General features: G+C 39.2%; 55 protein-coding genes (1 of these 55 running past the window's edge). 23 read left to right on the forward strand and 32 right to left on the reverse strand.

Annotation, left to right across the window (positions count from 1 at the left end; all coding sequences use genetic code 11):
* Positions 1-492: 492 nt before the first annotated feature.
* The 4 genes from P20495_RS04190 to P20495_RS04175 all read right to left on the reverse strand — a co-directional run bounded on the left by P20495_RS04190 (position 493) and on the right by P20495_RS04175 (position 4,420).
* Positions 493-1,467 carry a transposase gene (locus P20495_RS04190; RefSeq protein WP_008138292.1) on the reverse strand — a complete coding sequence of 325 codons (975 nt, stop codon included), beginning with the start codon at positions 1,465-1,467 and terminating at the stop codon, positions 493-495.
* Between the two features lie 201 nt (positions 1,468-1,668).
* Positions 1,669-2,334 (reverse strand): hypothetical protein, encoded by a 666-nt coding sequence (locus P20495_RS04185; protein ID WP_138950708.1) that lies wholly within the window; start codon positions 2,332-2,334, stop codon positions 1,669-1,671.
* 565 nt (positions 2,335-2,899) lie between these two features.
* Positions 2,900-3,079: a DUF6435 family protein gene (locus P20495_RS04180; protein ID WP_007375469.1), complete on the reverse strand. Its 180-nt coding sequence runs from the start codon at positions 3,077-3,079 to the stop codon at positions 2,900-2,902.
* A gap of 165 nt (positions 3,080-3,244) precedes the next feature.
* Positions 3,245-4,420 (reverse strand): PQQ-dependent sugar dehydrogenase, encoded by a 1,176-nt coding sequence (locus P20495_RS04175; RefSeq protein ID WP_008138297.1) that lies wholly within the window; start codon positions 4,418-4,420, stop codon positions 3,245-3,247.
* Between the two features lie 267 nt (positions 4,421-4,687).
* On the opposite strand from P20495_RS04175, the gene P20495_RS04170 reads away from it, so the two are divergent.
* The 3 genes from P20495_RS04170 (at position 4,688) to P20495_RS04160 (ending at position 7,973) form a co-directional block, all read left to right on the forward strand.
* Entirely contained in the window at positions 4,688-5,731 is a 1,044-nt protein-coding gene (locus P20495_RS04170; RefSeq protein ID WP_008138301.1) for a flavin reductase family protein, read from the forward strand.
* Positions 5,728-6,780, forward strand: a complete 1,053-nt coding sequence (locus P20495_RS04165) for an acyl-CoA desaturase (protein WP_008138303.1) — start codon at positions 5,728-5,730, stop codon at positions 6,778-6,780. Before P20495_RS04170 ends, P20495_RS04165 begins: the two co-directional genes overlap by 4 nt.
* Positions 6,781-6,914: 134 nt before the next feature.
* The gene (locus P20495_RS04160; protein WP_277911183.1) at positions 6,915-7,973 is read left to right on the forward strand and encodes a branched-chain amino acid aminotransferase; all 1,059 of its coding nucleotides are present in this window, start codon (positions 6,915-6,917) and stop codon (positions 7,971-7,973) included.
* An 81-nt stretch (positions 7,974-8,054) separates the two neighbouring features.
* Here P20495_RS04160 and P20495_RS04155 read toward each other — a convergent pair whose 3' ends face one another.
* On the reverse strand, positions 8,055-10,625 hold the full coding sequence (locus P20495_RS04155) for a TonB-dependent siderophore receptor (RefSeq protein WP_008138306.1): 2,571 nt from the start codon (positions 10,623-10,625) through the stop codon (positions 8,055-8,057).
* A gap of 518 nt (positions 10,626-11,143) precedes the next feature.
* Positions 11,144-11,458: a DUF962 domain-containing protein gene (locus P20495_RS04150; RefSeq protein WP_008138308.1), complete on the reverse strand. Its 315-nt coding sequence runs from the start codon at positions 11,456-11,458 to the stop codon at positions 11,144-11,146.
* 167 nt (positions 11,459-11,625) lie between these two features.
* Between P20495_RS04150 and P20495_RS04145 the strand changes: the two genes are divergently transcribed.
* Positions 11,626-13,782, forward strand: a complete 2,157-nt coding sequence (locus tag P20495_RS04145; RefSeq protein ID WP_008138310.1) for a prolyl oligopeptidase family protein — start codon at positions 11,626-11,628, stop codon at positions 13,780-13,782.
* A gap of 116 nt (positions 13,783-13,898) precedes the next feature.
* Here P20495_RS04145 and P20495_RS04140 read toward each other — a convergent pair whose 3' ends face one another.
* On the reverse strand, positions 13,899-15,191 hold the full coding sequence (locus P20495_RS04140; protein WP_008138311.1) for an anti-phage deoxyguanosine triphosphatase: 1,293 nt from the start codon (positions 15,189-15,191) through the stop codon (positions 13,899-13,901).
* A gap of 248 nt (positions 15,192-15,439) precedes the next feature.
* On the opposite strand from P20495_RS04140, the gene P20495_RS04135 reads away from it, so the two are divergent.
* Positions 15,440-16,246 (forward strand): glucosaminidase domain-containing protein, encoded by an 807-nt coding sequence (locus tag P20495_RS04135; RefSeq protein WP_008138312.1) that lies wholly within the window; start codon positions 15,440-15,442, stop codon positions 16,244-16,246.
* A complete protein-coding gene (locus P20495_RS04130) occupies positions 16,239-16,907 on the forward strand; it encodes a DUF2987 domain-containing protein (protein WP_033016260.1) in 669 nt (222 codons plus the stop codon). Before P20495_RS04135 ends, P20495_RS04130 begins: the two co-directional genes overlap by 8 nt.
* Before the next feature lie 64 nt (positions 16,908-16,971).
* Here the strand turns inward: P20495_RS04130 and P20495_RS04125 are convergent, their stop codons facing one another.
* The 3 genes from P20495_RS04125 to P20495_RS04115 all read right to left on the reverse strand — a co-directional run bounded on the left by P20495_RS04125 (position 16,972) and on the right by P20495_RS04115 (position 20,963).
* Positions 16,972-17,976, reverse strand: coding sequence for a LacI family DNA-binding transcriptional regulator (locus P20495_RS04125; protein ID WP_008138314.1), 1,005 nt, complete (start codon positions 17,974-17,976; stop codon positions 16,972-16,974).
* A gap of 283 nt (positions 17,977-18,259) precedes the next feature.
* Entirely contained in the window at positions 18,260-19,588 is a 1,329-nt protein-coding gene (locus P20495_RS04120) for a glycoside-pentoside-hexuronide (GPH):cation symporter (protein ID WP_008138315.1), read from the reverse strand.
* A 46-nt stretch (positions 19,589-19,634) separates the two neighbouring features.
* A complete protein-coding gene (locus P20495_RS04115; protein ID WP_008138316.1) occupies positions 19,635-20,963 on the reverse strand; it encodes a GH1 family beta-glucosidase in 1,329 nt (442 codons plus the stop codon).
* A gap of 268 nt (positions 20,964-21,231) precedes the next feature.
* Between P20495_RS04115 and P20495_RS04110 the strand changes: the two genes are divergently transcribed.
* On the forward strand, positions 21,232-22,506 hold the full coding sequence (locus P20495_RS04110; protein ID WP_008138317.1) for a sugar MFS transporter: 1,275 nt from the start codon (positions 21,232-21,234) through the stop codon (positions 22,504-22,506).
* Positions 22,506-25,058, forward strand: a complete 2,553-nt coding sequence (locus P20495_RS04105; RefSeq protein WP_008138318.1) for an exo 1,3/1,4-beta-D-glucan glucohydrolase — start codon at positions 22,506-22,508, stop codon at positions 25,056-25,058. The genes P20495_RS04110 and P20495_RS04105 overlap by 1 nt, the downstream gene beginning before the upstream one ends.
* A 186-nt stretch (positions 25,059-25,244) precedes the next feature.
* Here the strand turns inward: P20495_RS04105 and P20495_RS04100 are convergent, their stop codons facing one another.
* Entirely contained in the window at positions 25,245-26,135 is an 891-nt protein-coding gene (locus P20495_RS04100) for a TIGR01777 family oxidoreductase (RefSeq protein ID WP_008138320.1), read from the reverse strand.
* 170 nt (positions 26,136-26,305) lie between these two features.
* Between P20495_RS04100 and P20495_RS04095 the strand changes: the two genes are divergently transcribed.
* Positions 26,306-27,343 (forward strand): AI-2E family transporter, encoded by a 1,038-nt coding sequence (locus tag P20495_RS04095; protein WP_008138322.1) that lies wholly within the window; start codon positions 26,306-26,308, stop codon positions 27,341-27,343.
* Positions 27,344-27,387: 44 nt separating this feature from the next.
* On the opposite strand, the gene P20495_RS04090 is transcribed toward P20495_RS04095, so the two are convergent.
* From P20495_RS04090 to P20495_RS04065, 6 genes are all read right to left on the reverse strand, one after another.
* A complete protein-coding gene (locus P20495_RS04090) occupies positions 27,388-28,470 on the reverse strand; it encodes an FAD-dependent oxidoreductase (protein WP_008138324.1) in 1,083 nt (360 codons plus the stop codon).
* Positions 28,471-28,509: 39 nt separating this feature from the next.
* The gene (locus tag P20495_RS04085; RefSeq protein WP_008138326.1) at positions 28,510-28,920 is read right to left on the reverse strand and encodes a hypothetical protein; all 411 of its coding nucleotides are present in this window, start codon (positions 28,918-28,920) and stop codon (positions 28,510-28,512) included.
* The gene (locus P20495_RS04080; protein WP_008138328.1) at positions 28,907-30,244 is read right to left on the reverse strand and encodes an ATP-binding protein; all 1,338 of its coding nucleotides are present in this window, start codon (positions 30,242-30,244) and stop codon (positions 28,907-28,909) included. Before P20495_RS04080 ends, P20495_RS04085 begins: the two co-directional genes overlap by 14 nt.
* The gene (locus P20495_RS04075; RefSeq protein WP_007375447.1) at positions 30,238-30,912 is read right to left on the reverse strand and encodes a response regulator transcription factor; all 675 of its coding nucleotides are present in this window, start codon (positions 30,910-30,912) and stop codon (positions 30,238-30,240) included. Before P20495_RS04075 ends, P20495_RS04080 begins: the two co-directional genes overlap by 7 nt.
* Positions 30,913-30,915: 3 nt before the next feature.
* Positions 30,916-31,179 carry a PepSY domain-containing protein gene (locus P20495_RS04070; RefSeq protein ID WP_007375446.1) on the reverse strand — a complete coding sequence of 88 codons (264 nt, stop codon included), beginning with the start codon at positions 31,177-31,179 and terminating at the stop codon, positions 30,916-30,918.
* A gap of 148 nt (positions 31,180-31,327) precedes the next feature.
* Positions 31,328-31,630 (reverse strand): YciI family protein, encoded by a 303-nt coding sequence (locus P20495_RS04065; protein ID WP_008138335.1) that lies wholly within the window; start codon positions 31,628-31,630, stop codon positions 31,328-31,330.
* 189 nt (positions 31,631-31,819) lie between these two features.
* On the opposite strand from P20495_RS04065, the gene P20495_RS04060 reads away from it, so the two are divergent.
* The gene (locus P20495_RS04060) at positions 31,820-33,244 is read left to right on the forward strand and encodes a sodium-dependent transporter (protein WP_007375444.1); all 1,425 of its coding nucleotides are present in this window, start codon (positions 31,820-31,822) and stop codon (positions 33,242-33,244) included.
* Positions 33,245-33,313: 69 nt separating this feature from the next.
* Here the strand turns inward: P20495_RS04060 and P20495_RS04055 are convergent, their stop codons facing one another.
* Together P20495_RS04055 and P20495_RS04050 are read right to left on the reverse strand one after the other, a co-directional pair.
* Positions 33,314-33,955, reverse strand: coding sequence for a CPBP family intramembrane glutamic endopeptidase (locus P20495_RS04055; protein ID WP_007375443.1), 642 nt, complete (start codon positions 33,953-33,955; stop codon positions 33,314-33,316).
* 66 nt (positions 33,956-34,021) lie between these two features.
* The gene (locus P20495_RS04050) at positions 34,022-34,597 is read right to left on the reverse strand and encodes an inner membrane-spanning protein YciB (protein ID WP_008138341.1); all 576 of its coding nucleotides are present in this window, start codon (positions 34,595-34,597) and stop codon (positions 34,022-34,024) included.
* Between the two features lie 191 nt (positions 34,598-34,788).
* Between P20495_RS04050 and P20495_RS04045 the strand changes: the two genes are divergently transcribed.
* On the forward strand, positions 34,789-35,058 hold the full coding sequence (locus P20495_RS04045) for an HU family DNA-binding protein (RefSeq protein WP_008138344.1): 270 nt from the start codon (positions 34,789-34,791) through the stop codon (positions 35,056-35,058).
* 382 nt (positions 35,059-35,440) lie between these two features.
* On the forward strand, positions 35,441-36,019 hold the full coding sequence (locus P20495_RS04040; RefSeq protein ID WP_008138346.1) for a type 1 glutamine amidotransferase domain-containing protein: 579 nt from the start codon (positions 35,441-35,443) through the stop codon (positions 36,017-36,019).
* A 64-nt stretch (positions 36,020-36,083) separates the two neighbouring features.
* On the opposite strand, the gene trpA is transcribed toward P20495_RS04040, so the two are convergent.
* Genes trpA through P20495_RS04010 form a run of 6 tightly spaced genes read right to left on the reverse strand, consistent with a single transcriptional unit; the run spans position 36,084 to position 42,672 of the window.
* Entirely contained in the window at positions 36,084-36,905 is an 822-nt protein-coding gene (gene trpA, locus P20495_RS04035; protein ID WP_008138347.1) for a tryptophan synthase subunit alpha, read from the reverse strand.
* Positions 36,902-38,086, reverse strand: a complete 1,185-nt coding sequence (trpB, locus tag P20495_RS04030) for a tryptophan synthase subunit beta (RefSeq protein WP_007375437.1) — start codon at positions 38,084-38,086, stop codon at positions 36,902-36,904. Before trpB ends, trpA begins: the two co-directional genes overlap by 4 nt.
* A 7-nt stretch (positions 38,087-38,093) precedes the next feature.
* A complete protein-coding gene (gene trpCF, locus P20495_RS04025) occupies positions 38,094-39,458 on the reverse strand; it encodes a bifunctional indole-3-glycerol-phosphate synthase TrpC/phosphoribosylanthranilate isomerase TrpF (RefSeq protein WP_002961581.1) in 1,365 nt (454 codons plus the stop codon).
* Positions 39,451-40,488 (reverse strand): anthranilate phosphoribosyltransferase, encoded by a 1,038-nt coding sequence (gene trpD, locus P20495_RS04020; RefSeq protein ID WP_008138350.1) that lies wholly within the window; start codon positions 40,486-40,488, stop codon positions 39,451-39,453. Before trpD ends, trpCF begins: the two co-directional genes overlap by 8 nt.
* Before the next feature lie 11 nt (positions 40,489-40,499).
* Positions 40,500-41,102: an aminodeoxychorismate/anthranilate synthase component II gene (locus tag P20495_RS04015; RefSeq protein ID WP_008138352.1), complete on the reverse strand. Its 603-nt coding sequence runs from the start codon at positions 41,100-41,102 to the stop codon at positions 40,500-40,502.
* Position 41,103: 1 nt separating this feature from the next.
* Positions 41,104-42,672: an anthranilate synthase component 1 gene (locus P20495_RS04010; protein ID WP_007375434.1), complete on the reverse strand. Its 1,569-nt coding sequence runs from the start codon at positions 42,670-42,672 to the stop codon at positions 41,104-41,106.
* Positions 42,673-43,136: 464 nt separating this feature from the next.
* Here P20495_RS04010 and P20495_RS04005 point away from each other — a divergent pair, with 464 nt between their 5' ends.
* From P20495_RS04005 to P20495_RS03985, 5 genes are all read left to right on the forward strand, one after another.
* Complete coding sequence (locus tag P20495_RS04005) at positions 43,137-43,991, forward strand: PHP domain-containing protein (RefSeq protein WP_007375433.1); 855 nt, start codon at positions 43,137-43,139, stop codon at positions 43,989-43,991.
* Positions 43,988-44,608, forward strand: a complete 621-nt coding sequence (locus tag P20495_RS04000) for an L-threonylcarbamoyladenylate synthase (protein WP_007375432.1) — start codon at positions 43,988-43,990, stop codon at positions 44,606-44,608. Before P20495_RS04005 ends, P20495_RS04000 begins: the two co-directional genes overlap by 4 nt.
* A gap of 6 nt (positions 44,609-44,614) precedes the next feature.
* Entirely contained in the window at positions 44,615-45,451 is an 837-nt protein-coding gene (locus P20495_RS03995; RefSeq protein ID WP_008138354.1) for a ScpA family protein, read from the forward strand.
* A gap of 145 nt (positions 45,452-45,596) precedes the next feature.
* Positions 45,597-46,148 (forward strand): cytochrome b, encoded by a 552-nt coding sequence (locus P20495_RS03990; protein WP_002961572.1) that lies wholly within the window; start codon positions 45,597-45,599, stop codon positions 46,146-46,148.
* Between the two features lies 1 nt (position 46,149).
* A complete protein-coding gene (locus tag P20495_RS03985) occupies positions 46,150-46,725 on the forward strand; it encodes a YceI family protein (RefSeq protein WP_008138356.1) in 576 nt (191 codons plus the stop codon).
* 67 nt (positions 46,726-46,792) lie between these two features.
* On the opposite strand, the gene P20495_RS03980 is transcribed toward P20495_RS03985, so the two are convergent.
* Both P20495_RS03980 and P20495_RS22220 read right to left on the reverse strand, forming a co-directional pair.
* Positions 46,793-47,602, reverse strand: a complete 810-nt coding sequence (locus tag P20495_RS03980) for a TIGR02285 family protein (protein ID WP_008138358.1) — start codon at positions 47,600-47,602, stop codon at positions 46,793-46,795.
* Positions 47,603-47,762: 160 nt separating this feature from the next.
* Complete coding sequence (locus P20495_RS22220; RefSeq protein WP_007375427.1) at positions 47,763-47,930, reverse strand: hypothetical protein; 168 nt, start codon at positions 47,928-47,930, stop codon at positions 47,763-47,765.
* Between the two features lie 367 nt (positions 47,931-48,297).
* Between P20495_RS22220 and P20495_RS03975 the strand changes: the two genes are divergently transcribed.
* Positions 48,298-48,846: a hypothetical protein gene (locus tag P20495_RS03975; protein ID WP_007375426.1), complete on the forward strand. Its 549-nt coding sequence runs from the start codon at positions 48,298-48,300 to the stop codon at positions 48,844-48,846.
* On the opposite strand, the gene P20495_RS03970 is transcribed toward P20495_RS03975, so the two are convergent.
* Positions 48,841-49,644 carry a hypothetical protein gene (locus P20495_RS03970; RefSeq protein ID WP_008138360.1) on the reverse strand — a complete coding sequence of 268 codons (804 nt, stop codon included), beginning with the start codon at positions 49,642-49,644 and terminating at the stop codon, positions 48,841-48,843. The genes P20495_RS03975 and P20495_RS03970 overlap by 6 nt on opposite strands.
* A gap of 187 nt (positions 49,645-49,831) precedes the next feature.
* Between P20495_RS03970 and icd the strand changes: the two genes are divergently transcribed.
* On the forward strand, positions 49,832-51,100 hold the full coding sequence (icd, locus tag P20495_RS03965) for an NADP-dependent isocitrate dehydrogenase (protein ID WP_008138362.1): 1,269 nt from the start codon (positions 49,832-49,834) through the stop codon (positions 51,098-51,100).
* A 12-nt stretch (positions 51,101-51,112) separates the two neighbouring features.
* Here the strand turns inward: icd and P20495_RS03960 are convergent, their stop codons facing one another.
* The 4 genes from P20495_RS03960 to P20495_RS03945 form a co-directional block, all read right to left on the reverse strand.
* Positions 51,113-51,544 (reverse strand): hypothetical protein, encoded by a 432-nt coding sequence (locus P20495_RS03960; protein WP_008138364.1) that lies wholly within the window; start codon positions 51,542-51,544, stop codon positions 51,113-51,115.
* A 411-nt stretch (positions 51,545-51,955) separates the two neighbouring features.
* On the reverse strand, positions 51,956-52,162 hold the full coding sequence (locus P20495_RS03955) for a hypothetical protein (RefSeq protein WP_007375422.1): 207 nt from the start codon (positions 52,160-52,162) through the stop codon (positions 51,956-51,958).
* Positions 52,163-52,191: 29 nt separating this feature from the next.
* The gene (locus P20495_RS03950) at positions 52,192-52,641 is read right to left on the reverse strand and encodes an N-acetyltransferase (RefSeq protein ID WP_008138367.1); all 450 of its coding nucleotides are present in this window, start codon (positions 52,639-52,641) and stop codon (positions 52,192-52,194) included.
* Positions 52,642-52,723: 82 nt separating this feature from the next.
* Complete coding sequence (locus tag P20495_RS03945; protein ID WP_008138369.1) at positions 52,724-53,671, reverse strand: LysR family transcriptional regulator; 948 nt, start codon at positions 53,669-53,671, stop codon at positions 52,724-52,726.
* 427 nt (positions 53,672-54,098) lie between these two features.
* Here P20495_RS03945 and aceK point away from each other — a divergent pair, with 427 nt between their 5' ends.
* The 4 genes from aceK to lepB all read left to right on the forward strand — a co-directional run.
* Positions 54,099-55,871 carry a bifunctional isocitrate dehydrogenase kinase/phosphatase gene (aceK, locus tag P20495_RS03940; protein WP_008138371.1) on the forward strand — a complete coding sequence of 591 codons (1,773 nt, stop codon included), beginning with the start codon at positions 54,099-54,101 and terminating at the stop codon, positions 55,869-55,871.
* A gap of 64 nt (positions 55,872-55,935) precedes the next feature.
* Positions 55,936-56,898 carry a zinc-binding dehydrogenase gene (locus P20495_RS03935; RefSeq protein WP_008138373.1) on the forward strand — a complete coding sequence of 321 codons (963 nt, stop codon included), beginning with the start codon at positions 55,936-55,938 and terminating at the stop codon, positions 56,896-56,898.
* A gap of 62 nt (positions 56,899-56,960) precedes the next feature.
* Positions 56,961-57,215 carry a DUF2999 family protein gene (locus tag P20495_RS03930; RefSeq protein ID WP_002963210.1) on the forward strand — a complete coding sequence of 85 codons (255 nt, stop codon included), beginning with the start codon at positions 56,961-56,963 and terminating at the stop codon, positions 57,213-57,215.
* A 152-nt stretch (positions 57,216-57,367) separates the two neighbouring features.
* Positions 57,368-57,671: the 5' portion of a signal peptidase I gene (lepB, locus tag P20495_RS03925; protein ID WP_007375417.1), read on the forward strand. The gene runs 347 nt beyond the window's last position; 304 of the gene's 651 nt are visible here — the first part of the coding sequence; the start codon lies at positions 57,368-57,370; the stop codon falls past the right edge of the window.

The following is a 57,671-nucleotide window of genomic DNA, read 5'->3' on the forward strand; positions in this document are numbered from 1 at the left end:
GAGCGTTTACTATTAAACCAGACAGCCGCTCCAAATAAATAAAGTTAATCTACGCCAGATTCAAGGTAATTAGGATGGGTGTCATCCTAATTTAGCCACTCCAAATAAATAAAGTCAATCTACGCCAGATTCAAGGTAATTAGGATGGGTGTCATCCTAATTTGTTGATTGTATTTGGAGTCTTTACCCATACTACATCGGACATAGAAAAAAAGGATGTTTTAAAAAGTCTAGCTGAATCCTATTTAGACTTAGAGAAGCCATCTCCACCAAAGCAACCACGATAAACCAGACAGCTATTCCAAATAAATAAAGTCAATCCAGGCTAGACTCACTTTTTAGGTTAAGAATTTATCTTTTACTACTCGGTTACTTACTTTTCATCCATAAAATAACTCATTATCACGCTTAAACCTAAATTACACTCATCGTAATAACTGCATGATGCAGTTGTGATTTATTACTGAATAGTTTTACTGAGTAGTTTAAATTTTATGCCAGTAGTTTTTCGCAGTTACTGATATTCGCTTGCCGCTTTCGCTTTAAGTTTTCACAATAACTTGCTTGTGAAGCTGGTCTGCCTACTGCGCCATGAAATACGCGCGTAAACTGGGTTGTAAGCTTTAACCAGTTTTCGGGGGAAATATGAACTCTTTCGAGTAAGGGTAAGTGTGTACTTTCAATATAACCGCGTTTGTCTTCTCGTATACAACGTCCTGTTAATTCAACAAGTTCAAGGTACGATTTAAGCTCAAACGGGAGTCCTTTTGGCATTATCTGACGTGGCACGCCTGCAAAGCGAAAGAGTTGTTTTGGTTGTTTGCCTTCTTTTGCAGATGTTAGTCGCTGTTTAGCGCTGGTGTGGTCTGATTCCTCAGGCGTGTTAGCCATTTTAGCTCTAATTGGGTTTAAATCGACATACGCCATACAAGCGGCAAGTGCTGCTTCATCTAGTAATGCTTGTGATGTGAATCTGCCTTCCCAGAATCTACCTGTGCAGTTATCTTCTTTATTTGCTCTGCGCGCAATATCTTCATTTAACAACCGCATAAACCAGCTAATACTTGATAGGCGTTCTCGATATTCCTTTACTGTTTGATTAAAAAAGATAAGCTCAGCTTTACTTAGCTTTTCACCCTGTATGTATTTTTGCGTAAGTACAGTGCCTTTACAGAGTTTATGCCAGCGGATAATAATCGCTTTATCATTTAATCGATTCACTTTTTTATCATCAACATACAGCACTAAATGAGTGTGGTTACTCATAACGACATAAGCACATACATCAATACAAAATACCTTAGCTAGCTCAAGCAGTTTATCTTCAACCCAGCCTCTGCGGTGCTCGTAAGATTGACCTGTAAAGTGGTCTTCACCACATAAAAATGCACGGCGCACGCAACGCGAAATACAGTGATAATATTTTGTATCAACCAAACTTACTTGACGCTTTCTTGCAATTGCCATGTGACACCCTGCTTTTTTTGCACTAAATAAAGGCTAGCCTCTAACTTCGAAAAGTGCAAAATTTAGGATGGGTGTCTTGTTAATTGAGAGATATTTGGATCAATATTCATTACGGGAGATGAACCGCCCATTGCGGAGCCGCATGATGGGTGGTGTGGGGGCTGGAGGTTAGAGACCTCCGGCTACCCGATTAGCAATACTTTATCTACGCCAATATCTTTGAAAACAATCCTTAATATCTAATTTAAGATTAAGGATTTCTGATTCTATTTTATTGGACTCAGCTTGATCAAATTCATTAATTACATAAAGTTGATATGCTGAACTTCTCAAGGCGTGTACATCTTGACTAAACTTTAAAAAAGTATATTTAAAGTCCTTAACTTGATGCTCTGTTAGTAAAGGAAAGATATGGCCAACATGTATTCTGTACTTTTCAATTTCAGACAAAAAATTAGAATATGATGACTTTTTTAAGTCTTTATAATGCTGATTTGCTATTAAGTCCTCTGAAGTATCATCCAATCTCAATTCGTTGTTAGCAGTGATGTATGCCTCTAAATGGCTAATTGTATTTCTAGCAATAGTTTCTAACTCTGTTAAATGATCATAAATTTTTTCATGATAGAACTGCGTTTTCCATGTGCTTAATGCAAATGCAGCAATAGAAGCCATAGCCAGCGTTGCTATACCTGATATGCTACCAAAAACCTTGTAAATTGAATCTAGCGTATCTGAGTCACTATTAATATTTACACCTAGAATCATCCCGATTAGCAATAATAAAATGCAACCAAGCCAAATTATAGAATCTCTCAAAAGCCTCTCCATGCTAAATGTATTGCTAACTGCTTTATCAGAGGACACTTTCCTCTTTTTATGAGCAATGTATGTCCTCTTAATTATTTTTAATATTAATAACAAATCCTGTAACACATTGCGAGTATTAAACTTTAAGTCGGGCTGTTCTTTTAATAATATGCAGAAAAGAGGAAAACGTCCTCATTTTTTTACTTAGGAGGAAAAACACCAGCGCTGTATGTAAATGCAGCAATTAAATATTTAAAATGAAAACCAAACCCGATTTTAAATCATTTAATATTCACTAAAAAACGGTGGCGATAACGTAAGTAACGGCCTTAAGTACACTTGTTTGTGTAAGCATATTATAAAAGGGGGTTTAGGGTCGGTGGAAGCTGTAAAAAGGAGGTCATGAATTATTTACTAAACGCGTCTTCCTGCTTTTAAAATAGGGCAGACACGATGTACTTATACCAATCGACTTAAATATTTAGCCTTTCTATCGTGCTAAATAAAGCGTTAACGGCGTTATAAATTTCTCATGTAGAACAACTACATGTCGAAATTTATGCCTTGTTATCACTTTATTTATCCGTGGCTATAAATGTCTAATAACTTAACACGATTGGTATTATTTGGCTTTTTTAGCCTCTAGAGTTTCTATTTCACTCCAGATTTTTTCGGCTTCTGCACTTAACATGGCAAAGCTTTTAATGTCGCCTTTTCTTTGTGCCTGCATGCCTTGCTCTAGTTTTACGTCGTATTCTTTACGCAGTTTTTTTACGGGATCAGGCTTTAAAAATGAAAACATTAGTATTCTCTTAATTTATTAAATTATATGTAATTAGTGTACGCATTAATGGGCTTAATAGTTCTTTGTTTGGTGAAAATGTTTACTTTGCGCTTTAAAAGCGCAAAGTAAACACGGTGTAATTATTAACGTACTGTGTGCTAGTTCTGGTTCTAGTGCTAATGTTTACATTTCTGGCTCTAGGCGTTTAATACCTTGCCCATCAATACCTAAATAAATAAAACCATTACTGCTTTGGGCTAAGCTGCGTACTCTGCCAATTCCATCGAGTATTTTATATTGCTTAACAACCTTACCTTTTGAGAGCTCTAGTGCGCTAATGAATGCAAATTTCATTGATGCTAGTAATAGCTTACCTTTAAGCTTTGGGTATTTATCACTCGTTACATACAACATATCGGAAGGCGCAATAGAAGGGGTCCAGTGTAATGCAGGCGATTGCATGCCGTCTTTTTCTTTAAGGTCGGTAAACTTGGTACCGCTGTAGTTAACGCCATAGCTTACTAAAGGCCATCCGTAGTTAGCGCCTTTTTTTATAATATTAAGCTCATCGCCGCCGCGTGGTCCGTGTTCGTGAGACCATAAAAAATTATTTTGATTATCAAACCACATGCCTTGTGGGTTACGATGCCCATAAGACCATACCGCATGTTTTGCATCTTTTTGTTTAACAAACGGATTGTCGCTTGGGATATTACCGTTTTCGTGTAAGCGATAAATTTTACCGCCATCACGAGTGAGATCTTGCGGGTTTATGTCGCGTGAGCCGCGATCGCCAATTGAAAAATAAACATAACCTTCATCATCAAACACAATACGGCTGCCGTAGTGCTGGCCTTTGGTACTATTATGCTCGCCTTTGTATAGCAATTGCTGATCAGACAACTGCGTATGATCGCTATTTAGCTTGGCGCGCATTAAGGCGGTGTTACTTCCGCTTTCTTTGCCCTTACTACTTGAGTAACTAAAGTACAGCCATTGGTTTTGCTTACTATCGGTGTGTAGTGCTAAATCAAGCAATCCACCTTGGCCATTAGCGTCAATGTCAGGAAGCCCAAACACTTTAGTTAATTTAGTGGTATTTTTAGGTAATAAAAATAACGCTCCACTGCGCTCAGATATTAGTAAATCACCATTAGTTAGAGGCTCAATAGCCCAAGGTATAACCACACCTTCTGCCGCTGTTACTGCGTTAACGCTAAGCGATAAAGTATCGAGCTGTTTATAGTTTTTTACGTAATCGCTTTTTGCATGCGCGGGTGCGTTAGTAGCAAATATAGCAACGGCTAAGCCCGTAATTATTAGTTTAGGGAGTGTGTTATGTGGCATTAAATTTATCATTATGGCTTCCAAAATTAATCCAATCTTACATAACCTTATCATGGCATAAATAAATTTGTTAAGTGTTGAGTTGAATGAAAAACACACACTTATATATTTTAAAATTATCTCTTCACAGGAAATTGTTTTAGCAAATTGCGCTAATAAAAAATTGAATAATTACTCTATTGGGGTTGAAAACTTAAAATTTGAGCGTACACTTGTGCGCTGAAGTTTGGGCGTACACGTGTAAGTTCAAAGTAATTAAGATTTGATAGAGATTTAACCATGATGACTCAAGTATTAAACCAATTTTCAAAATGGTTTTTACACCATCAAAGTTTTGCAGGCTACATAGAGCCAATAATGCAGGTGTTTAAACCTGCGTGGCGTGCAGGGCAGTTTAGAGCGCAAGTAGTTAGTACCGCTGTGCTTGATGGCGATTTTTTAAGTGTGCAACTTAAGCCTAGTAAACAATGGCGGGCGCATACGTCAGGGCAGCATATAAGTTTAACGGTTGAAATTAATGGGCGATTACTAACACGCGTTTTTACCGTGGCCTCAAGCGCTCAGCAATTTAAAAATACAGGTTTGGTGCGCTTACTAATCAAAACAAATGCGCAAGGGCGCTTTACAGGCTTACTAAGCAGTGCATTAAAAGCGGGGTTGTGGTGCAATATTTCTGCGCCAAGCGGCGACTTTGTATTTAAAAACACACACACGCCAGCCACTTTTATTGCCGGCGGCTCGGGTATAACACCTATGCTGGCTATGCTTGATGATTACTTAAGCCAAACTACGCAAAAAGTGTCGTTGGTGTATTACGCAAAAGCCACTGAGCATCAATGTGTAGATGAGCTAAGTGAGTTGGCAGCGCAATTTGAGCATTTTTCGTTTTTGTTATTAACGCGTGAGCAATCAAGCGATATAACCAGCAATATTAAGCCGTGGGAAAACCCAGACATTTACTGCTGCGGCCCTGCAGCATTTATGCAAACGGTGAGCGATTTTGCTAAAGCGCATAGGCTAAATTACTACCAAGAAGCCTTTGGTTTAGCGTTGCCTACCTTAAACGACGATAGCCAATTTAATGTAAAAATTAACGCCAGTGCCCATGTTGTATCGGGCAACGATGTTTTACTACCTCAGTTTGAAGAAAAAAAGCTACCCGTTAAACGCGGTTGCGGTATTGGTATTTGCCATCAATGCCAATGTATTAAAAAGTCAGGCGTGGTACGTAATTTAAAAACAGGTGAATTGAGTGACAACGGCGAGCAATTAATACAACTTTGCGTAAGCCAACCTGTTAGTGATTTGGAGTTACAATTATGAAAAACATTAACTATGACATGCTCGCAAGCGAGCTAGATACCATTAAAATGGACACCCTTGGCAAAGTAGGTCAACAAGATGCTGACTACATTCGCTCTGTTGTGCGCAAACAGCGAGTGTGTGAATGGAGCGGGCGAATTTTGCTAATGCTTGGTTTTATTCAGCCATTATTGTGGGTTGCAGGCGTGTTGCTATTAGCGCTTGCTAAAATTTTAGACAATATGGAGATTGGCCACAATGTAATGCATGGTCAATACGATTGGATGAACGACAAGCAACTTAACTCACAACATTATGAGTGGGACATAGCGTGCGATGGACAAAGTTGGCACCGCGTTCATAACTTTGAACACCATACGTATACTAATATTATTGGTAAAGATCGTGATTTTGGCTATGGATTATTACGCCTGAGCGACGATTTTAATTGGCGTTTAAAAAATGTATGGCAGTTTTTTACGTATATTAATTTAAGTGTGTTATTTCAATGGGGCGTGTCGTATCACGAATTGGCTGCAGAGCGTGTTTTTATTGGTAAAAAGAAAGAAAACCGTGAAGGGCTTGTATCGCACTCTACATTAAAACAACGCTTTTTTAGTAAAGGCGCTCGCCAGTTAATTAAAGATTATGCGATATTTCCGTTACTTGCAGGCCCATTATTTTTATGGGTATTAGCGGGTAATTTACTGGCAAACTTAATCCGTAATTTATGGACGTCGACCATAATATTTTGTGGTCACTTTACTGAAGAAACGCAAACTTTTAAACAAGAAGACTGCATAAACGAAACGCAAGGGCAGTGGTATCATCGCCAAGTACTGGGCTCGTCAAATATTAAAGGGCCGCATTGGTTTCATGTTTTGACAGGGCATTTGAGCTGCCAAATAGAGCATCACTTATTTCCAGATATGCCGTCTTCGCGCTATCAAGAAGTTGCACCTCAAGTACAAGCCGTTTTGAAAAAACACGGTATTGATTACCATACAGGTAGCTTTTTTAAACAGTATACCTCGGTGTTAAAACGTATTATTAGATATTCGTTCAAGTAAATTATTTACCTTTAAGAATCGGCTAGTGCAACTGCATTAGCCGATTTTTTTGTTTATAGCCCCCAATGCGGTTGATTAGTAAACAGCACTTGCAAAAAATTCTCTTAGTTAATTAAAAAAGCCTTACTTTAGCTATGGTTAAATGGCGGGTGATTGTCATACAATGGAGGAAAATAGACCACACAAGAGAGATTAAAATGGCCGCATTTGGTACCGTGTTTATGCCGCAGATGATTCAAGCTCATTTTTCTGATAATAAATGGAGCGAAAGCTCGATTGTCCCTTCCGATAAACTTGAACTTCATGCTGGTGCACACGTTCTTCATTATTCAAGTACATGTTTTGAAGGCTTAAAAGCCTTTCGCCATGAAGATGGTTCTGTTTATCTTTTTAGAATGGATGCAAACATTGCACGCATGCAACAAAGCTCAGCGCTATTAAGCTTACCGAGTTTTGATGGCGATATGCTAAAAACGATGATTATCGATATTATGCGTGAATACGCAGATGAAACGCCATTACCACCAGGCTCTATGTATATTCGCCCAACGCACATTGGTACTGAGGCGGCAATTGGTAAAGCAGCTGCGCCATCAATGAGCTCGCTTTTATACACGTTACTATCGCCAGTAGGTGATTACTTTGCCGGTGGTGCAACTGCACTACGCGTACTACTTGAAGAAGATGGTATGCGCTGCGCGCCGCACATGGGTATGGTAAAAAGTGGTGGTAACTACGCCAGTGCTCTAGCACCTATTAGTGCTGCACGAACTAAGTATCAAGCAGATCAAATTTTATTTTGCCCAGGTGGCGACGTACAAGAAACCGGTGCTGCTAACTTTATACTCATTGACGGCAACGAAATTATTACTAAAGCGCTTGATAGCACGTTTTTACATGGAGTAACGCGCAGTAGTATTTTAACCATAGCCAAAGATTTAGGTATGACGGTAAGCGAGCGTAACTTTAGCGTTACTGAGCTATTAGAGCGTGCTGCTAAACCAGGTACTGAAGCGGCGCTTTCGGGCACTGCAGCTGTACTAACTGCTGTGGGGACGTTTATTCATAACGATAAAGAATACAAAGTAGGTACTGGCGAGCCAGGCCCAACGACTGCGCGCCTTCGCCAAGCATTGAACGATATTCAATGGGGTAAAAGCGAAGACAAACACGGCTGGTTAACTAAAATCTAATTATAGATTTAATAGCAACTCGCATTAAAAAGCCACCTAATCGGTGGCTTTTGTGTGTTTGGTTACTTTAAGCTGTGCTTATTAAAACTTCATTTCTATTTTACCGTACACGTAGCGTCCGTTAAATCCATACGCTGAGAAGCTAGAGTAAGCAAATAAACGCGAGAAGGTGGTTAAATCGTCAACATTTTCACGGGTTGCGTCTGGGTAAACATCAAAAATGTTATTAGCCCCTAAGCTCAGCGATACGTTGCTAGTAAGCGAGTAGGCCACATCTAAGTCAGTTATCCATTTAGGTTTAAGCACTTCGTTACGTTCTGGGTTATCTGAAGGGTCTTGTGTTTCACCGTAACGCGTTGTTCTAAGCGTGGTGCGCCATTGATCCATATTCCATGTTGCACTTAAATTGTATTTATTACGCGGTGTACTTACTTCAAAACGACGTAGTTCGTTACCAGAGAATAAGTTGTCTTGATCGAACCCAGCACCTTGCAGAGCTGCTGGTGGGTCAATAATATTTGTTACTTCATTTTTGCCGTAGTTATAACCTAGGTTAAAGGCTAAATCGCCGTAACCATCGGTTGGTACATTATAAGAAGCTACAACATCAACACCGCGCGTTTTACTGTCAATTGCGTTTAAGAAAAAACGACCTTGGTTAGCGCCTGTACCTTCAAGAAGTTGCTCAATAGCAGCGCCCGATAAGTTGTTTGATAGCACAATGCGGTCATCAATTAATATTTGGTAGTAATCAACCGATAAGCTGAAATTAAAGTCGGTAGACCATGTAAAACCAACGCCGTAGTTTGTGGCTTCTTCAGCATCAAGACCCGGCGAGCCCAGTGCTTTTGCTACATCGCTGCTTGGTGCAAAGGTACCTGTTTCGGTTGGTTCACCATCAACAAATACAGTGGCCACTGAGGTAAAGTATTGTTGCTGCAAAGAAGGTGCTCTAAAACCAGTAGAAACAGAGGCGCGTAGTGCTAAGTCTTCAGTTAATGAGTAACGAGTTGCAACTTTACCATTAACGGTATCGCCAAAGTCAGAGTAATCCTCGTAACGAGCGGCAACTGTTAGGTTCCAATCATCGGTAAGGTAAGTTTCAAGGTCTATATATAAGCTCACGTTATGACGGCTATTATCACCTTCGGATTCCGGTGTAAATCCAGGAAAAACTTGTGATCCCGCTGCGCCAAATGGGCCATCAACAGGGTCGGTTACTGCACCGCCTGGGCCAAATGTGCCTTGTGCGTATGAGGCTTCTTCGCCTGCATCTATTTGGTAACCTTCACGGCGATACTCAGCACCTACAGCTACGTTTACAGAGCTTTCTAAAAAGCTGACGTCTACTTCACGGCTAAAATCAACGTTTAAGGTAAGTTGATCGTAAGTAAGTGTTCCGGCATCAAAGCTTGTTTGGCTAGTAGGGCCGTATGAAGTATTTAAGCTGTTGGTAACACCAAATTCAAATGCATCTTGACCATATACGGCCGATACATCGTAATTCCATTCGCTTACGAAGCCTTTAACACCCAGAGCTAATGAAAAGTCATTTATATCTGAGGTAATAACCGGTAAAAAACCATCAGGATAAATCTCTTCTACGTTACGACTATCGCTTGCGCGACGATAAAACCCGCCGCCTTCGCCTTCACGTTTGCTGTAAGAGCCAAATGAATATAAATCGGCGTTGTTTGTTAACTGGTAACCTGCGTTGTAAAAAATAGAGAAGTCTTCAACATCGCCATTACCAAAATTATGGTTATATCGATTTACGGTCAGTTCGCGTGGGTCGAGTGAGCCATCTTCTAATCGTGCATAGTTTTCACGTTGGTCGTAGTCTGAGCGGTTAGTTGAATGGCGATCGCGGTATTCTGTTGAGATGTTTAAAAAGCCATTATCGCCTAGTTCAAAACCCATATTACCTTGTAGAGTTAATGTTTGACCGTCGGTTAACGAGCGATCGCTACCCTCGGTAAAGGCTAAATCACCATCACTGCCTTCAGATACTGACTTTAGCTGTGGTACACCATCCATTTCAGTAACGTTAGCGCCGTAGTTTGCTGAAAACGAGCCACCGCTGCTGGCACTTTTAAGCACAATATTAATAACACCGGCTATAGCATCAGAGCCATATTGCGCTGCTGCACCATCACGTAATACTTCAATGCGGGCAATAGCATTTGCTGGTATCGCATTTAAATCAACCGATGATGAACCACGACCCGTTGAGCCATTTAGGTTAAGCAGTGCATTACTGTGGCGGCGCTTGCCATTAACAAGCACTAGTGTGTGATCGGGTGCTAAGCCACGAAGTTGGGCAGGGCGCACATGGTCGCTACCATCTGTAAGGGATGCCTGCGGAAAGTTAAAGCTTGGTAATAAACTGCTAAGCAGGGCATTCGTTTCAGTAAAACCTGAATTATTGAGTGCATCAGCACCTATAATATCAATAGGCACTGAACTATCTTCTACTGTACGACCTAATCGGCGAGAGCCTATGACGCTTATTTGTTCAATATTTTCTTCTGCTTTGGTGTTTTGCTCTGCAGCATTTACTGAGAGCGAACCCAGTAGTGCAGCAGAGGCGCTCATGGCGAGTAATATTTGTGGTACCGATGTCTGTAATTGAAATAATGGCTTTTTATTCATGTTCTATTTCCCTCATTCGAAACCCATTGAATTATTCTATTTTTTTATACAAAAAAGTGGGTAAACCTCTTTGTTACTTTGAACATATACTTAATTAACAAAGTCAGTCAATTGAATAACATTCAATTAATCTAGGGATTTTTATAATTACATTTGGTTGTTTTTTATAATGACCATTGTTTTAGTTATATAGCTAAGGTGATTGCTAAGTAATTGATGAATAATGAATTATATTTAAAAGTTAAATTTAACGTTTAGTTAACTGGTAAGATGAGGTTGATGGCTTTAATTAATTGAGAGTAGGAAGCCGTTTTTATTGGGCTGGCAATAAACAGCTGTTGAGCTATAAATATTTTTAAAAAATGTAAAATACAAAACCACCCATTAAATGTTAACTAAATTAACATTTAATGGGTGGTTTATAAATTATGTACTACTTATTAGAACCTATACTCTGAAGCATGAAGTAATTTTGTTTTTATAAGTAATTGGTATAAAAAAGAGTGCTAAAAATAGTGTTAAAATTTAATTTTTCCTACAAGCATATCTTTAAACATTACCCAATCTCCCCACAAACTGTAAAAAGGGTGTTTAAAAGTAGCAGGGCGGTTTTTTTCAAAAAAGAAATGCCCGACCCACGCAAACCCATATCCAATAACAGGTAATAGCCATAATAAACTGTATTGTTGTTTTATTAATGCTATTGCGCTTACAGCAAGAACCAGTGTACTTCCTATAAAATGTAAGCGGCGGCAAATAACGTTGCGGTGCTCTTTTAAATAATAAGGGTAGAAGGCTTTAAAACTTTTAAATGTGGGGTTTATACTTTGCATTGCGTGCTCTTTTATTGTTTTTTATTTTATGAAGATTGTGGGCTATTAAAGCGCACCTTTACATTTGTTTACAACGACAAATAGCATTGAACGCATCTTAATAGACAAAAGGATTAAAAGTTAATAACTTCTTATGCTATTAATAATAAATAAGAACCGAACTCACCATGTTTAAGCAAACTTTAACATGTGCTGTACTTATGGCACTTAGCGGTTGTTCAGAGCCAACTAATACAGTAACTCAAGAAGAAGTAAAAGTATCAATGAAACAAGTAAATACAATTGTGTACCCAGAGACTAAAAAAGGTGAAGTGGTAGACACTTACTTTGAAGAATCGGTGACGGATCCATATCGTTGGCTTGAAGATGATATGAGCGGCGAAACTGCTGATTGGGTTAAAGCGCAAAACAATTTAACGTTTTCTTATTTAGAACAAATACCTTATCGCGATAAGTTAAAGCAGCGCCTTGAAAAACTAATGAATTACGAAAAAATAGGCGCTCCTTTTACTGAAGGCGATTACACCTATTTTTATAAAAACGATGGCCTGCAAAATCAATATGTTTTGTACCGCAGTAAAGAGGGCGGCAACGTTGAAGTATTTTTAGATCCAAACAAGTTTAGTGACGATGGTACGACGTCTATGTCGGGTTTATCGTTTTCCAAAGATGGCTCGTTGCTCGCATATCAAATATCTGAAGGTGGTAGCGACTGGCGTAAAATTATAGTTATTGATGCACATACTAAAGAACAAGTTGAAGAAGCTCTTGTTGACGTTAAATTTAGTGGCATAGAGTGGCTTGGCAACGAAGGTTTTTATTATTCAAGTTACGACAAACCTAAAGGCAGTGAGCTTTCGGCTAAAACAGATCAGCATAAAGCGTATTACCATAAGCTAGGTACTGCTCAATCTGCTGATAGTGTTGTATTTGGTGAAACTGATGAGCAAAAACATCGCTATGTAGGCGCTGATGTAACTCATGACGGCCGCTACTTACTTATTTCAGCTAGTACGTCAACCTCAGGCAATAAGCTGTTTATAAAAGACTTAACAAAGCAAAACAGTGAGTTTGTAACGGTTGTCGGAAATACTGATTCAGATACATCAGTGATTGATAACGAAGGCAGTAAGCTGTTTTTAGTTACTAACCTTAATGCACCAAACAAAAAAGTAGTGACGGTTGATGCAAGCAACCCAAGTCCAGAAAATTGGGTTGATTTAATTCCTGAAACCAAAAACGTACTAAATCTTACAAAAGGCGGCGATACCTTTTTTGCCAACTACATGGTTGATGCGATTTCGCAGGTAAAACAGCACAACAAAAAAGGCGAGCTAATTCGCGAAATTACATTGCCAGGCGTGGGTACAGCACGTGGTTTTGGCGGTAAAAAAGATCAAACAACGCTTTATTATTCGTTCACTAACTACAAAACACCAGGTACTACTTATGCGTTTGACGTAACTACGGGTGAATCGGGTGTTTATCGTAAGTCGGCTATTGATTTTAATAGTGATGATTACACGTCTGAGCAGGTGTTTTACACATCTAAAGACGGTACTAAAATACCGATGGTAATTACCTATAAAACAGGCATTAAGCTTGATGGTTCAAATCCTACAATTTTATATGGTTACGGTGGTTTTAATATTAGTTTAACGCCAAGCTTTAGCCCGGTTAATGCAGTATGGCTTGAGCAAGGTGGTGTGTACGCCGTTGCTAATATTCGCGGTGGTGGTGAGTACGGTAAAGACTGGCATAATGCAGGCACTAAATTGCAAAAGCAAAATGTGTTTGACGACTTTATTGCCGCAGCTGAGTACTTAAAAGATAAAAAGTACACATCTAAAAAGCGTTTAGCACTTCGTGGTGGATCTAACGGTGGTTTGTTAGTTGGCGCAGTGATGACGCAGCGCCCTGACTTATTTCAGGTGGCTCTACCTGCTGTAGGTGTACTTGATATGCTGCGCTACCATACATTTACTGCGGGCGCTGGTTGGGCATACGACTACGGTACCAGTGAGCAAAGCAAAGAAATGTTTGAATACATTAAAGGTTACTCACCACTTCATAATGTAAAAGCAGGTGTTGAGTATCCAGCCACTATGATCACAACCGGCGATCATGATGACCGTGTTGTCCCTTCGCATTCGTTTAAGTTTGCCGCTGAGCTTCAAGCAAAGCAAACAGGTAATAACCCAACGCTTATTCGCATAGAAACCAATGCGGGGCATGGCGCAGGAACTCCAACGAATAAAACAATTGAGCAGTACGCTGATATATTTGGTTTTACGCTATATAACATGGGCGTAGAGTCGTTATAAAAGCGCTTTAACAAAATAGCTAACTTTAATATCTGAGCAAAAAGGCCGAGTAAATTTAATTTACTCGGCCTTTCTAATGATGCTCAGTGTTATATTACTTACGTCTATTGGTATTACTACTGCATAGGTGAAAACAATCGTTGATACGTTTTATAAGCGTATTCGTCGGTCATGCCGCTCAAATAATCGCAAATTATACGCATCCCTTGGTTTTGCTTTTGCGCTTCTATGTATTGTGCTTGTGTTGTTTCGGGCAATAAGCGCAGCGGATCGCTCGCAAACGCGGTAAATAACTCTGTTAGTAAGTTTTGACCTTTGAACTCTATTTGCTGCATTTCGGGGTCGCGTATTAAACGTTGAAACACAAAATGCTTCAGTATTTGCAATACACTGTCGTATTGGGCATCTAATTTAGCGGTGTACTTTAAAATAGGGCATTCAAAGTCATCGTTTTGAATATCCAAATGTATATGAATAATAAAGGTATTAACCAGCTCACCTATGGCATCTTTTCGCTCATAATCATTTTTTGAAAACAAGCGCTGGGTCAGCGATTCAAGCATGTCGTTTAGCCAGTCAAAGTTTAGTGCTTTTAAATGAGGCAGAGCATGGGTTTGCCAATCATCTAATGTAAGTACGTGGGTTGCAATGGCATCTTCTAAGTCGTGTACCGCATATGCTATATCGTCGGCATGTTCCATTATGGCGCTATCGAGCGATTTATACATTGTTTTAGCGCGGTACTTATCAATAGCGGCATGGTTACCTAACAATGTTTTATCGTTTTGACTCAGTGGTTCTACTATCCAATTGAATATGGCTGCATCGTCGTTGTATAACCCTTTGGCAGGTCGCCAATCATCCGCTTTTATAAATGCACGACCGGTTGTGGCATCGGGAATGGTATGCCAAAGCGTATTAATAAACGCGGGGTATTTTATAAAACCTAACAAAGTACGACGAGTTAGGTTCATGCCGTGGCCATTACTGTAGGGCTCAAGTTTTGCAACTATGCGCAGTGTTTGTGCGTTACCTTCAAAACCACCGTGATCGCGCATCATGTAATTTAGCGCTATTTCACCACCATGGCCAAAAGGTGGATGACCAATATCGTGCGCCAAACACAATGTTTCGAGCAGCCCAGTTGATGGAAAGTGCGTAAAGTCGCTATGCTGCGCTTTTAAGTGGCGCAATATGCCAGTACCAATTTGCGATACTTCTAAAGAGTGGGTAAGGCGAGTGCGGTAAAAGTCGTTTAGGCCAATGCCCATAATTTGGGTTTTAGCTTGCAAACGCCTAAATGCAGCTGCATGAATAATACGCGAACGGTCGACCTGCCACGGCGAGCGGTTATCGTTAGGGCGATGTTTATATTGCTCTATTATTCGGCTTTGCCATTGTTTATCCATACTGCTTACTCACACATAGTTAATATTATTAAACTTTGCTCAGTATACCCATGCACTTATAAATTGCGAATGAACAAATGCACTACATAGGCTCTGTTTTATCTAAAACCCAAATACACTGCTGAAAATTCAACCGTAAAAGGTCATCAAACCCCAGTTATTCGCGTTTATAAAGTGGCTTAGGTATAATGCGCCTTCGTATGCTTGTGTATAAACCATGCATAGTTGTTGTTTCAAAGAGAGAATACATGTTAAAAACGATTTTTAAGCTTTTACTAACCGTGTTTTTTGTATGGGCGCTTGCATATCCGTTTATACAAAGTGACGATGTTGAATCGGAAGAACAAACGACCGAACAACCAAAAAAAGTGAAGAAAAAAGAAAAACCATTACATAATGTAAAACTGCCAAAGTTTTCAGAATTTAGTGATGTTAAAGAAAAAAAACATGCATTTTTTAGCTTTATTCGTCCGCACGTTGAAGCCGAAAACAAAAAAATATTACAGCAACGCGCTAAGCTTGAAATAGCACGCATGATGCTACAAAACGAATTACCTTTAGAAAAAAAGCAAAGCAAAGATATTGTTAAAATTTTAAAGTCGTACGGCTTACCAACCACAGTTGATACGCTAATACTTACGCAAGCACTGCGCCGTGTTGATATAATCCCTAAAGAATTAGCGCTTATGCAAGCTGCGAATGAATCTGCGTGGGGCACATCGCGTTTTGCACGTATTGGCCTTAACTTTTTTGGTCAGTGGTGTTATTCAAAAGGTTGTGGCATGGTGCCAAGACGCCGTAATACAGGTGCTGTGCATGAAGTGGCTGCGTTTAAGTCGGTAAGAGCGGCTATAAATTCTTACTTTAAAAATATCAACACGCATCCTGCTTATAAAGATTTACGCGCGATTCGCGAAAATTTACGCCTTGAACAAAAGCAGATCAAGGCGACAAAACTAACGCAGGGTTTAATGTCATATTCTGAACGTGGTGAAGCGTACATTGAAGAATTGAACACCATGATCAACCAAAATAGAGCTTACTTTGATGAATAAACGTATTCTAAATTGCGTGAGTGTTATCTCGTTGTTGTTGCTTAGTACGACGGTATTTAACGCCAATGCGAGAGAGTTTGTAATGTCGTACGACGGTTTTTACGATCGCTTAAAGGTAGTTAACAAAGGCGATTTTCAATATGCGCGAGTTAACTTTTATATAAGTGATATAGCAACTAACGAAGCGTGCGCAATAAAAAGCGGTACTATTTTAACCGAAAAAAACGAGTATCCGCTCAACTTTACCGATAAAGCACAGCTACTTTTACCGTTCGATAAACAACTTGATAGCGATAAAGCGGTGATTGTTGTTCAGCCACAAAACCCTGAACATGATTGCCAATTAAAGTTACAAATAGAAGCAAATGAACTTGAAGGTTTAGCGCTTTCAAAGCAGTCGTTATATACCATTAACGAAGAACTTGATGAGCTGTTAACTGATCTGTCGGGCTTTTTTGTAAGTAAATTAATGTGGTTTTTATTACCAGAGCAAAAGGGCGTAGCAGTTACATTTAAAAGCCCAATGCAATTTGATGATAAGAGCATAACGTGTGAAAAGTCAGTGTGTTACTTTGCAGTTAAAGATAGCTGGGAAGATGATACCTCGTCACTTGGCGATATATCGCAGGTTATTAAAGTAACGCCTTGGATTGTTAAGTAGCTCACATACAAAAGCGGCATTTAGCCGCTTTTTTTGTACCAAAATCAGTATTTGCTTTTAGTCTTTATTTAATAAGTGGTGCAGATGAATCGCGCTGCATTAAAGTGGGTTCAAAAAAGCGATTTATAACAAGGTTTTTATTTTGATAAACGTCTTTAAGTACTAATTTAGCGGCCATTTCGCCCATTTTCCCTACCGGATTATCTATGGTCGTGAGTGTAGGGTATAGATAGTTTGCAAAAATAACGTTATCAAACCCAACAATCGATAAATCGTTTGGTAAATTATAACCGTGCTCTCGGGCATACTTCATAGCACCGGAGGCCATTTCGTCATTGGCGCATACCAGTGCGGTAAAACTAAGTTTTTCATCAATAAAATGTTTTAAGCCTTTACTACCGCCGGTTTCGTTAAAGTCGCCAATATAATAAAGCGCAGGGTCAAATTCAATACCAGCTTCTGCAAGTGCTTGCTTATGACCCTCTAAGCGGTTAAAAGCATCTGCTTTAAACTGCGGACCTGCAATGTACGCTATTTGTGTATGACCTTGATTTAATATCGATTTAGTGGCCAGGTAGCCACCTAATTGATTATCTAAACTGATACAGTTATCTTTTAATTGCTCTACGTAACGGCTCATTAAATAAACGGGCGTAGAGCCTTTACTTAGTTTTATTAGGTAGTCGTCTGAAACGGCTTCAACGTGCAAAATAATAGCATCGCAGCGTCTGCTAATTAAAAACTCAATGCCTTCTTGTTCTTTGTCTTCTTCACTGTGCCCTGTGGTAATAATAACGTGTTTACCCGCAGCACGAAGCTCCGACTCAATACCTGCCATCATTTGGGCAAAGAAAGGACCATGTAACTCAGACACTAAAATACCGACACTGTTAGTACAGTTAGAGGCTAAAGATTGCGCTATTGAGTTAGGCTTGTAGCCAAGCTGCTCCATGGCATCAAGCACTTTTTGTTTGGTTTTATCGCTTACACGGGTATTTTTGTTCATCACGCGAGAAACGGTGGCTAACGATACGCCCGCAAGCTCTGAAACTTGATAAATTGTTGCCATGTTATTTGTTCACTCGCTTATCCTTAACTAGGGTCTGTTGATCTTTGCGGATTAAAATTTGTTCAAACTAGGGGCTATTTAATCGCGGCGCGAGGTTTGTAACCTAGTGGGCTAAGTAAAAACCGAGCAACAAAGAGTAAATAGCCCTTAGAAAGAACCCTTTGGGCTGCGCCTGTTTGGCATTAATGCTACGTTATCGCCCATTTATGGGGAATAACCACACTACATAGGCTCTGCCTTGCCTAAATACCAAACAGACTGCTGCAAATTTAACCTTGAAAGATCAACAGACCCTAGTTGTTAGTTTAGATTGAATATTTTCAACAACCTGATTAGTCAGTGTATATTTTTTCATTATGTAGGCAACAAATAAAGATCCAAAAGCAGGCAAGACAGTAAATGAAAGTAAAATACCGTGTTGAGTATCAAGTGTTTGTACTGCATCGGCCTGATAGCTGTAAAAAGATAACAACCAGCCTGCAATTGCGCCGCCTACCGCCACGCCCATTTTAATAAAAAATATGACGCCTGAATAAACTAAACCCGTAATGCGTACACCTGTTTTTTCATGCCCGTAATCTATGGTGTCGGCCATTTTTGCCCACAACAACGGGGTTGCCATATCTAAAAAGAATTTCCATAAAATAAAGGCAGTAAATGCGAGTATTAATTGATCTTTACTAATAAAGTAGCTAAAACCACAAATAGCGGCAGCAATAACTTGTAAGCTTATATAGGCTTTTATTTTACAAAAGCGCTTTGCAAGCGGTTGAGCTAAAGCACAACCTACCATGCTTGCTGCAACGCCTAGTGTCATAAATAAGGTGATTAAATCGTCTCGACCTAAATAGTATTTTACGTAGTAAACAGCAAGCGTAAGCCTTAATACTTGACCGGTAAGTAAAAAAAACGCAGCTAAGCAAAGTGTTCGCCATTGATCGTTTTTAATTAATGCTTTAACACTTTGGGCAAAAGGAATGTTTTGCTCTTTTGGCTGTTGTATACGCTCTTTTGTGCCTAAAAAACAAAGTAAAAATAGTACAAAGCCTAAAATGCTCATTGCAGTCATGGTGTATTGATAGCCCTTAGCTGCATCGCCTTGGCCAAAGTACTCAACCATTGGCATAGTACAACCCGCTACTATTACGCCGCCTAACATACCAAATACAAAGCGGTAAGACTGAATAGTCACGCGCTCTTTTGCGTCGCTTGTAAGTACACCGCCCAGTGCACAATAAGGAATATTGATAGCGGTGTAAGCCACCATAAGTAGTGTGTAAGTAGTAAAGGCGTAAATTATTTTATCGGTGCCTTCTAAATCAGGTGTGGTAAACGCTAAAATACTAATAATGGCAAAAGGAAGTGAAAGCCAAAGTAGGTAGGGGCGAAAGTGCCCCCAGCGCGTATGTGTTTTGTCAGCAAGGTTGCCCATTAATGGGTCGGTTACGGCATCAAAAATACGTACTGCTAAAAACATAGTACCGACAACAGCGGGTGATAAACCCACTACGTCTGTGTAGTACAGCATTAAAAACATCATAACTGTTTGAAAAATAATATTACTGGCGGTGTCGCCTAAGCCATACGCTATTTTTTCTTTTACACTGACCATGATTATTTATCCCGCTTTATACTTGTTTTTAGTTATGGGTATGCTCTTATCTTTTAGAGATGAGTTCTTTATAAGCTAAGCCACTGTTTTTAATAGTGCGTTGCTGGGTTTTATAATCTACATACACAATACCAAAACGTTTTAAATAGCCTTCAGCCCATTCAAAGTTATCCATTAAGCTCCAAGCAAAGTAGCCATGTATAACAACACCTTGTTCAATTGCATTATGAACCGCGTTTAAATGAGTATTATAATAACTTAAACGGTCTAAGTCGTTAACTTCACCATTATTATACGTATCGGGCATTGCTGCACCATTTTCGGTTATATAAATAGGCGGTAAGGTGTATGTTTTATTAAGCGATACGAGCAAGTCAGTGAACGATTGCGGATAAATTTCCCACCCCATATCAGTTAGCGGGCCCGTAGGTGCAATAGGCTCATAAATGTCAGTAGGGTGCGCTTTATAAACTTGGCGGGTATAAAAGTTAATACCTAAGTAATCAATAGATTGAGAAATTAGTTCCATATCGCCCTCAAGAATCTCAGGCTGATGGTTTAATGGTAATTGATTAATTATATCGGGGTATTGGGCATCAATTATTGGTTTGATATACCACTGATTAAGGTAGTCGTCTGCAAATGCAGTGGCTTTTAAGTCTTCATCACTTTGAGTTAGGCTATAACACGGCGTAAAGTTTAGCACTATGCCATTTAAAGTATTAGGCGAGTTTTGCTTTAATACGCTCATAGCGAGTCCGTGGGCTAATAATAAATGGTGCGCTGCTTTACGACCATATTCTTTACCCACTTTACCTGGGGCATGGATACCAATTTCGTAACCTAAAAACGCACTACAAAATGGTTCATTCAGTGTGGCATAAGAGTGAACGCGATCGCCAAAGGCTTTAGTAATTAAATTTACGTAATGCTCAAAAGCGTAAGCTGTTTGTCTGTTAAGCCATCCGCCTTCATCTTCAAGATGTTGCGGTAAATCCCAGTGGTACAAAGTAACAAAGGCTTTAATATTGCGACGTTTTAGCTCATCTAAAATATCAGTATAAAACTTCACGCCTACAGGATTTAACTTTGCGTCTTGGGTCATCACGCGCGGCCATGAAATAGAAAGCCTGTAAGCATCTACGCCAAGTGACTCAATAAGGTCTATATCATCACGCCAAAGGTTATAGTGATCGCACGCGGTATGACCGTTTGAGCTATCGACTATTTTATTGGGCGTATCGCAAAAAGTGTCCCAAATACATGGGAGACGATCTTGTGATCCGCCTTCTATTTGAAAAGAAGCCGTGGCCACACCGTACACAAAGTTTTTAGATAAAAGCGGTGAATGGGGCGGTAGTGATAATTTTGTCATTAATAACAAACCTTTTGTTGGTCATTTACAGAGAGATCAGCCCTGTGTTTTTACTTAATTAATGCTGTATGCGTGGTACAAAAAATAAAAAGTGTTGAAATATACAGCTTGTTCGTATTTAATTGCATATGAAAGCGCTTACATTTAAGGTTAGTGTTTATTAATTCTTAGGTCAACTCTTTAATGCTTCTGGATGGTTTAAAGACAGCTGAAAACTGCAACAGAGCAGCTTAAGAATAGATTTATAATAATAAAATACGGAGAACACATGGCAAGTTCAGCACCAGTGACAACACACACACAGTCGCAAAACTATCAGGATAAAAATTACAGTTTTGCATTAACTTCTTTAACAACATTATTTTTTATGTGGGGATTTATAACCTGCTTAAATGATATTTTAATCCCACACTTAAAAGCCGTATTTAACCTAACGTATGTACAAGCAATGCTTGTGCAGTTTTGCTTTTTTGGCGCTTACTTTTTAATGTCACTTCCAAGTGGACACATTGTTAAAAAGCTTGGTTATAAAAAAGGAATCGTGGTTGGGCTTTTAATTGCGGCAGTCGGGTGTATATTATTTTACCCAGCAGCGTCTTTACATAGTTACCCTGTATTTTTATTCGCTTTATTTGTACTTGCCAGCGGCATAACGTTATTGCAAGTATCTGCTAATCCTTATGTAAGTTTGTTGGGTTCAGCAAAAACAGCGTCGTCTCGACTTACGCTTACCCAAGCTTTTAATGCCTTAGGTACTACTGTTGCGCCATCATTTGGTGCTCTGTTAATTCTAGACTCAGCGTCGGATGCCTTTTTAACACCTGCTCAAAATGCAGAGTCAGTTCAACTTCCTTACCTCCTTTTAGCTGCGATGCTTATTTTACTAGCAGGTATTTTTGCTTGGCTTAAATTACCAGACATTATGAGCGAGCAAAAAGCAGAAGCCGAAAAATCAGAGGCAATTGAAGGCAGTGCTTGGCAGTATCGCCATCTTCTATTAGGTGCTGTGGGTATATTTATGTATGTTGGCGCAGAAGTGGCAATTGGTAGCTTTTTAGTAAGCTTTTTAGCACAAGAAAATATAGCAGGGCTAAAAGAAAATGTTGCAGCTCATTACATCACTTATTATTTTGGTGGTGCTATGGTTGGGCGTTTTATTGGTGCTGCTGTAATGCAAAAACTACCCGCAGGTAAAGTACTTGGCTTTAACGCAACCATGGCTATTATTTTAGTCATTATTGCCATGAGCACGTCGGGTCAATTAGCAATGTGGTCAATACTATTGGTTGGTTTATTCAATTCTATTATGTTCCCAACTATTTTTAGTTTAGCGTTAAATGGACTTGGTAAGCATACCGCTCAAGGCTCTGGTATTTTGTGTTTGGCGATTGTAGGTGGTGCAATAGTGCCACTTTTACAAGGTGCGCTTGCTGATAGTGTGGGTGTTCAACTTTCGTATGTTTTACCTATTTTATGTTACATATTTATCGTTTTTTACGGCCTACGAGGCAGCAAACCAGTATTAGTGAAGGAGCCATCATAATGAAAACGACTTTTAAACTTAATGCATTAGCAATTGCAACGTTAGTAGGAAGTGTTACTGCACTAAGCGGATGTACTAACGAAAGCAATGTTGAAAAAGTAAATGTTGAAGCGCAATCAAAGCTAGAGAAAATTTGGCCAAAGCTTTCAATTGCAGTAAAAAAAGACCCTGCTATTGAAGCTCAAATTGTCACGTTTTTAGAAAATATGACGCTTGAGCAAAAAGTAGCGCAAATGATTCAACCAGAAATTCGTGATATTACCGTTGAAGACATGCGTAAATATGGTTTTGGCTCTTACCTTAATGGCGGTGGTGCTTTCCCTAATGGCGATAAGCATGCAACGCCAAAGGATTGGGTTGCACTTGCAGAAAAAATGTATCAAGCATCTATTGATGACTCAGTGGATGGCAGCAAAATTCCAACTATGTGGGGCACCGATGCAGTACATGGTCATAATAACGTAATTGGCGCGACACTTTTTCCACATAATATTGGTTTAGGCGCGGCTAATAACCCAGATTTAATAGAGCAAATAGCGTCTATTACCGCAGCAGAAGTAATGGCTACGGGGATAGATTGGGTATTTGCACCCACTGTAGCAGTAGTACGAGACGACCGATGGGGCAGAACGTACGAAGGCTATTCTGAGGATCCAAAAATTGTTCACGATTACTCAGCAGCGATTGTAAATGGATTGCAAGGTAAAGCCGATGGCGACTTTTTAAGTGATAAGCGCGTTATTAGCACGGTTAAGCACTTTATTGGCGATGGCGGCACTGTTGATGGGGATGATCAAGGAAATAATATAGACAGCGAGCAGTCGCTATTTGATATTCATGCCCAAGGTTACGTAGGTGGTTTGTCGGCGGGTAGTCAATCTGTTATGGCGTCTTTTAATAGCTGGAATGGCGTTAAAAATCACGGCAATAAATACTTACTTACAGATGTATTAAAAACACGTATGGGTTTTGATGGTTTTGTAGTGGGTGATTGGAACGGCCATGGGCAAATTAAAGGCTGTACTAACGAAAGCTGCCCAGAAGCGGTAAATGCTGGCCTTGATATTTTTATGGTGCCAACAGGCGCGTGGAAGCCGCTATATGAAAATACAATTGCACAAGTAAATGCAGGTAAAATAAGTATGAGCCGCATTGATGATGCGGTTGCACGTATTTTACGCGTTAAGTTACGCGCTGGGTTATTTGATAAACCAAGTCCGGCTAAGCGTCTTTACTCGGGTAAAACAGAGCTTATTGGCGCGCAAGCGCATCGCGAAGTAGCACGTCAAGCTGTGCGCGAATCGCTTGTATTACTTAAAAATAAAAATAACCTATTACCTATCGCAGCTAATCAACGCGTGCTTGTTGCAGGTGATGGTGCCGATAATATAGGTAAACAGTCGGGTGGTTGGAGTATTACGTGGCAAGGGACTAATAATAAAAATGCAGACTTCCCTGGAGCAACGTCAATTTACAAAGGGCTTGAAGAGCAAATATCTACAGCAGGTGGAAGTGTTACTTTAAGTGCTGATGGTACGTTTGAACAACGTCCTGATGTTGCCATTGTTGTATTTGGTGAAGAACCTTACGCAGAAGGGCACGGCGATAAAGATAACCTTGAGTTTGAGCGCGGAAATAAAAAGTCATTAGCACTTTTAAGCTCGCTAAAAGAGCAAGGTATTCCTGTTGTATCGGTGTTTATATCAGGTCGACCTATGTGGGTTAACAGCGAGCTTAACGCATCTGATGCGTTTGTGGCTGCATGGTTACCTGGTACAGAAGGTGCAGGTATTGCTGATGTTTTATTAAAAGCGGCAGACGGCACCATCCAAAATAACTTTAAAGGTAAGCTATCGTTTTCTTGGCCTAAATCGGCGGTACAAACTGCGGTTAATAAAGGCGATGAAAATTACGACCCATTACTTCCTTATGGTTTTGGTTTAACGTATGGCGATAAAAACGTGCTAGCTGACGACCTTGATGAAGACTCTAAACTTGATAACTCAGGGCTTACGAGTATGGATATACTTGTTGGTGCACCTGTAGCACCATGGCGCTTATTGTTAAAATCGGGCGATGAGCTTTTAGATGTATCGAGCAGTACCCATGAATTTGGTGCAATTAAATACCGAACTGAGGACAAAATAGTACAAGAAGACGCGCGCCAATTTAACTTCAGCGGTGCAGAAAAAGCCAGTGCTGAAATAGTAACAAGCTTTGCAGAAGATACCATTGCCTACGTTGAAGCAAACAGTGTGATTAGCTTTGATATTAAATTAAACGAAGTACTAACGAGCGATATAGCACTTGCTATGACTTGCTCAGGTGAATGTGGTGCAAGCATTGATTTAGCAAACGTAGTGGACAAAGCTATTGAAAATAAATGGCAGTCAGTATCAATCGATTTAGGTTGTTTTGCTGATAAGGGTGTTAATTTTGCAAACCTAACAAGCCCATTTAGCTTACGCAGTAATGGTAAAGCATCAATTTCTGTAGCTAATATTCAGTTTTTGCCAAATATGGCAGGCGAGGCTACGCTCTCTTGTAAGTAGTTTATTAACTCTATTGTGTGTTTACCAAAGCCCTTCAAATGAAGGGCTTTTTTTATGTAGAGGATTAATACTAACCTGCATACATACTTGAGTAATTTAACGAATTAAATAATTCTTAAACGTTGTTAATTTAGAACAACTAGATACAAAATCTAGCTTAATTTTGGCGCAGTTTATTTATAATGACTAAGTCAAACTTTCTAGGGCTGATTTAATATCAGGGTGATGAAAGCGATAATTATGAGCTTGCGCCTTACGTGGGATAACAAATTGCCCAGTGGTTAATAAATCTGACATTTCACCCATTAGCAGTTTAAGTACTGCGGTTGGCATAGCGATAAATGCAGGCCGCGACAATGCATTCCCTAAGCTTTTACTAAACTCGGCATTACTGACCGGGTTTGGTGCTGTTGCGTTAACTGGGCCTGAAATTTCTGGATGCTTAATTATAAAGAGTATTAGCTGAATCATATCGTCAATGTGTATCCACGACATACCTTGCTCTCCGTTACCAATCGGGCCGCCTAAGCATAATTTAAAAGCGGGTAGCATTTTACCTAATGCCCCACCTTTTTTAGCTAAAACAATACCCGTTCGTAAAAGGCACACTCTGGTTTGTTCTGATTGCGCGAGTAAAGCTGCATTTTCCCACTCTTTACAAAGCTGGTGGCTAAATTCGTCGTGTGGGTTTTCAAAAGTTTCATCAATAGGGTTACTATTTTGTCGACCATAAAAACCAACGGCACTACCTGATATAAAAGTATGTGGGGGAGTGTTACTGGCTTTAATTGCTTCACTAATTTGCTGTGTAACACCAATACGGCTGTCTCGTATTATGTGTTTTTGTTTGTCACTCCAACGTTTATTAACAATCGGTTCGCCAGCTAGATTAATAACAATATCAACGCTGTTAAAATCCACTGAATTAACATTGCTTACGGCTTTAACTTTATGGCCCAATAATACGTTTGCTTTAGTCGGGTTTCGGCTAAGCACAGTAACCGTATTATGGTGAAGTAAAAAAGGGCATAAGTGCTTACCAATTAATCCAGTCGCGCCAGTAACAAATATATGCATTATTAATCCTTACAATAAAATAGTAGCAAGTGATTGAAAAACATACTCGCTAGCAAACAGCTTTGCAAATTTATACGTAAAGCATACTTTTATGATCACTTGGTAATTATTTCATTTCATTAGCTTTTGCCTTACACTGGGGCAATATAATTAATAAAAGGATTAGTGAGTTGGCAAATTTAACTGGAGTGAATAAAAGTTTAATAGTTTTTGCTGCCTTGGTCGTTGTACTTGCGGGTATAAAATCAGCAAGTGTAATTATTATTCCATTTATTTTAGCGGCGTTTATTGCCATTATTTGTAATCCATTTATTAAGTTTTTCGCGCGATATCGAATTCCCAAAGGTATTGCTGTTATGTTAGTGGTACTAATTATTGTTGGTTTAGGCGTAAGCTTAGGTGGGCTTGTTGGGCAGTCCATAAACGATTTTTCGCAGCAGCTTCCTGAATATAAAACACAGCTTAAAGAAGAGTTTGTATGGCTGGTCGATTTAGCATCTCAATACAACATATTGATTAATAAAGAACAGTTAATCAATATGTTCGATCCAGGAAAAATGGTCGATGTAGCCACGGATATGCTCACTGGTTTAGGTGGGGTAATGGCCAACATGTTTTTAATTATTTTAACGGTTGTGTTTATGCTGTTTGAAGGGCCGATGCTGAGTAATAAAATACACATGGCCCTTGATGATCCCGATAGTAAAATGAAACAAATAGACCGCTTCTTAGAATCGATAAACTCCTATCTTGCTATTAAAACATTAGTGAGTTTAGCCACCGGTATAATCGCTGCATTTTATTTATGGATTTTAGATATCGATTATTTTGTACTGTGGGGAGTATTAGCGTTTATGTTTAATTACATTCCTAATATTGGATCAATTATCGCAGCTGTACCTGCGGTATTACTTGCCCTTATTACTCAAGGCCCATTAGTGGCAGGACTTGTTGCTGCAGGGTACTTAACGATAAATACGGTAATGGGCAATATTGTAGAACCTAAATTTTTAGGTAAAGGGCTGGGTCTTTCAACATTAGTGGTGTTTTTATCATTAATATTTTGGGGTTGGTTACTAGGCACTGTAGGTATGCTTTTATCTGTGCCATTAACTATGATTGTAAAAATAGGCTTAGAAGCCAGTGCCGAAGGTAAGTGGGTTGCCACTTTATTGGGCAGTGGTGAAGACGCCGCCAAAAATAACTAGTCGCTGTAACTATCAAGGGCTGGATAAATTACAGCTCTTGATTGCTAAAGACTAATGATTGAATTAATAGCTTCGTCAACAGCATTTATTGCACCCTCTAAGTATCCTGCTTCTTGTTTTGCAAATTCACTCGCTACAAAATGAATATTTAGGTTACTTAGCTGCTCACCCAAGCCTGAAAAATTAAATTCAGGGTGTTGTGAAGACTGAGTACGGTCGTCCTCATTGGCTACAAGCTCATCCTCTGGCCAGTCTTTAATAAAGTACCCTGTTGCCTTTTTAGCATCCTGACCATAAAAGTAGCTAAGCTGCTGGACACAGGCTTGAATTAACTGCTCTTTAGTTACTTCGCTTCGTGATAAGTAGGGCACACCTATAAAACCAAATAATGCGGCGTAATTATCATCTTCAGCACTGGCATCGTGAATTTCGACCATAGGGCCGACACGGCTAAAGCATTGTCCTGATAAGTTATTATCACGCCAAAATGCATGTTCAAAAGTAGCTATAAACTTGGCTTGTCCTGCCATCCATGTCGGTACGCTGTTGAGGCGGCTTATGAGTGTTGGAGTAGCCCATTGTTCAGGTGTTAAATGGGCTGTCACCATGCGTGCAGGAATTGCTGACATTAGTTTGTTCGTATTGAAGTGTTTTATATTACCTAAATGGTTTACTGTAATTTGCCAGCTATCACCGCTCTTTTTAAGCTCAGTGACATTGTGGTTTAACAATACAAAATCTGGATTAAGTTGCTCATACAATGCAGTTATTAAGGTATTCATACCGTGTTTGAGCCTAAATAATTGCATCTCTCCAGCGCCTGCAATTTGTTGTGGTTGCTCTGAATGTGGCGATTGGTATAACACATCGCCTTTGGTGTATTGCTCAAATAGACTTAAGTTGAGTGACTTGATTAGCGCTTGAATTTTTGGTTGGTGAGGAAATATCCATGTAGGGCCCAAATCAAAACTAACACCACTATTTATTGGTGATTGCGCCGAATAAATTCTGCCACCTAATTGCGATTTAGCTTCTAATAATAAATATGGGGTATTAAGTAGTTGCAACTGATACGCACTGTATAAGCCCGCCAGCCCACCACCTATAATAATTACAGGTTTAATCATTTTATTACCTATAAGCAATCGATTAGTAGATTGCTTGTTTTAAAATGGTTTTTTAAGTGCATCAGTAAATTGGTTGATAAGTTGGATTTCACAGATTTTATAACTAATAGCCGCAGTTGTTGCATTAGGGAGTTTTAATAAATAACGCCACTGGCAAGCGCTTTCTATGTATTTTTCATTATTACTAATGCTGCGCATAAATAATGGAAGTATTTGGGTATTACCTGTACTTTCTTGTGATGTAGTGAGTTCGTATTTACGCTTTTGTATCCAACTGCCTTGCACTAGTTTTGCTTTATTTATTTGTGTATCTAGGCATTGGATATAACGCTTAGCTTCATCCGTGGTTGCTTTTTTTACTAAAGTACACGCTTCATCAGCAAAACTGTATTGGCTAATTATTAACAGTACAATTGCAGTTAGCTTTAATAAATTATTACTTTTTATCATTATAATTAAACTCTAAAATAAATTGAGCACCGCCCAAGTTATCAGCTTTAGTGATAGTGAGAGTACCGTGATACGACTTAACTAAATCAGATACAATTGCCATACCCACACCGTGTCCGCTTTCATATGTATCTAGGCGTGTACCACGAGTGAGTAAAGACTCGCGCTTGTCTTCTGGTACACCAGGACCATCATCGCTAATACCAATACACAGAGTTTTACTTTGGACTACTTGTATTTCGACTTGTGAACGACATGCTTTACAGGCGTTATCAATTAAATTACCCAATAGTTCCATTAAATCGGTTTGATCACCTAAAAAGTAGTCTTTATCTGTTACTGTGCAACTAAAAATAATATCTTTATCACGATACACTTTTGCCATAGCACTTAAAATAGAATCGAGAACTGGCTTAATTGGCGTTTGTTTCTTCCAAGTATCAGAGGCACCGGTTGCTGCCCGTTTTAATTGGTGCTCGATCATCACATTAATACGGTCAAGCTGCTCTTGTGCATCTGCATCATTAGCCAACGGGCTTGATTTCAAAACAGCTAGTGGTGTTTTAAGCGCGTGTGCAAGGTCGCTCAATGAGGCTCTGTAGCGCTCTTTCTGACGTTGTTGAGAATCAAGGAGTAAGTTTAAATCGGACTTAATAGTTTGCAACTCAATGGGGTATAACCCTTTAATTTCTTGGATATCGCCAGACTCGATCGCTTTTATTTCTTTATCAAGTCGTTGCAGTGGCCGTGCACTCCAAATAAAACCAACCGCCATAAGACCTGCGATTGCAATGCCCATTATAAACATCCAATCAACAAGTGTTTGCTTAAAACCGTCCATTAAACGCAGTAGGGCATCGTTACGTTTAACTAATATGAAGCGTGCCTGTTCTGATTGATCTATGTTGTTTAAAATAACAGTAAGGCTAAGTTGCCAGTACGCAGTGTTTTTATATTCAACTCGTCTAAAGTCCGCTGCACCTGCTTTTGTTTCTACTTGCTGAGGTACAAAATTAACGTTAACAGCTGATTCAGAATGCCAAATGGGTTCATCGTCACGATAGATCATTGCGTAGGTATCGGAGTTTAGTCTATTTAACTCAGGCGCTAAAATTGTACTTGGCATAATAATGCCATGCTCAGTAAAGTCGACTTCAGATATAAGCGAGTATAGCTGTGCTTCGAGGGTTTTTTCTGTCGCATCAACAAGTGAAGCGTAATACGCTTTGCCAATTGAATAGAACAGGATTGGGAGTGCGACTAATAAAACAAAGACAAGGATAAATCCTTGCCTTATTTTTAACGATATTTGCGGTATTACCACTGACTTTTAAGCCTGTAACCGCGCCCACGTAGTGTCTCTACTGGGTTTAATACACCTTCAGGGTCAAGTTTCTTGCGTAAACGCAGTACAAATACTTCGATAACATTTGAATCAAGGTCAAAATCTTGATCGTAAATGTGCTCAGTCAATTCTGATTTTGAGATTACTTTTTGCGGGTTTACCATTAAATACTCAAGCACTTTATATTCGTAAGCGGTTAGGCTGAGCTCTTTATCATCAACCCAAACTTGCTGCGAGCGTGTATGGATTTTGATTGGGCCTGCTGTCATTTCTGGATTTGCCTTACCTGCACTGCGACGAATTAATGCATTACAACGTGCAATAAGCTCTTCAACGTGAAATGGTTTTGTAAGATAATCGTCTGCGCCAGCATCTAAACCTTCTACTTTGTCCTGCCAGCGATCACGCGCTGTTAAAATCAGAATAGGGATAGTAATACCTTGTGCACGTGCTTTATTAATCAGTTCGATACCGTCTATTTTAGGTAAACCTAAATCAACAACGGCCATATCAAGCGGATATTCAGTAATATGGAAAAGACCTGCTTCACCATCGTGGCATAAATCCACGCTGTAACGTTCTTTTTCTAAAGCATTACGTAGGTTATCTGCTAAATGTAAATCGTCTTCTATAACTAAAATTCGCATCGGTTAATCCTTTTTTACTTCGCCAGTTTTTTTATTTATATGTAAATCGACGACATGGCCGTCAGATTTGAGTATTCGCACTGTATAAAAGTCAGTTTGTTCAGAAATCTTAAGCGTTTTACCGTTAATGGTTTTTTTTGCGAGTATTACAGCCTTCTTTTTGCTTACTTCAGCTTTAGCCGTTGGATTTGTGGCTGTTGTATTTACTTGAGAAAAGCTAGCAAAGCTAGTACAAGCAATAAAAGTAAGACTTAATAATATGCGCATGATAGAACCCCTAGACCAAACACACTTAGTTTAATTAACTAAGTTACTAAAATTCAAGTAAAAACACTAAATTAGCTTTTACTTTAACAATTTTAATTAAAAACCCGTGAACAAACCCTGAACTATGTTAATAAGCGATTATTTATAGTTAAGCAGGGAAAACTTTTTTAAATGGTTTAACAACAGTATTTTCATATACGCCTGCGGCAACATACGGATCAGCCACAGCCCATTCACGCGCGGCTTCTATTGAATCAAACTCAGCCACAACGAGTGAACCGGTAAAACCAGCCTCTTGAGGATCTTCACTGTCAACTGCTGGAAAAGGACCTGCAGTAAATAAGCGATTTTGTGAATCAAGCTCATTAAGACGTTCCAAGTGTGCTGGGCGTGCTGCTTTTCTAAGCTCTAAGCTGTTTTCAACATCTGTTGAGTGAATCATGTACAACATAAGAAATCTCATAAAAATTGTTAAATTTAATTAACGCAATACTATCACAGCGTTGAAAATTGGTGAATTAAAAGCGTATTTAGGCAGGTTTACACTTCGATTTTATTTTTACACTGTATTTGCTTGAAAATATCTGTGTAACACTGGTAGAGTCGCTGAAATATACAAAATAATAAAAAGGTTTTATGCATGAGCGATAATAGAGAGCGATTTAGTTCCCGTCTCGGATTCATACTAGCGGCAGCAGGTTCTGCTGTGGGTATTGGTAATTTAGTTGGTTTTCCTGTTTCTGCTACCAAAAATGGTGGTGGCGCATTTTTATTAATTTATGCTTTATTTGTCGTATTCATTTGCTTACCTGTCATGATGGCTGAAATGGCAATGGGCCGTAATGCTCAAAAAGATCCACTCGGCTCGTACAAGTTGTTGGCAAACAATGACAAGAAGTGGAAGTTTGCAGGGTTTTTAGCTGTGCTTACGCCATTTATGATTGCAGTGTTTTACATGGTAATTACAGTGTGGATTTTCGGCTACTTAATGCAAACTGGTTTGGGGAATTTAGATTTACTCGCTGAACCTAGCCATTTTGGTGTTTTTATTAATAGCTACACTGTTTTTGGTTACATGGCGGTAGTGGTAATTATTGTTAACTTAATTTTATTAGGGGGTGTTAAGCAAGGCATAGAAAAAGCCGCTAAATTTCTGATGCCAGCACTTCTAGTCATGCTTCTTGCTTTAGTTATTTATGTATTAACACTTGATAATGCAATGGCAGGTGTTAAATATTATATTATCCCTGATTTTTCTAAAATGAGTGCAAGCGTACTTAATGGGGCGCTAAGCCAAGCATTTTTCTCGTTGTCGTTAGGTATGGGTATATTAATGACTTACGCGTCGTATATATCTAAAAAAGATGACATTGTAAGTAGTGCAAAAATGGTAGCAATTACTGACTCGTTAGTCGCCTTTGTCGCAGGTCTTATGGTATTACCGGCTATATTTAGTTTTGATCCAAACACAGACCCATCAGCACTTTCTGACTCGTCAGTTTCGATGATTTTTGTGTATTTGCCGAAAATATTATTAGCACTGCAAAATGATATCGGATACGTAGGCGCATCAATTGTAGCATTCTCGTTTTTCTTGTTGGTATTTTTTGCTGCAATTACGTCATTGGTATCTATTGTTGAAGTACCGACAGCCACATTAAGCGACCGCAAAGGAATTAGCCGTAAAAAAGCATTGGGTATTTTAACACTTACAACTGGCGTGCTAACTATTTTATGTACTATGTCGTTTGGTATGATTGACAGCCTTACCTCGTTTACCAGTTATGGCGGTGTAAATAAGAGCTTTTTTGATATTATTGTTGATGTATTCTACGACACAATTTTACCTCTTAACGGCTTAATGGTGTGTTTGTTTGTAATGTACCGCTGGAAAAAAGCACGTTTAACACAAGAGCTAAGCTTAGGCTCGCCTAATTATGCTGGTAGCTTAATGGAAAAATACGTTAATTTTTCACTTTCAACGTTTATTCCAATTATTTTAGCGGTGATATTTATAAATACAGTCGCGACTAAGTTTTTTGCTCTAAAAATATTTGGCTTTTAAATACAGACCCAATTATATAAGCCGTACTTGTTGCGGCTTTTTTGTATGTAAATTTAAATAAAGGTTACTTTAATTAAATGCGCCTGAGTCGAGGTAGCTGCCAATGCCAAGGGTAAACATCCAAAGCCCCCATAAGCTATGCTCAATAACGCACACAAAGGTTGAGCGGCTTTTTGCGTAGGTATAAGCAAACAGTAAGCCACCTAAAAATGCTAAGGCTACTGCAATCCAATTTGCATACACAATATGCGCCAACGCAAATACACTCGCACTAACTACAATACGCACTGCTTTTTTTGGCATGATGCGTTTATAACGATGAAAAAAATACGTTCTGAATATTAATTCTTGAGGAATAACCGACAGTATTGGGTAGAGCACCAACAGTAAAAGCCAATCATTAAACGAGTTACGGGGAAGGGTAAACCAGTTTCCCTGATGAATAATCCCGTAAAACATACCTGAGAACAGCGCACCTAAAAAAAAGAAGCTAAACACACGCTTTTTAACAGCAGAAAATTGCCCAAGGCTTGTAAGCCTAAACCGTTTAAAATGAGGATCGCCCAGTAGCAACATACAGCACACACTCATAAGTATAATAAGCGCAGGAATAAGCCAGTTTGCTAAATGCTCGCGTAATCCAAAGCCCAACAAAGGCAGCAATACAAAAATGAGGGTAAATTCAAACCAGCGGTATTGATTAGCGTTCAAGGTCGTCTCAACTTGCTTTTTTTAATAAGCTAGCAAGCTAAGACGACACTTTTATGACGAGGGGGCTTACTTTGCTGTTTCCTCTTCATCAGGGAGGTATTTGTACAAGGCAATAATGGTGGCAAAAATGCTTACAAAAGTAATACCCATTAAACCAAACACTTTAAAGTTAACCCAAAAGTCGAGCGAAAAATTATACGCAATATAAATGTTTAGTGCCGCTATACCAGCAGTTATAGCAACCCACATTAGGTTAAGCTTATCCCATAATGGTTCTGGGACAACAATGGCTTGTTTTGTATCATTAGCGTTTTCGAGGATTGAGCTAAGCGCTTTTTTAACGAGATTTTTATTAAGTACATAACGGCTAACAAGTAACGTTAAACTTAAACCTGCATATATCAGTGTTGCTTTCCATTTAATGTATTGCTCATCATGAAGTACCAGCGTTAACGTACCAAACACAGCCGCAATGCCAAAAAATATCCACTGACGAGTAGGTACATTGCCATGTTTAAAGTAGCTATAAGCAACTTGAATGAGCGTAGTGACCATTAATAAACCAGTAGCCCAGTAAATATCGACTAGCTTAAAAACTGCAAAAAACAGTATGAGTGGAATGTATTCAATTAATGCGTGCATAGTCTACCTAAATTATACAAAAAAGAGTCAAAGGCTTTTTACCACATAAAGCTTAGCAACTACAAGGTTGACTTGTTGCCCTGTAACCCTTAGCCTGCGTGGCTTTATTACCAATTCGGTTTGGTATTTTTCATATCATCATATTCCCACGCTTAACCAACACTGATTTGGCGTGTATTTAGGAGCCTAAAATGAATAAAGCAGAACTCGTTACTGCCATTGCACGCAAAAGTGAATTAACAAAAAAAGATGCTCAATCGGCACTTTCAAGCTTGCAAAAAGTCATTACTAAATCGCTTTCTGAGGGCGATCAAGTTCAAATTAATGGCTTTGGTACCTTTGCACTAAGTTACTATCCAGCGCGTACTGGGCGTAACCCACAAACAGGGGCTGCAATTGAAATAGAAGGCGCAAATAAAGCGGTTTTTAAACCCGCGAAAGCGTTAAAAGATCTGCTTTAAATTTATTTAAGGTTTTAAACCTCGTATTGATAGATAAGTTACATGAGCGCGAAGTAAATTCGCACCTACGGGTATATGCTGTAGATCAGGATTACACGTCGCGTTTAATGGCTTTAAATTACATGAGCGCGAAGTAAGCGCACCAATGGGGAAATATGCTGTAGGTGAGGTTTTATACCTCGCTTTTGGTGGTGTAAAATTACATGAGCTGGAAATAAAGTAGCACTTATGTACATTATTCATAATCTCTAAATAATTTACATGGCATTATAAATCCTAATTAAATTTACTCCTTTATTTTCAATTGCTTGTTATCGGCACGCATCGTGCTTTTTTGATTGTGTATTTTAAATATACCTTTTAAGAAAATAAGGAGATCTCAATGAGTACATTACAAACAAGCACATGTTTACAAGGCAAAAAAATCGCAATTTTAGCCACTGATGGATTTGAGCAAAGTGAGCTTTTATCTCCACGCAGCGCATTACTTGATGCTGGTGCAAACATCGAAATAGTATCAATTAAAGAAGGCCAAATTACTGGCTGGGATGAAGACAAGTGGGGCGATAAAGTAACAGTAGATAAACTAGTTACAAATGCAGACCCCGCTGATTACGACGCGCTTATGCTTCCTGGTGGTTTATTTAATCCAGACAGTTTACGCCAAGATAAAGATGCTAAAGCATTTATTGATGGCTTTTTTGGCGCAGAAAAAAACAAACCCGTTGCTGCTATTTGCCATGCGCCGTGGTTGTTAGCTGAAATTAATAAATTGCGCGACCGTACCATTACTTCTTTCCCCAGTATTAAAAGCGATTTAATTAATGCAGGTGCTAATTGGGTTGACCAAGAAGTATGTGTAGATAAAGGTTTAGTAACAAGCCGAAGCCCAGCAGATTTAGAAGCATTTAATGCTAAATTTATTGAAGAGATTTTAGAGGGTAAACACCAAGCTCACTAATTTGCTTTTCAAAAACAAAAAAGGGCATTTAAATGCCCTTTTTTAATGTGTAAATTTACACTTTTTATAATGCGGTTGCGGCTTTCATTTCACTAACGAATGCTTTTAACAGCGTTGTCATTGCGTCTAAATCGTTAAGGTTAGCTTCAATAATTTTAACTACAGCAGAGCCTGAAATAGCACCTGCTGCGCCTGCGTTAAGTGCGGCTTTTACATCATCTGGTGTTGAAATACCAAACCCTAAAAGAGCAGGAGCTGCATGGTATTCTTTTAATTTAGTGACAATATTACCCGCTGGCATTTGTGCTTTAGCATCGGTACCGGTAACACCAGCGCGCGATAGTAAATACGTATAACCACGACCGTAAGAGGCGCATTGGCGAAGTGTGTCATCATCTGCATTAGGTGTTGCAATAAAAATTGGGTCTACACCGTTATCCATTGCCGATTTTCTGAATATTTTAGATTCATGCAAAGGCACGTCAGCCACTAAAATAGAATCTACGCCTACCGCTTTTGCATCTTTGTAAAATGCTTCTATGCCGCGCTTAAAAACAAGGTTTGAGTAGAGTAATAATCCAATTGGAATATCGGCGTTGTACTCGCGTATTTCTTTAATGACATCAAAGCAATCTTGCGTGTTAATGTGCACATCAAGTGCGCGAATATTAGCTTTTTGAATTACAGGACCATCCGCAATCGGGTCAGAAAACGGAATACCAAGCTCAAGTGCATCAGCGCCGCCGTCAATTAGGCTTTTAATAATCGCAACACTTTGCTCTTTACCTGGGTCGCCAATTGTTACAAACGGTACAAACGCACCTTGTTTTTGCTCGTTAAGCGCTGCAAACATTTTACCGTAACGATCCGTTTTTACTTGGCTCATAGCTGACCTCTTTCAGTTAGTACATTGTGAACGTGTGCTAAATCTTTATCGCCACGACCACTCAAATTAATCACTATAACACTTTCCTCGGTTTGCTCTTCTGCGTATTTAAGCGCATAAGCTAACGCATGGCTTGATTCAAGCGCCGGAATGATCCCTTCATTTTTAGCAAGCGACTGAAACGCATCAAGCGCTTCTGTATCTGTGATACCCACATATTGAGCGCGACCAGTTTCGTGTAAAAATGCATGCTGAGGACCAACAGCTGGGTAATCAAGGCCTGCTGATACAGAGTAAGACTCTTCAATTTGGCCATCGTCATTTTGCATAATGTACGTATAAGTACCGTGTAATATACCTTTAGTGCCTTTACAAATTGTTGCACCGTGCTCATTTGTATCAAGCCCCTTACCTGCAGGCTCAACACCAATTAATTTAACGCCTGGCTCGTCAATAAAGTCAGTGAACATACCAATTGCGTTTGAACCACCACCAACACAGGCAATAACAGCGTCAGGTAAACGACCTTCGGCTTTAAGTACTTGTTGTTTAGCTTCTTCACCAATAACTTTTTGATACTCACGTACAATTGTTGGGAATGGGTGAGGACCAGCGGCTGTGCCTAGTAGGTAATGCGCGTCTTGATAATTTGCTGACCAGTCACGCAGGGCTTCATTTACTGCATCTTTTAATGTGCCAGAACCCGCTGTTACCGGAATAACCTCTGCGCCCATTAGCTTCATTCTAAATACGTTTGGTTGCTGACGTTCAACGTCTTTTGCGCCCATATAAATACGACATTTTAAACCCAGTAATGCACATGCAAGCGCTGTTGCAACACCGTGTTGACCTGCGCCTGTTTCAGCAATTACTTGTTTTTTACCCATACGCTTAGTAAGTAACGCTTGGCCAAGTACTTGGTTGGTTTTATGTGCGCCACCGTGTAATAAGTCTTCACGCTTTAGATACAGTTTTACTTTTGGGTTTTTAACTAAATTGCGCGTTAAAGTAAGTGGGGTAGGACGACCCGCATACTCGTTTAATAATTTACTTAGCTCAGCCTGAAACTCAGGATCTTTTTGTGCTTTGTTAAATTCGTTTTCTAACTGCTTAAGCGCAGGGACAAGTAACTCGGGTACAAACATACCGCCAAACTCGCCAAAATAAGCTGGATTTTGCATTTTAACCTCAATAATTTCTGATGCTTGTAAAAGCATTATGTAATTTGTTAGGGCACTTTTTACCCGCAGATTCTTCAACGCCTGAGTTTAAATCAAGGCCTAAGGCACCTTTAAAAAGCGCATCTTTAATATTGTCTGGATTTAAGCCTCCAGCGAGCATAAATGGAGTGGTTGCATCATGAAGCACCGACCAATCAAATGCTTTACCTGTACCGCCAGCTTGTGTATCGCTGTGTGTATCGTAAAGATGTCGGTCAACGCCATTTACAGGCGTTGGCAATGCATCTTTTATTGCTTGGGCTTTCCAAATCTCGCAGCCGGTAGGTAACTGTGTACGCAACTGAGCGATGTAATCGTCACTTTCTTGGCCATGTAATTGAACTGCCGCCAATTTTAGCACACTTGCGTATTGAGCAACTTGATCAATTGGGGCATCTACAAACACACCCACAAAATTAAGCGGGGCACTTTGGCTTAGCTCTTTTGCGCAATCTAAATCAACATAGCGTGGCGATTTAGGATGAAAAATTAAACCACCGTAAATAGCACCGTTTTGATATGCCGCTTGTGCATCTTTGGTACGTGTTAAACCACATACTTTATTGTCACCTAAAATAACACGGCGACATGCTTGCTCTAAATCACGCTCGCCCATAAGTGAGCTGCCAATTAAAAAACCATCGCATAATGGGGCTAAACGTTTTACGTCTTGATGGGTGTAAATACCCGACTCCGAAATAACCACTTTATCAGCCGGAATAAGTTTGCGTAGCTTTTCGGTAGTGGCTAAATCGGTGCTTAAATCGCGTAAATCACGGTTATTGATACCAATAATTTGTGCATCAAGCGCAAGTGCACGGTGTACTTCTTCTTCATTACTTACTTCTGTTAACACCGACATATTAAGTGAATCGGCAACTGCATGCAGTGCTTTATAGCTCTCGTCATCAAGGACCGAAAGCATCAGTAATATAGCGTCACCGCCATAAATACGCGCCATATATACTTGGTACTCATCTATAAAAAAGTCTTTACAGATGAGCGGTTGTTCTACTTGGCTGCGCACAAATTCAAGATAGTCAAAACTGCCTTGAAAATATTTAGCATCAGTTAACACGCTCATGCAGGTGGCGTATTTTTTATAAACTGAGGTAATTTCGGTTAAATCAAATGGCTCTCTAATTAACCCTTTTGAGGGCGATGCTTTTTTACACTCTAAAATAAACTGTGTGCCTGGGGCTGCTAATGCTTTGTAAAAACTACGGCTTGTAGGCACTGCAAGGTGTTTAAAGCTTTCAAGCGGGCGTGCGGCTTTACGCTCAATGAGTTCTAATTTTTTATCAGCAACAATTTTGTCTAATACATTAGCCATTACTTACCTCAATAATTGCATTTAGTGTGTTCATGGCTTGCCCTGAACTTAATAATGTTTGTACTTGTTTTGCCCCTTCTTTTAACGTTTCTGCTTTACCTGTTAGGTATAAAAGGGCAGCTACGTTAACCACAATAGCAGCATTATGTGCATCTGTGCCTTTGCCTTGCAAGATGGCGAGGCTAGCATTTGCGTTGTATTGTGGGCCTTCACCAGCGAGTTGTTCAAGTGAATAGTTTGCAAGGTCAAAGTCGCTTGGGTTTAGCGTGTACTGCGTAATCTCGCCATTATTTAGCTCAACTACCGTTGTTGGGCCGTGTAGAGCTATTTCGTCAGTGCCTGAGCCGTGAACAATCATAGCGCGCTTTGTGCCAAGGGTTTTAAGTGTTTGTGACATTGGCATACATAACGCTTCGTTATACACACCTAACAATTGCACATCAGGTGCAGCGGGGTTAGCAAGCGGGCCTAAAATATTAAAAATAGTGCGTGTTTTAAGCGCTGTACGCACGCCCATCGCATGGCGTACGCCACTGTGATAGTGCGGTGCAAATAAAAAGGTAAAATTGGTTTGCTCAAGGCATTTTGCTGCCTGCTCTGGGCTCATATCTATATTAATGCCCAGCGCTTTTAGTAAGTCGGCAGAGCCTGAATTACTCGATACACTGCGATTACCATGTTTTACCATGTTAATACCGGCAGCAGCGGCAACTATGGCTGCTGTTGTGCTTATATTAATTGTGTTTGAGCCATCGCCGCCAGTGCCACAGCTATCAGCAAGTTGTGTACTGCTGGTAGTAAAAGCAACAGCGTTTTCGCGCATTGAGGCTGCAGCACCTGCTATTTCATCGCTTACTTCGCCTTTAATTTTAAGGCTTATTAGTAGGGCGGTTAGCTCAATCTCGCTCATGTTACCTTGCATTATTTCATCAAACAGTGCTTTGGCGTCTGCGTAGCTTAATGATTGCCCTGTAATTAGTTGTTCAATAGCGTGTTGAACATTTATGGGTTGTTCTGGTTGTGTACTCATAATGTCCTCTTTTATTTAGCGCGTGTTAAGTAAGCGACACTTTGCTGAAGTAGCATTGCGCCGTTTGGCGTCAGTATTGATTCTGGATGAAACTGGTAACCCAATGCGTTGTCATCATGATGATAAATTGCCATTGGGATATCTTCGTACTGGGCAATAACCTTAATATTATCAGGCACTTTTGTTGCCATTAATGAATGGTAACGTGCTACAGGCATTGTATTGCCCATACCATCAAATACAGGATGTTCGCCTAAATTAATAATTGAAGACTTACCATGTACGGTTTCACCCGCGTGACCAATTACTCCGCCATAGCTTTGTGTTAACGCTTGTTGGCCTAAACAAATGCCTAACATTGGGAAGTGGCCTTTAGAGAGCTCGATAAGCTCCATTAAACAGCCTGCATCGCTTGGTGTGCCGGGGCCAGGCGAAAGTACTAATAGCACTTGGCCTTGCTCTTGGCGCATTTTGTTAAAAATAACCTCAGCGCTAATGTTGTTTCTGTAAACAACCAGTTCGCAGCCAAGCATCGTAAGCTCATCAACAAGGTTATATGTAAATGAGTCAAAGTTATCTAAAAAATAGATTTTAATAGGATTCGTTTTACTCATTCTATACCGCCTTATACGTAGATTTTATGGCGGTGATAACCGCTTGTGCTTTAGCGCGAGTTTCGTTTGCTTCTGAAATAGGATCTGAGTCAAACACCACACCGGCACCTGCTTGCACGTAGGCTATGTTATTTTTAACAAAAGCAGAGCGAATAACAATACAGCTATCCATTGCGCCATCACCGGTTAAGTAACCAACAGCGCCGCCATAACTGCCACGGCGTTTCCCTTCTGTTTGACGTACAAGCTCAGCAGCACGTACTTTTGGTGCACCAACAAGGGTGCCCATGTTCATACACGCTTGGTAAGCATGCAGTGCATCAAGCTCGGGTTTTAATGTGCCAACAACGCGTGATACTAAATGCATTACCTGTGAATAGCGGTCTACTTTTAATAACTCTTTGGCAAAACGAGTACCTGCAACACTAATGCGGGCTACGTCGTTACGTGCTAAATCAACGAGCATTAAATGCTCGGCGCGCTCTTTTTGATCGTTTCTTAGTTCCAACTCAATGCGGCTGTCTAGGTCTGGGTTTATTTGCCCGTTAGTAAATTTGCCGCGCGCTCGAGTACCAGCAATTGGGTAAACTTCTACTTGCTGATTACTTACGTCGTACTTAAGGGCCGACTCAGGAGACGCGCCAAATAATGCAAAGTCTTCATCGCGCATATAAAACATATAAGGGCTTGGGTTTTGCTTTTTAAGCTGGCTATACGCATGTAAAGAATCAGGGCAAGGTAGTGAAAATGTACGCGACGGCACTACCTGAAAAATATCACCATCTACAATGTTCTTTTTAAGCTTAACCACTTGCTCGCAGTAAGTGTCATCGTCTATATCAACGCTTACCTCACATTCGCCACTTTGCATATCCGCACTAAATTCTGCTGCGTTATCGCAAAGTGTATTTAATCGTTCTAACTCTTTACCTACTTCAAAGCAGTTAGCGTGTACGTCTGGGCCATTAAATACATTACCAATGAGCTCAGTTGTTTGCTTTTGATGATCAATAACAACTAAGGTTTCGGCTAAGTAAAATACGTAATCTGGGCAGGTATTTTCACCATCAGGTACATCACTTAATTGCTCAAAGTTTGCCACCATATCGTAAGCAAATACGCCGCCTAAAAATACCGAAAATGGATTGTTAGTTGTGCTTTTAATACTGTTGATACACGTACGTAGTGCGCTAAATGCGTTATCAGCAACGAGCTTGCTCGCTTCGTCAGTATCGCCGCTAGTGTCTAAATAACAAAGGGTAAGTGTTTCGCCGTCTAAAGTGGCATCACAGCTTTTAACATTTGCCTGCAAGTAGCTAAGTAGTTGTTGCCCATTATTAGATTGAGCATTAATAGTGACTGTTTTACCTTGGCATACGATGCGCAGTGCACAGTCGACTAAAATTAAGCTTTTTACACTGTCTTTAGAATCAATCTCAGCCGATTCAAGCAGTAGTGAGTTAGGCTTATCAAGTGCCGCGTATAATGCAAGAGGGCTACTAATATAGTCGCGTACTTGCGTAATGCTTGTTACTTCGCCTGGTGTGGTAGTTATATGACTAAAAATCAAACCTCATTCCCTCAAAAAATTAAACCCCGCAATGCGTTAGCAGTGCGGGGTTTGAATAACGATATCTAAATTACAAACAGATCATTACCGTCCCGCTATATCAGGCGCCACCACCAACGATGTGTAAGAGTAAGACCGTTATTCATGTTTTTCTGCCTCAAAATTTATTAAATATTTTTAACGTATATGTTTCGTAAAATTTAGTTATAAAAAAACCCGCATAGTTGCGGGTTTTGAATTTTTGTTAGACACGACAATTCATCACCCGAAAATTACGAGTGCCACCACCAAATAGTGTTTAAGTTTGAATTGATCATTATTGTTAATTCTTAATGTGTCTGAAAGTGGCTACAGTAAAACGTATCTTATGCTTTTGTGTCAAGTGTTTATTTAAAACAATTTAGTCAAAAAAGTTGTTATACTTACATAAACACCAGTAACCCTTAATTTTAAGCAGTTTTCTTTTGATAAAATATGATTTACATAGCCATACCACACATTCAGACGGGCGTTTAACGGTTGAAGAATTATTGCATCGCGCTGTTGATAAAAATATTGATGTGTTTGCTATTACCGATCATGACACTGTGGCAGCTATTAAGCCTGCTCAGCAATTTATTAAAGCAGAAAACTTACCGCTTTCATTAATAACGGGTACCGAAGTGTCTACCAAATGGGAAAGCTTCGAAATTCATATTGTAGGTTTAAATATTGATATTAATAATATTGACCTTACCTCTTTATTATCAGCTCAGCAGCAAAAGCGAGAAGAGCGTGCGCTAGAAATTGGCGCACGCCTTGCAAAAAATGGATTTGATGGCATTTACGAGCAAGCTAAAGAGCTGGCAAAGGATGCGCAAATTACGCGCGCACATTTTGCACGCGCCCTTATTGAGCGCGGTGTAGCTAAAAATTTTCCGGGTGTTTTTAAAAAGTACTTAGGGCGTGGTAAAACAGGCTACGTGCCAAGTTGCTGGTGCACTATGCAAACCGCTATTGAAGCAATACATGCCGCTGGTGGTGTTGCTGTACTTGCGCACCCAAGTAGCTATCAAATGTCAAACAAGTGGCTACGCAAATTATTAGTAGAATTTAAAAGTGTAGGAGGAGACGCAATGGAAGTTGCACAACCTCAACAGGCGCCAAGCGAACGTCAATTTTTAGGTGAACTCAGCCGTGAGTACGAACTACTTTGCTCGCAAGGGTCTGATTTTCATTTTCCGACAAGCTATTTAGAGCTTGGCAAAAATTTATACTTACCGAAAGACTGCCAAGGTGTTTGGCAAGTTTGGGAAGGACAAGAAGGGGCATTAACATGAGTCAATTATTCCATATTCATCCTGATAACCCGCAACCAAGATTGATTAGTCAAGCCGTTGATATTATTAAGCAAGGCGGTGTTGTTGTTTACCCAACAGATTCGGGCTATGCAATTGGCTGTAACATTGGTAATAAGCAAGCCAAAGAGCGCATAGAGCGTATTCGTGGTATTGAAAAAAACGATAATTTTACGCTAGTTTGCCGTGATTTATCGGAGCTATCTACTTATGCTCGTGTAGATAACCAGCTATTTAGATTAATTAAAAATAATACGCCAGGGCCTTATACCTTTATTTTTAAAGGCACAAAAGAAGTCCCTAAGCGTTTATTAAACGACAAGAAAAAAACCATTGGCATGCGTGTAATTGAACACCCAATTGCTTGTGCGTTACTTGCCGAACTTGGCGAGCCGCTAATGTCGTGTTCTTTAATTTTACCAGGGCAACAATTTACAGAATCAGATCCTGATGAAATATTAGAGCGATTAGATAAGCACGTTGATTTAATTATTCACGGTGGTTACTTGCCAGAGCAAGCAACCACAGTAATCGATTTGTCAGAAGATGAAGTTCAAATATTACGTGTTGGTTGTGGTGATACAAGCCCGTTTGAGTAATAACAAGTGAGCGAAAATACTGCTGATACAAAAAGTAGTGAAAAGCCAGTGCAGCAAAAGCTGCCACTGGCTTTTTTGCATGGTAAAGCGGTTGTAGATAAACCAGAAGACTTATATATTCCGCCCGATGCGCTCGAAATAATATTAGAAACCTTTGAAGGCCCGCTCGATTTACTGCTTTATTTAATTAAAAAGCATAAGCTTGATGTGCTCGACCTTTCTATTTTTAGTATTACAGAGCAGTATGTAAGTTACGTTGAAATGATGACCGAGTTTCAACTCGAACTTGCCGGTGAATATTTAGTTATGGCCGCGTTACTTGCACAAATTAAGTCGCGCTTATTACTTCCTGTACACGAAGAGCTTGAAGAGGAAGAAGACCCTCGCGCTGAGCTTATTAAACGTCTACAAGAATATGAGTTATTTAAAAAAGCCGCCGAAAACCTCGATGATATCCCCCGTGTTGGGCGTGATATTTTTATAGCGCATGCCGCTATGCCAATAAATGAAGACACAAGTCAAAACCTCCCCGATATTGAACTTAAAGACTTAATGCTGGCGCTGAGTGATGTAATGGCGCGAGCAAAAACGTTTGAACATCATCAAATTACTGCCGAAGTACTCTCAACCCGAGAGAGAATGAGCCAAATATTACAACAGCTATCGAAAGCAAATTCAGCAGTGGTGTTTAATGCGCTTTTTACGCCTGATGAAGGGCGTAGTGGTGTGGTAGTTAGTTTTATAGCCATGCTTGAACTCATTAAAGAAGGACTTGTTACTTGTTTGCAAGTAAGCCCAGAGAGCTTAATTTATGTCAGCTTGAGCGAGCAATCCACTCTATAAACTTATCTGTTTAATCCTCAACTTCTAAAACTGACTTTAATTATCAAAGTTCTGTGCGTATACGCACGTAAAGTGTTTGTAAATGTTATTTTCATTTAAGGCTATGCACTATATTGTAACGTCATAGCATTATAGGACGTTACACATGTTTAAAAATACACCTTCATCTTACGGACTTGTCGCCATTATTTTACATTGGCTCATGGCGTTGACTATTTTTGGCCTGTTTGGTTTAGGTTTATATATGGTTGAGCTTACTTATTACGATAGCTGGTATAAAGGCTCGCTCGATTTACATAAAAGCATTGGTATTACGCTTGTGGCCGTATTCTTATTTAGAATTTTATGGCGTGCTTTATCTACACAACCTAAACCATTAGGTGAAAGTAAAGGCATGAACCAATTAGCACATACTGCGCATATTGCTATGTATATTATTTTGGCTGTTATTGTTGTTGCAGGGTATTTAATATCAACCGCAGACGGGCGTCCAATAGAAGTATTTACTTTATTTAATGTATCAGCGCTTGATTTTGCCTTTGATGACCAAGCCGATATTGCAGGAAAAGTACATTATTACGGCGCGTGCACATTAATCGGGTTTGCAGTATTGCATGCACTAGGGGCGTTAAAACATCACTTTATCGATAAAGATAAAACCTTAATTAGAATGATCAAACCATTAAAGGATGATTAAAATGAAAAAATTATTAGTAAGCACAGCCGTTTCGGCTGCAATGATGTTATCGGTAACAACTGCTAATGCAGCCGACTACGTAATTGACACAAAGGGTGCTCATGCATTTGTAAACTTTAAAATTAAACATTTAGGTTACAGCTGGTTACATGGCCGTTTTAATACCTTTGATGGTAAATTTAACTACGATGCTAAAAACCCTAATGCGTCGCAAATTATGGTTAATATAGATACAACAAGCCTTGATTCTAATCATGCAGAGCGCGATAAACACCTTCGTGGTAAAGAGTTTTTAAATGTTGATAAATACCCAACAGCGACGTTTAAAAGCACCAGTATTAAATTTGAAGACGATTCAGGTCAAGTAACAGGTGATTTTACGCTGCATGGCGTAACCAAAACCATTACTTTTGAAATTGATAAAGTGGGTGAAGGTAAAGATCCATGGGGTGGTTACCGTGTAGGCTTTGAAGGTGAAACAAGCCTTAAGCTTACCGACTACGGTATTGATTACAATTTAGGGCCAGCCTCTACCCATGTAGATATAGGTTTATTTATTGAAGGTATTCGTCAGTAATATATAAAATACTTAATTATAAACAATAAACAGCGTCATTTTTAATGGCGTTTTTTTCTATAAATACTTATTTTTTTATACGCTCTTGCAATAAAGGCCTTAAATGCTCTGGCAACCAGCGCATTAGCACATCATTATAAGCTGGTGTTTTTTTTATTACTTTGAGCTGCTCATTAAGCATTGCTATATCTTTTGCACCTTGCTCATTTTTAGTGCAACCAATAAAGCCATAACTTAACGCAGGGGACTCGGTTAACGGTCGTTGTGTTAAATTTTTATCAAAATTCATTAATTTAGCTAAATAATAATGTTCGCTTGGGTAACCCAATAAAATATCAATCCGTTTTAAATTAAGCATATAAGTAAGGCTCGCTAAGCTGTCGCGAGTAGGTCTTATTACTAAATCTATATCGGGAGTTGTGTTTATAACCGAATCTATCTCTTTTCCATAAGAACGACTCATTGATATGCCGAGTGTTAGCTTTTTATCACGTATTAAATCTAATAATGACACTTCAGTCGCATCAGGCAATTCAAGTGCGTCTGCAAGCTTGCTATGCATAGCAACAGAAGGTGATAGGCCTGTAGTTGAGCTTTCGTCTGTAAAGTAAATATGCTTTTTTCGGTAATCATTTTTATAAAGAGATAATGCGCAAGTATTATTGGACGTATTTGATAGCTCTTGGATTACTTTTCCCGAAGGGATGATAATTTGATTAAAGGTAATAGCGGGTAGTTGTTTTTCAAGTAGGGATATAATGCTTTCATCGCGGCCTTGGTGTTGATATTGGCCATTTAAAATGTAGTACGGTGCAAAGTCGTGCGTTAACCAATTAATGGTTTTAGCATTACTTACAGGGCTTACAAAACAAAACATTAAAAAAAGTATACATAAACGGAGCATTACAGCAGTTGCCAATAATTATTATTGTAAAACTATTGTAACCATTAAAGGGCTAAAAAGTAAAATGCCAGCAACGAGGCTGGCAAAATATATTTTCAATAATCGCAATAATAAAAAGCAATTAAAGTTTTGTTTAACTAGCTTTTAGCCATTTAACAAATTGGCGTGCATCACTCGCTTTTTGAAATAATGCATTTTTTAAACCTTGTGTATCACTAAAAATTACACGATGTTTGTTTACTGAAATTGATTGCACTGGATGTGCAATTTGGATCATAGACCCATTATATTTATAAGACATAATAAAACTCACTTTATTCTTGTTATTTATTCTGCGCTATATTTTATAGCTTCGTGCAGTCAATAAATAAACGATGTTGTGTTTAGCTTCATTACAGTGTTGACGATCTTTATGACACTTTTGCGATGATAATAAAATTCATCTCGGTATTATTTAAGGGGTTCTCGCCGTACAATAACTTAGCTTTCAAATATACGTTTTGCGGGGCTTACTGGATCAGGGTAAATGGTTAACCGCGGCGGTTTCTTTAAACCAGAGAGGGAAAATAACTTATATGTATATTATGTGCAAGCTATTTTTTATATTTATTTATAATACATTTTATCAACTGCCTATGGCCTCCAATTTTATTTACTAAAGGATAAGTATGAATTACCTAATTGCGAGCGATATTTTTGGTTTAACACCTGCTTTTACGCAGTTTACAGAGGGGTTTGACACTAAGGTAACGGTTATTGATCCTTATGATAATGAGTTACAACCTATTGATAGTGAAGAATATAACTACAATAAATTCATACAGAAATGCGGGCATGATAAATACACCGACAAACTTCAAAAATGTTTTGCGCATTTGCAAGCACCAACAACTTGTATCGCATTTAGCGCAGGGGCAAGTGCAGCATGGCGCGCACAGTTATTAACAGGCAATACACACCTTAAAAAGTTAATAGGGTTCTACCCATCACAAATTCGTAATTATTTAGCATTAGATGCAAACGTACCCTGTGAGTTTATTTTTCCTAAACATGAGGTACATTTTAATGTTGATGAAGTGATAGCCATTTTAAATAATAAGTCCGCAGTAAAGTGTAATAAAACAAACTACCTACATGGTTTTATGAACGAGCACTCAGTCAATTTTAATGAGCAAGCGTATAACTATTTTAGCCATTACTTAAAAGTAGCGTTATAGCTGATTAATTTGCGCTTTTGTAATATTAGGAAAGTCAGTGCGGTTATTGTATTGTGCGTATAGAGTAGAAAAAACACTGCTTCTAGATTGTTTATCAAGCTCTTTTATAAACATTTTAGCGTTAGAGCGTGCTGGCCTACAGCATAATTGATACGCCTTTATAACACTTGCCAAAGTTTGCCCTTGTTTTTGCAATGCTAGATCTGCTTGGGCAAAAAAAGCTGCGCCTGTCCAGTAAACACGTTGCTGAGCACGTTGTTTCCACATATCGGCAGAGAGCTTATTAAGTGGCTGTGTTTTAGTTTTGGTTTGCAGGCGGGCACGATCAAACCCTGCATTTAAGCGTTGTACAAACTGCGGCTGGGTGATTATACCGCTGTCACGCATTATTACATTTTGCATATAACTGGCAAAACCCTCGCTTAGCCAAAAACCAGAGTAGGGAAATAGCGGCAAATATAAATGTGAAAGTTCATGGTATAGCGTCCAATCTTTAGTGAATGCTTTTAAACTGGCGTAACGATCTATATGAAGTTCTAGCCCATCGGGATTATTTCGCTTTACAGTAGCCCAAGGTACTGGCTCAAAAGCAAAATATTGCGGTTTTAAATAAATAGGTAAGGTACTTTGTTTTAGAGGCCCTAACGTATTTTGTGTTTTTTCAACACTTTGATTCACCCAAGTAGACACCGTCCTTTGACCACTACTTGAGAGTGAATTGAGGTTGTGTATTACTACCTCAACGGCTAACGTTTTAAACGAGTTGATTGATAGTAGCAATATAAAAAAGAGTTTCATTAAAGTGTTCCACTGTAATTTAATAGCTAATACGATAAGGCTAATTAAACAAGACCAACCCATGACGTAAATAGTCACAGTTAATTTGTTATTTTTTTAAATGATAGTAACTATAAAAGTACAAATACAGACACGCCTTAATTAGCATGCTTTAATCATATTTATAGAACCTTTGTAGGTGTTAGCAATGCAGTACCAACATATAAATGTGCCAACGCAAGGTCAAAATATCACGATAGACCAATACGGACAGTGGCAAATTCCGTTAGAACCTATCATTGCTTATATTGATGGCGATGGCGTGGGTTTAGATATCATGCCGGTAATGCGCCACGTTGTTGATAGTGCAATTGAACATTGTTACAAAAACGCTCGAAAAATACATTGGATGCAGGTTTATAACGGCGAGCAAGCCGCAAAACTGTATGACGGTGACTGGTTTCCACAAGAAACAATTAACGCAGTACGCGCCTGTAAAATTGCCATAAAAGGGCCGTTAACAACGCCGCTGGGTGGTGGCTTTCGCTCACTCAATGTAGCCCTCAGGCAAGAAATGGATTTGTTTGTAAATATGCGCACTATAAAAGGCTTTAGTGCACTCCCTTCTCCTTTAAAAAATCCTTTTTTAACAAACATAACCGTGCTGCGCGACAGCAGCGAGGATGTGTATTCAGGTATTGAATGGCAAGCAGGCAGTGTAGAAAGCGAAAAAATGCTCGACTTTTTATGCGAAGAAATGGGGGTAACGCGCTTAAGGTTTACACAAGAGTGCGGTATTGGCATTAAAAATATATCCAAAGAAGGCTCTGAACGACTAATGCGCTTTGCAATTAAGTATGCACTTAAAAACGATAGTGAATCCTTAACACTAGTGCACAAAGGCAATGTACTTAAATTTACCGATGGGGCATTTAAGCGTTGGGGGTTTGCACTTGCACAAAGCGAGTTTAATGCCACCGCACATGAAAATGGGCGTTGGCTGCAAATAGAGCGAGGACACCAAGCGCCCTTAATTATTAAAGAAGTCATAGCTGACAACATGCTGCAACAATGTTTAATGCATCCAGAGCAATTTGATGTAGTGGTGACGACTAACCAAAACGGCGACTTTTTAGCGGATATGCTAAGCGCACAAGTTGGCGGTGTTGGCATAATGCCCGCAGCTAATTTAAATAATGATGTTGCATTTTTTGAGCCCACACACGGCACGTTTGAACGTATAGCAGGGCAAAATAAAGCAAACCCCAGCAGTAGTATTTTAAGTGCGGTATTAATGCTTAAATTTATGGGATGGGAGGAGGCCGCAGTACTGATAGAAAATGCGTTAGAGCAAACATTTAAAAGCGGTGAAGTAACCTTTGATTTAGCGCAAGAGCAGCGCGATAACTCAAGTATTCATAACTCGACAACCTTAACTTGTACTGGCTTTGCAAAGAAGGTTATCGAGCACTTTTAAACACATTCATTATTAAGCTGCTGAGGCAGTTTTTACTCTGTGCATGCAAGGGCGGTTGGTTAACTGCGCTGCACGATGGTAAATCTCATGTGCTTGAGGTTCATCGCACTGCGTACCACTAAGTGTATCCATTAACGCAACAACAATAATTGCAGGAACCTGGCAGCAATATTCATCTAAAACAGCTTCTGTCGTTTGCGCATCAACATGGCAAAGCGGGTGGTTTTTAAGTTGGTATGCGTTTAATAATGTATCCACTTCTAATACATCATCTGGCTGATGTTTTGTTTTACGACATTTACAACCAAACTCATCAACTAAAGTAGCTAATGCTTGATAAATCTCAGTGGTGTTAGCTTTAGTGCATAACTGCTCTTCAATAAACTGATGTAAATTAGCATCAATAAATAACCCGTCTTGTTGTGTGAAGCTTGATGTTGTCATAATTATTACTCTTAGTTTGTTGGCTTAACTTCACTCTAGCGCTAAGTGTATTATTAATGAAATTGTTGTTTTCAATAACTGATATTGATTTCATCAATAGTAAGTTTTAAAACTAAATAAAAAATAGAAAACATACCTAAATTATACTAATTAATTTGGTGCAGAGTGGTAAAAACGTGCACAAAACTGGAACAAGGGGAGTCATTGAGGAATAAATATGGACTATTAGTTAATTGTTTTTATTGAATTTTAATTTTTTTATGAAGTTGGTACTAAGCTTGCTAATCATACACTGTAGGTAGACTCCTATATCGACGATTTCCAAAAGCGCCATGGTATTTTCCCAAAGTTGAATACCACGGCGCTTTTTATTTTTCGCGTGTATTTTATTTAGTCGTAACAATAGTAATGTTAAATTTTAATAAAGTAAGGAATAGCAACCAAAATAGCGCCTACAATCAACAGCATGCTAACACTGCTCATAAAATACGGAAATACCAATAGCGATAAACCAATACAAAGTGGTACTACGGCTTTTTTTCTTCGCCCGTAAGTAAGGTAGCCAATACCAATGCCACCAAACAAAACACTCCACGCAATTATTGATGCACTATCCATTTGTAAATTACCTATTGTGAAATACTGATTTAAATTACGACCAACATAGCCAGCTTTTCAATACCATGTGAAGGAGTCCATCTTTTAAATTCCACGAAGCCATGCTTTTTATATAAATTTATTGCAGGAGTATTAGCAACCGCAGTCTCCACTATTGCATGAGATAAATCACTCATTGCTAAAACATAACTTATTAGCTTACTTGCGATACCTTTTTTAAAATGATTAGGATCAACGGTTAAACTACAAATATCTAAACACTCGTTGTTTGTATCTACTTCAATAACGGCTGCTAAACATTCATTTTCGCTGTAGCCATAAAAAGTTGTTTCTGACTTTTTTATACCTTTAATATTACGCGCTAAAGGAGGAAAGTTATGCGCGCCGATCAGTTTAGCGTCTATAGCATAGGATTTTTGAAAGACAGCAAAAATTTTATTTGCAGTATCGTTATTCTTATTATTAAGTTTGTTTATCATTATATTCTTCTAATGAAAGTAAAGCTTGGACATTATACGCGATAGTAAAATACCTGGTGCTTGATGTGATGAAAATAATAATTTATCTATCTGCAATCGTTTTAGCAAACGCTAATAACTCACGTCTTAACCATTGGTGTGCAGGGGCGTGGTGCAGCAGTGGGCTCCATATCATTTTTACTTCAATAGGCACTATTTGAAATGGTACAGGGCTGATAACTAAATCAGTATGAGAGGTTAATAACTTAGCTTGCCTGCGCGGTAGGGTGGCAATAAGTTGCTCTGATTGGCAAAGCAGGCTTGCGACCATGTAGTGGCGAGTAAAAACACGTATTTTACGGGTTTGTTCTAGTTGCCAAAGCGCTTCATCTACCCAGCCTAATTTTTGCTTTCCTGATTTATTAGTAACAGCGGCTTCAGGCCCCCAGCCGGCACGGTTTACCCAAATATGTTCTTTTTGTAAGTAATCGTCTAACCCTGATTGTTGTAAAAATGTATTTTTAGGATGCGTTAAACAACAGTAGTTATCTCGCCATACACTGGCTTGATGAAACGAGCGTGGCAGGCCATTAAAGCGATTTATTGCTAAATCTATAGTGCCTTTTTCCATATCTTGTAGGTTTACGTCGCTTGGACTTAATACATCAAAATTAATACCGGGGTTTTTACTAAGCTGCGCCGTTATAAAAGGGGCTATTAGGGTCGACTCTATGTAGTCGTTTGCCATTATTCTAAACGTAACTTCAGCCGTTGTAGGGTTAAATTGCTCACTAGGCTGCGTAATTGCTTCGGCCATTTTTAATAGGGCCTCAACTTCAGGCTTTAATGCAAGTGCCTTTGCCGTTGGCGTCATAGAGCCTGCAGCACGCACAAGTAGCGGGTCGTCAAATAAATCGCGCAAACGTTTTAGCGCATTACTCATAGCCGGTTGCGTAAGCGCGAGTTTATTTGCAGCTTTTGACACACTTTTTTCATCTATTAACACATTTAAATAAACGAGAAGGTTAAGATCGACATTTCTTATATTCATATGGGCGTGTTGGCCTTTCAGGGTTGAAATTTGTTCAATCTAGGGGCGATTTAATCGCGGAGCGAGGTTTGCCACCTAGTGGGCTAAGTAAAAATCGAGCAAAGCTTCCGCGTCCTGCTCACGCCCCTTACCTACATCCATGTAGGCAACAAAGAGTTAATCGTTCTAGAAAGAACCCTATGGGCAGTGTGTATTTGGCCTTTATGCAGCGTTAAAGTTCATTTATGGGGAGTCACCACACTACATGTACTTTGCCTTGCTTAAAAGCCAAATACACGGCTGCAAAATTAACCTCGAAAGGTCAATACGCCCAATAAATTCTATTTATATGCTTTATTAATTATCTAAATTAAAGCCTGCTTGCTAAGGTGTAAACAATTAATAAAAAATAACCGCCATAACTGGCATCAATATAAGTGCTGTATTTATGCAAAATAGGCTAACAAATCAATCTAATAATGCGCTACAACACGTTGTAGCCAGTAAGCTTGCACGATCTGTTTTTGCTGGATTTGAGGCGATGTTTTCGCAATTTTTAAATATTACACTGGGTGCGCAAAGCCGTTTTGAACAACGAAAATATCACAGTGTGCAAAGTGCTATGCGTGAGCGTTTAAAGGTTTACGAGCGCGAAGTGAAAAACGTGAGTGAAGCCGTGAGAGTTATTGCTTACGCTGAACTTACTTGCCCGCAAACGTGGCAGTTAGCTAAAAATATTTACGGCGATATGGTACAAAATCACGAAAATAAACCTATTGCGCATACTTTTTTTAATTCAACATTTGGGGCAATTTGGGACGATAAAAAAATTCGTACTGTGCATTTGTTCGTATTAAAAGCAAAGTATCGTAGTGAGCCGCGCTCTTATGAAAGCTTAGTGAGGAGGGTATCGCTACATAATGGGTTTAATAACGCCGTTAAAACGCTTATCACTAATCAAGTATTTAGAGTGCCGTTTAGTCATTTAGAACGCGATGTAGCCACATTACAAAGTACGTTAATGCAAGGCGCTAAGGAGCAATGCAAACAGGTGTACGAACTTATCAATTTAAACGACGGCTATATTGAATACGCCAACTCATTATTTTTTAGAAACAAAGCCTGTTATTTAATTGGGCGCTGCATTGCTAAAAATGGCGACAATATGCCTTTTGCTATCGCTATTTTAAATACCGATGAGGGACTAAAGCTTGATGCTGTAATGATGGGCGCCGATCAATTAAGTTTATTATTTGGTTTTGCACGCACCTATTTTATGGTTGATACCGATAAACCCGCTCGTTATGTAGATTACTTAAGTGTGTTAATGCCACATAAACAACGCTTTGAGTTATTTAACGCCATTGGTTTTATAAAGCACGCCAAAACTGAGTTTTATCGGCACAAGGTTGATACGACTAAAAATAGCCCAGCCAACTTTAAGTATGTTAAAGCGCCAGGTACGCCGGGTATGGTAATGCTGGTATTTACTATTGAAGGGCTAGATTACGTTTATAAAGTAATTAAAGACAAATTTAGTGCGCCAAAAACAGCCACCAAAGCACAAGTGAAAGAAAAGTATAACTTTGTAAAACAAGCCGATAGGGTTGGGCGTTTGGTAGACACACACGAATTTAGATATTTAGCGTTTGATTTAAGCCGTTTTAGTGATGAGCTTCTTGAGCAGATGAAAAGCCAAATTGGCAGCAGCATGGTTATATCTGACAAGGCACTTATTTTAAAGCATGTTTATGTTGAGCGTAAAATGACCCCGCTTAATTTATATATTAACCAATGCGATAACAAAACATTAGAGAGTGTGATGCATGACTACGGTAAAGCAATTAAAGAGTTAGCGGGCGCTAATATATTTCCGGGCGACATGCTAATGAAAAACTTTGGCGTAACGCGATGGGGGCGAGTAGTGTTTTACGACTTTGACGAAATTTGTCCGCTTACCGATTGTAACTTTAGAGACGTGCCACACACCCAAAATACGCTCGAAGAGCTAAGTAGTAACTCGTATTTTGATATAGCTGAAAACGATATATTTCCGAGCCAATTTAAGGTTTTTTTTAGTGCTAACGAGATTGCGTTTAGCTATTTTAATAATGAGCACAGTAACATGTTTTTAGCGACGTTTTGGCAAGGTTGTCAGCAACAAGTACATAATGGTTATCTACCCGATGTTTATCCTTACAAACAAAGTTGGCGCTTTTGAGGTTGTTTGAATCTGTGTTCATCCCCACCTATATGTTATTACAGTTTTTAAACTTGGAGCAACAATGAAATATATTTCTCATGAAGATGGCAATCTTGCATTTAGTGAAACCGAAAAGCCGGTTTTAAAGAGCCATGAAGTACTTGTTAAAGTTGCAGCAATAGGTGTAAACCGTGCAGACAGTATGCAGCGCCAAGGTAAATACCCGGCCCCTGCGGGAGATAGCTCGATTTTAGGTTTAGAATGTGCGGGTACAGTTACTGAGCTTGGAAAAGATGTAGATAAAAGCTGGCTAAACAAGCGTATTTTTACATTGTGCTCAGGTGGTGCTTATAGTGAATACGTAGCCGTTGATGCAAAGCAGCTTATGGAATTACCCGATGATGTAACAATGGCTGAAGGCGCAGCAATAAGCGAAGTGTACCTAACAGCATTTGGCGCGTTATTTGAGCTTGGTAAATTGCAAAAAGGGCAAACAGCGCTTATTCATGCAGGTGCTAGTGGTGTGGGCGGTGCAGCAATTCAAATGGCTAAAAGCGCAGGTGCTACCGTAGTTATTACTGCCGGTACGGATGACAAATGCCGACACGCAAAAGAACTCGGTGCCGATCATGCAATTAACTACAAAACCACCGAGTTTGTAGAATATATGAAAGCAAATGAGTTAACAGCAAATGCAATTGTAGATCCTGTTTCGGGGAGTTACTTAAATAAAAATGCCGCTATTGCAGCGATGGATTGCCAAATTGTAATGCTTGCATTTTTAGATGGACGTTTTGCAGAAGTTGATTTTGCCGCGCTTTTACGCAAACGTATTTCGTTTCATGCCTCAACGCTTAGAAATCGTAGTATTGAGTTTAAACGCCAGGTGCGCGACGACTTTGTAGCGCGTTTTTACAATGATATTGCCACTAAAAAGTACGACTTTAACCTGTATAAAACATTGCCTTGGAGCGACGCAAACGAAGCCCATGCTATTTTAGAGCGTAATGAAAACGCAGGAAAAGTGGTTTTACTTGTAGAGTAACTCTTTAATTTTAGGGTTTAGCCCATATACTAAGCCCTATAAAAAATATTTAAGGTTTAATAATGAATCCAATACTAGCAATACTTAAAGAGCATAATGTAAGCGACGAAAAAGTAAAAGCATTGTTTGAAGCGTTTACTCAAAACCCAATGATGGCAATGGCGCTTGTTCAAGAGCTTGGTATTCCGCCAGAAAAGTTACAACAATTAATGGCAGTCGTGATGACTCAACCGCATCTTATTAAAGAAGCGACTGACGAACTTGGTTTAGATTTTGAAAAAGTAAAAGAAGCGAAAGAAAAACTAAATCAACAGTAATTGATAATCTAATTTTTAGATTGATCATATAGCAAGGTAAGCAACTACCTTGCTATACCCGCCGTAAAGCACACACTTTTTGTTACACTCTACATTGAACTGCTCAGCATTTAGTTAGTCATAATAATACTTAATTAACGCAGGGAAATAACATGAAACCGCTTTATAAGTTTTGGAAAAACAACCGCTCTCTTATCGTATTTATTGCACTAATGAGCGTATTTAGAAGCGCTGTAGCCGATTGGTACGAAGTGCCAACAGGCTCAATGAAACCAACAATTCAAGAAGGTGACAGAATACTTACCGATAAAATGGCCTATGATATTCGTGTCCCATTTACGCATATAAAACTACTTAAACTAGCGGACCCACAAACCGGTGATATTATCGTTTTTGACTCACAAGCTGCCGATAACCGTTTAATTAAACGTGTAATTGGTGTGCCAGGAGACACCG

This window comes from Pseudoalteromonas sp. BSi20495, from assembly GCF_000241185.1.
Classification (GTDB): Bacteria; Pseudomonadota; Gammaproteobacteria; order Enterobacterales; family Alteromonadaceae; genus Pseudoalteromonas; species Pseudoalteromonas fuliginea.

Bases quoted from the DNA above. Each gene is read 5' to 3' on its own strand.
- P20495_RS04090 (WP_008138324.1), bottom strand. From the start codon at position 28,470: ATGATTAAACCTGTAATTATTATAGGTGGTGGGCTGGCGGGCTTATAC.
- icd (WP_008138362.1), top strand. From the start codon at position 49,832: ATGCAGTACCAACATATAAATGTGCCAACGCAAGGTCAAAATATCACG.
- P20495_RS04180 (WP_007375469.1), bottom strand. From the start codon at position 3,079: ATGTTTTCATTTTTAAAGCCTGATCCCGTAAAAAAACTGCGTAAAGAA.
- aceK (WP_008138371.1), top strand. From the start codon at position 54,099: ATGCAAAATAGGCTAACAAATCAATCTAATAATGCGCTACAACACGTT.
- trpCF (WP_002961581.1), bottom strand. From the start codon at position 39,458: ATGGCTAATGTATTAGACAAAATTGTTGCTGATAAAAAATTAGAACTC.
- P20495_RS04140 (WP_008138311.1), bottom strand. From the start codon at position 15,191: ATGGATAAACAATGGCAAAGCCGAATAATAGAGCAATATAAACATCGC.
- P20495_RS04060 (WP_007375444.1), top strand. From the start codon at position 31,820: ATGAGCGATAATAGAGAGCGATTTAGTTCCCGTCTCGGATTCATACTA.
- P20495_RS04165 (WP_008138303.1), top strand. From the start codon at position 5,728: ATGAAAAACATTAACTATGACATGCTCGCAAGCGAGCTAGATACCATT.
- P20495_RS04170 (WP_008138301.1), top strand. From the start codon at position 4,688: ATGATGACTCAAGTATTAAACCAATTTTCAAAATGGTTTTTACACCAT.
- P20495_RS04175 (WP_008138297.1), bottom strand. From the start codon at position 4,420: ATGATAAATTTAATGCCACATAACACACTCCCTAAACTAATAATTACG.
- P20495_RS03970 (WP_008138360.1), bottom strand. From the start codon at position 49,644: ATGAAACTCTTTTTTATATTGCTACTATCAATCAACTCGTTTAAAACG.
- P20495_RS03985 (WP_008138356.1), top strand. From the start codon at position 46,150: ATGAAAAAATTATTAGTAAGCACAGCCGTTTCGGCTGCAATGATGTTA.
- P20495_RS04075 (WP_007375447.1), bottom strand. From the start codon at position 30,912: ATGCGAATTTTAGTTATAGAAGACGATTTACATTTAGCAGATAACCTA.
- P20495_RS03950 (WP_008138367.1), bottom strand. From the start codon at position 52,641: ATGATAAACAAACTTAATAATAAGAATAACGATACTGCAAATAAAATT.
- P20495_RS04105 (WP_008138318.1), top strand. From the start codon at position 22,506: ATGAAAACGACTTTTAAACTTAATGCATTAGCAATTGCAACGTTAGTA.
- P20495_RS03935 (WP_008138373.1), top strand. From the start codon at position 55,936: ATGAAATATATTTCTCATGAAGATGGCAATCTTGCATTTAGTGAAACC.
- P20495_RS22220 (WP_007375427.1), bottom strand. From the start codon at position 47,930: ATGTCTTATAAATATAATGGGTCTATGATCCAAATTGCACATCCAGTG.
- P20495_RS03945 (WP_008138369.1), bottom strand. From the start codon at position 53,671: ATGAATATAAGAAATGTCGATCTTAACCTTCTCGTTTATTTAAATGTG.
- P20495_RS03960 (WP_008138364.1), bottom strand. From the start codon at position 51,544: ATGACAACATCAAGCTTCACACAACAAGACGGGTTATTTATTGATGCT.
- P20495_RS04145 (WP_008138310.1), top strand. From the start codon at position 11,626: ATGTTTAAGCAAACTTTAACATGTGCTGTACTTATGGCACTTAGCGGT.
- P20495_RS04115 (WP_008138316.1), bottom strand. From the start codon at position 20,963: ATGACAAAATTATCACTACCGCCCCATTCACCGCTTTTATCTAAAAAC.
- P20495_RS04150 (WP_008138308.1), bottom strand. From the start codon at position 11,458: ATGCAAAGTATAAACCCCACATTTAAAAGTTTTAAAGCCTTCTACCCT.
- P20495_RS04160 (WP_277911183.1), top strand. From the start codon at position 6,915: ATGGTTAAATGGCGGGTGATTGTCATACAATGGAGGAAAATAGACCAC.
- P20495_RS03955 (WP_007375422.1), bottom strand. From the start codon at position 52,162: ATGGATAGTGCATCAATAATTGCGTGGAGTGTTTTGTTTGGTGGCATT.
- P20495_RS03980 (WP_008138358.1), bottom strand. From the start codon at position 47,602: ATGTTTTGTTTTGTAAGCCCTGTAAGTAATGCTAAAACCATTAATTGG.
- P20495_RS03990 (WP_002961572.1), top strand. From the start codon at position 45,597: ATGTTTAAAAATACACCTTCATCTTACGGACTTGTCGCCATTATTTTA.
- P20495_RS04070 (WP_007375446.1), bottom strand. From the start codon at position 31,179: ATGCGCATATTATTAAGTCTTACTTTTATTGCTTGTACTAGCTTTGCT.
- P20495_RS04045 (WP_008138344.1), top strand. From the start codon at position 34,789: ATGAATAAAGCAGAACTCGTTACTGCCATTGCACGCAAAAGTGAATTA.
- P20495_RS04190 (WP_008138292.1), bottom strand. From the start codon at position 1,467: ATGGCAATTGCAAGAAAGCGTCAAGTAAGTTTGGTTGATACAAAATAT.
- P20495_RS04065 (WP_008138335.1), bottom strand. From the start codon at position 31,630: ATGTTGTACATGATTCACTCAACAGATGTTGAAAACAGCTTAGAGCTT.
- P20495_RS04050 (WP_008138341.1), bottom strand. From the start codon at position 34,597: ATGCACGCATTAATTGAATACATTCCACTCATACTGTTTTTTGCAGTT.
- P20495_RS03930 (WP_002963210.1), top strand. From the start codon at position 56,961: ATGAATCCAATACTAGCAATACTTAAAGAGCATAATGTAAGCGACGAA.
- P20495_RS04120 (WP_008138315.1), bottom strand. From the start codon at position 19,588: ATGGTCAGTGTAAAAGAAAAAATAGCGTATGGCTTAGGCGACACCGCC.
- P20495_RS04130 (WP_033016260.1), top strand. From the start codon at position 16,239: ATGAATAAACGTATTCTAAATTGCGTGAGTGTTATCTCGTTGTTGTTG.
- P20495_RS04135 (WP_008138312.1), top strand. From the start codon at position 15,440: ATGTTAAAAACGATTTTTAAGCTTTTACTAACCGTGTTTTTTGTATGG.
- P20495_RS04125 (WP_008138314.1), bottom strand. From the start codon at position 17,976: ATGGCAACAATTTATCAAGTTTCAGAGCTTGCGGGCGTATCGTTAGCC.
- P20495_RS04085 (WP_008138326.1), bottom strand. From the start codon at position 28,920: ATGATAAAAAGTAATAATTTATTAAAGCTAACTGCAATTGTACTGTTA.
- P20495_RS04015 (WP_008138352.1), bottom strand. From the start codon at position 41,102: ATGAGTAAAACGAATCCTATTAAAATCTATTTTTTAGATAACTTTGAC.
- P20495_RS03975 (WP_007375426.1), top strand. From the start codon at position 48,298: ATGAATTACCTAATTGCGAGCGATATTTTTGGTTTAACACCTGCTTTT.
- trpD (WP_008138350.1), bottom strand. From the start codon at position 40,488: ATGAGTACACAACCAGAACAACCCATAAATGTTCAACACGCTATTGAA.
- trpB (WP_007375437.1), bottom strand. From the start codon at position 38,086: ATGCAAAATCCAGCTTATTTTGGCGAGTTTGGCGGTATGTTTGTACCC.
- P20495_RS04000 (WP_007375432.1), top strand. From the start codon at position 43,988: ATGAGTCAATTATTCCATATTCATCCTGATAACCCGCAACCAAGATTG.
- P20495_RS04040 (WP_008138346.1), top strand. From the start codon at position 35,441: ATGAGTACATTACAAACAAGCACATGTTTACAAGGCAAAAAAATCGCA.
- P20495_RS04100 (WP_008138320.1), bottom strand. From the start codon at position 26,135: ATGCATATATTTGTTACTGGCGCGACTGGATTAATTGGTAAGCACTTA.
- trpA (WP_008138347.1), bottom strand. From the start codon at position 36,905: ATGAGCCAAGTAAAAACGGATCGTTACGGTAAAATGTTTGCAGCGCTT.
- P20495_RS04155 (WP_008138306.1), bottom strand. From the start codon at position 10,625: ATGAATAAAAAGCCATTATTTCAATTACAGACATCGGTACCACAAATA.
- P20495_RS04110 (WP_008138317.1), top strand. From the start codon at position 21,232: ATGGCAAGTTCAGCACCAGTGACAACACACACACAGTCGCAAAACTAT.